Below are 57,671 nucleotides of genomic sequence, written 5' to 3' on the forward strand. Positions count from 1 at the left end.
ATGATAGACAAAAAAACAACCAAAGCCGAAACGGTCGTGCTGGCGGGGCTTCACATAGCAAAAACGCCGAAAATTATTTTTGAAGAGGACTTGGCGGAAATGCTTATGCTCTGCGAAACGGCGGGGGCAAACGTAGTGGAAACTTTCGTTCAAAAAACGCAAAAACCTGTCGCAGCAACGTATTTCGGAAGCGGAAAATTAGAAGAAATCAAATGCTTTATGGACGAAAACGACTGCGATACTCTCGTGATAGACGCGGAACTTCGACCGAGCCAAATCCAAAACATAGAAAAAATTGTCGGCAAAAAAATAATCGACCGAAGCCAACTTATTTTGGACATTTTCTCGCTTCACGCAAAGACCGCCGAGGCAAAAATTCAAGTGGAACTCGCTCAACTCGAAACCCTGTATCCGCGCCTTACCAAAATGTGGGCGCACTTGTCGCGAATGCACGCAGGAGTAGGAACGCGCGGTCCGGGTGAAACTCAGCTTGAAAGCGACAGACGAATAGTGCAGAAAAAAATATCCGTGCTGAAAGAACGCTTGGCAAAAATAGAAAAAGTGCGCGAAACGCAAAGCAAATCCCGCAAAGAAACCTTTTTATGCTCGTTGGTCGGCTACACAAACGTCGGAAAAAGCACGCTTCTTAACGCTATTTGCGGCAGCGATGTTTTGGTCGAAAACAAACTTTTCGCAACCTTGGATACCAGCACCCGAAAAACGCGGATAGACGGCGCGGGCGACATAATAATGAGCGACACCGTTGGATTTTTGCGCAAACTTCCGCACCATTTGGTCGCCTCTTTCCGAAGCACGCTCGAGACCTTGGTTGAAGCGGATTTGCTTTTGGTGGTAATGGACGCCTCTACGCAATGGTATCGTCAGCAGTTGGAAGTTGTGCGCGAAGTAATCGCCGATTTGGGCGCAAAAGACAAGCCCGTAATGCTGATTTTCAACAAAGAGGATTTGGTCGATAACCCCTTAGACAAAATAGAAATTGAAAACGAATATCCCAATGCGGTTTTTGCTTGCGCCCGAAATAAAGCAAGCGTGGACGAGTTAAAAATCCGTATCGGCGAAGCGATAGAAGCGGTGAGACGGACGGTTTTGAGCGAAGAAACTATAAAGAAAGCGCAGAAACCAAGAATTGAAGTTGGGTAATTAAATCTCAATTTCTCCGATGTTTTCTTCTGTTTCCTCAATATCGACATTTTCTGCAACAACAGGCGGTGCGCCAAACTCGTACTCTGTTTCCCATCTCTCTCTTGCGACAAAAACATCGGGGAATGCAATTCTCTTTTCGCCTGCCATAAACGGGAAAAGCGTTCCCGTGTCGTGTTCGCCGTTTTGGTTGCGGTCGCCAATAAGCCAAATTCGGTATTCTCCTGCGGGAATATTTACTAAGAAATTTTCAGTTGTGCGAAAGACGTTCGTTCCGCTTTTCAATTCCCAAAGCGGATTTTCGGGCAGTTCGCCCATAAAGTCCCACGATAAGCGCGGACTAATTGCAGATGGTGGTGGGGGTAGCGCGGTTTCTGTAGGGGCGAAAAATCTTTCGCCCTGCCCCCCGTGTTCGTTCGTATCATCTGCGTCCGATGCGTCATTTTGGGCAAAAGATGTTTTGCCCCTACAATCGTCCGACATCTTACATAGCAAACTGTCAAGTTTTGCCAATCTCAGAGTATCGTCAAGCGTTGTGCCGTTAAATCTGATGGTATCGCGATATATGGTATCTCCGTCGTTTACAAAAATTCTCAGAGATTGAGTCGAAAGTGTGTATAGGCGATTTTGTAAGCTGTCCGACAAAAAAATTGCCATCGAAAAATCACTGCTTTCGAGCTGTTTTACTTCTTTTATTTCGAGATTTTCACCGTCGCTTTCGTTAAAAACCTTAATTTCGGAGTAGTTTTTTTCTTTGGAATTTACAAGTACAACCGTCGGCGAAATTGCAGTCGCGCTCAAAATTCGGTTTTGCGCGGTATCGCTCGTTGCGGGAAATAATTCTTGAAATGTTTGTGTAGAAACAATCTTTTCCACTCCTATAAAAACGGGCTGTCTCGGAACTATTCTGTTCAGTCCTTGCCTGTCCATAAAGCCGATTACGCGGTAGTTGCTTTCCAAAATATTGTCGAAACGAAAATTTCCGAGCGAATCGGCTTGCGTTATGTAATCGGGGGTTGAAAGCAAAACGCTGTCGCCCTGCGCCACCCGCTCCTCAAAAAACAGTCCGACTTTCGGAAAAACGCCGTCCGTTGCTTCAAAAAATATTCTGCCTGCAATGAAAGACGTATCGATAAAATCGCCCGTTGAAAAAATAATGTTTTGGGTTGCAAGCAAATTATTTCCCGAAAAATCGCTGATGTCGCCTAAAAACGATAGGTGATAAGTTGTATTCGGCAAAAGCGGCGTTTTGGGTTTAATTTCAGCGTTTCTTCCACGCACTCTTACCGAAAATGGGGTGTTCGGCGAAATTATTACCCCGCTTTCAACGCTTCTCGGCATTACCCACTCCGAAAATTGCACGGCAATTCTTACGTTTTGAGGAACGTTTAAAGATTGGTTTTGCGGGAAAACTTCGGCTATAGTCGGCGGGGTTTTGTCGCCCTCGCCGCCTGTGGGAAACACGCGATTTGCGCAAGAAATCAAGAAAAAAGAGAGCGCGAAAACAAAAAGAATTTTCATTAACGCCTCTTTGTTTTGGGGTCGTTTTTGTCGCTTGCGTTTTGTTGGCGTTTCGCGTTTTGCTGTTGAGCTAATTTACGCGCTTCTTCCGCCGTCATTGTCTCTATTTTGTCGCTGTGAAAAGGGTGATAATAAAATATTTCGCTTTTACATTCGGTTTCATTCATAATTTCATACCATTTTTGACGATCTTTTGCCTCGCAGAAAGAAAAAACTTTGCCCGCTTTCCCCATTCTGCCGCATCTGCCCGCTCTGTGAACAAAAAGCGTTGCGCTTGACGGCACATTCAGCGAAATAACCGCGTCAAGACCGCTGAAATCCAGTCCTCTGGCGGCAATATCGGTTGCGACAAGAATTTTCACATTTCCTTTGTCGAATTTTTCCGTAATGTAATTTCGCTGAGTCAGCGTTTTATCGGAATGCAAACAAGCGCACTCAAAGCCCTTTTGCGTAATTTCTTTTGAAATCGCCTCCGCATTTGCTTTTGAGTCGGTGAAAACTATAACTTTTTGGTTTTTCAGTTCTCCAAGCATAAACAAAAGCGCTTTTCGCTTCTTGTCTTTTTCGGCAAAAACCGAATTTATGATAATGTTTTCGGGAATTTTTGCGTTTACCCTGTTTATTGTCTCTTTTACGTCTATTGTTATAGGTGCGCGCGAGGCTTTTCCCGCGATTCTTGCGCTGACTTTATTTATTGTCGCCGAGAAAAACATTATTTGGCAATTCGGGGATAATTTTTCCGCCACTTTCGATACGTCGCTCACAAATCCCATATCGGTCATTCTGTCGGTTTCGTCGATTACGCAGATTTCGGCGGCGCTTATTACAAGTTCGCCTCTCTGAACGAGTTCGGCGGCTCTGCCGGGAGTGGCGATTACTATGTCCGTTCCCGAACGCAATTCTTGCAACTGCGCGGAAATTCCCGATTTTCCTACGATTGTCGTTATTTTTAAGCCGAGCAAATCCGAAAGTTTCAGCGCAAAATCTCTCGTTTGAAACGCCAATTCGGTTGTCGGCGAAAGAATTAACGCGCGAATTTTCCCGCTTGCCGTTTTTCGCGGTCGTTTTACGATGAAATCTATAATAGGTATCAGAAACGCCGCGGTTTTTCCTGTTCCCGTCGGAGCGCAGGCAATAATGTCTCGCCCTTCAATCGCCAACGGAATTGCTTTTGTCTGCACAGCTGTCGGACTTGCATAGCCCGTGGAAAATACAGCCGAAAGAACTGATTTTTCTATGCCGAAATCTTCAAACTTACTCATTTTTGCGTATTTTGCGAACTTTTATTTAGGGTCTTCTGTGCCGAGCAACACATCAACGTTCAACAAAAGCGAAACTATTCCGTCGCCCATAATTGCCGAGCCGCTTATATTTTCCGCAAATTCTTTTGGAAGCGTCAAATCCTTTTTCACGATTTGATGTATTCCCACAACCGCTGACACTACAAATGCGCGATAAATTCCCTTGTTATACACGACGACGACAATGTCTTTTTCGTCCATATAGAATTCCGCACCGACAGGCTCAACCGCCTCCGCAAGTCGCTGAACGGGAATTACGCCCTCTTTAAATTGAAGCACGTAGCCCTTTTCGTAAACGCTTTGAATTCTCGCCTCGCTTGCGCTTATGCTTGCCTCAATGCTTTCAAGCGGTATAATAAATCTGTCCGCTTCGGTTTTTACTACAAAACCCTGCATAATTTGCGTTGTCATAACCGACGGAATTGTTATAGTAAAGATTGTTCCTCTTCCCTGTTCGGTCTCGGTAATAATCTGCCCGCTTGCTTTTTCAAGGTTTTTGCGCACAACGTCCATTCCCACGCCTCTACCCGAAATATCGGTTACTTCCGCGGCGGTAGAAACACCCGACGCAAACATAACGGCGACTATTTTTTCCTGATCAAACGCCTCATCTGCGCGCATAATTCCTACTTCAATCGCTTTGTTGCGCAAACGCTCAAGATTAAGTCCCGCGCCGTCGTCTTGGATTTTTACTGTAACAAGACCTGCTTTTTCTTCGGCTGTAAGAGTAATAGTCCCCTCTTCATCTTTACCTGAAGCAAGTCTGTCGTGTGGTCTCTCAATACCGTGGTCGGCGGCGTTTCTGGTCATGTGAACAAGCGGACTTTCGAGTGTTTCGAGAATAGTTTTGTCTATACGCAAATCGCCGCCGATAATATCAACTTTGATGTGTTTTCCTGTTTTTTGCGCCACTTCGTTAACGATTTTCGGCATTCTCTTGAATATTTGGTCGATCGGAACTTTCCGAATTTCCATAATACTTTTCTGCAAGTTGCGCGACAGCAGGCTGAAGGTTTCCGTTATCTTTTTAAGCTCTATTACAAGTTCTTCCTTGCGTATATCTTTATTTTGCTTCGCCATTGTTCCGACGTTTACGTACATATCTTCGACTATAACCAATTCGCCGACAAATGCCAAGAAATTATCCACGGCTTCTTCGGAGATACGCATAGTTTTTGTCGCCGCTACGACAGGCGCCGCACCACCACCACCCTGCTGAGCAGGATGTTCTTCGGCTTTGGCAGCTTCTTCCGTTTCAGGCTCGTCTTCTTCTTGCAAAAGCATTTCGAGGCTTGCCATCTGCTCCAAAATTGTCGCTTTAATAAGGCTGTCCAAACCGATTGTAAGCTCACAAATTGCAACATTGTCAAGCATTTCTTCTATATTTTTCTGAGATTCGTTCGTATCTTTTATGTATTGGCGCAATGTCTCTATCAAAACCCTTATTCGTCCGAAAATACTGTCTCCGACAGGATAAGTTTTTGAGTCCTGCATAATGCCTTTAAGTTCTTTATATTCCGCAGGCATATTGACATCTTGGTCGCCGTCGTCTTTTTTGTTTGCCGCCGCCAATTTTTCGAGACGTTCCTTATATTTTTGGATAATATCCGTAATGACCGTCGGGTCGGACTGAACAAAAGTCAAATCCTCTATAATTTCTTCCAAAGTTTTTGAACTGTCGCCGCCGCCTTCGCTATTTTCCAAGAAATCAACTATAGCGTCTTTTGCTTTATCCACAGATGCGGGAATTTTGGCGCTTGTGCCGTTTGAACGAATTATTTCAAACGCTTTCGATACACCGTTTGAGCCATCTATAAGAAGAGCGATAATATCTTCGGTAATCGGCAAGGTTTTTTGACGCATTCCTTCCATCACCTGTTCTATGGCGTGGCTCAACTCCTTAATTTCGAGCAAATTGAAGTAAGCCGCATTTCCTTTTATGGAATGGAATACCCTAAAAAGCGATTGCACTGTAGTTTCGTCATACCCGTTGCTTCGCAAACTCATCAGATTTTGAACAACATTACACAAATCGTCCATTGCTTCGTCTATGAAACCAATCATCATCTCTAAATCAGCGTTATTGTCTTGCCCCATTCAATCCTCCAAATAGAATATTCGCTAACAAAATAATTTATTCCAGAACCAGATTTCAATAAAATCTTGATTTTTCTGTTAATTTTGATATTTTCTGTAGATATTTTTCCTCAAAATCCCGACCAATTCGGCTGTTCCGCTGTTCCGCAGGCGGTTATATTTATAACTCGCCCGTCGCTTATGCGAATTGCCGCAATGTCTCTGCTGTTGCCGCGATTTTGCGAAAAAATTATGTGCGAGCCGTCGGGAGACCAACTCGGAGACTCGTGCGATCCGTCAACTCCCAATGTCAAAAGCACCTCTTCCTGTCTGCCGTCCACCGCGCTCACAGCTATGATGTTTCTGCCGCCGCGACGAGCCGTGTATGCAATATAAAGACCATCGGGAGACCAAGTCGGAGAGTCGTGGTGCGAGCCGCCGAATGTCAACCGCCGCATATTTGAGCCCGTCCTGTCCATAATATAAATCTGCGGATTTCCCGACCTGTCCGATACAAACGCTATGTTGTGTCCGTTAGGCGCCCAACGCGGCGATGTGCTTATCGAGGGCGGATTTACCGTAAGTTGTTGCGGATTTAAGCCGTCTCTTCCAACCGTATAAACTTCCATATTACCGCCTTTGGAAGAAGCGTAAGCAATTCGTCCCGTGATTTCCGACCAATTCGGCGAACTTTCGACCCTGCGGGAAGCAACGACCGCTCTTCGAGTGCCGTCGCGCAAATTAAGCGAGAAAATGTCGGGCTTGCCTCTTTCAAAAGATATATATAAAATATTCTGCCTGCCCATAAAAGACGGCAAAATGTTTATTCCGCTGTTTGTGAGCCGTCTGCGATTATGCCCGTCAAAGTCGCTGATAACGATATTTTTTACGCCCTCAGCAGTATTTTCCACAAACAGGATTTGCGTTTCGTAAGGACCTTTTGAGCCTAAAAGCGTTTGATGAACAAGCGAACTGAATTTGTGCGCAATCGCCCGAGTATCATTTTTGTGAAACGCGTATCTCTGCCCCACAATTGCGCCGTGGCTTGTCGCTTCGCGCAGGTATATTTCGATGATCATAGTGTCGCCTTCTATGCTGTATTGCCCCGATATATAGACGGGAACTCCGTTTTCCGCAAGAGTGGCGCTGTCGGCTGTATTTAATCTCCTGACAGAAAAATCGCCCGTAAAATTCAAGTTTTCCGCAATCACCCGCCACGGATGAGCAGTTCGAGCGACCTCGCTTCCCTCCATCGGCTGAAACATAACTATACCTATCGGAATAACGCCGCTCGCGTCCGCCGTAATTTCGAGAGCAACCGTACTTTGCGGGTGCATTTGAGCAAGCACCCCAAAACACAAAGGTAGCGCTAAAAATATTATTGTAAGAATTACTTTCTTCATAATTTCTCCTCCATTTTGGCAGGAAAATACTATTTGCCAACAAAAAAAAGGGCAAACTCGCAAGTTTGCCCTTAAAACAACTAAAAAAGTCTATCTATTCATTCTAAACACATTCCCTGCTTACTTGTCTTCCGTTTTCAAAAACTTGCACTTCTACAAGCCGTCCAATATTATACCACTCAAATCGCCCGTGCTTTTCGTCTTTTTGGTAGTATTCAACCTTTTTAAGTTGCCCATTGCCGTCATATTCTTCAAATCTGCCGTCTTTTTTGCCGTCTTTATAATTTTCTACTTTTTCAAGCCCGCTTTCATTGTAATACTTCCATTCTCCGTGTTTTTGCCCATCTTTGTTATTCCCATCCGATAAGAGTTGCCCGTTTTCGTGATACATCTCAAACTTCCCGTGGTGTTTTCCGTCTTTACAGTATAATACCCAGCAAAGTTGATTTTTTTTGTAGTAATACTCTTGTTTTTCAACTTGTCTTTCAAGTTGGTTGTTTTTGTAATAATACTCGTAATAACAAATACAACTATCTTTGTAAGGGTCTTCGTAATAACCATACATTGTTTCTTTTTTCAACACTCCGTTTTCGTAATAAAATCTTCCCCAATATCCCTCTCTACGACCGTTTCTATAATTTCCTGTAATTTTACAAACAATCCTCCAGTCCAACGAGTGTTTTTTTTCGGGAAATCCCACTTCCCATTCCCCTTCTTGTTTGCCATTTATGTAATTTCCGCGCGCTGTAAATCTATCTCCTTTGTCGTTTGGGGTATAGCGTTCTTCCCATACACCGTCCTTAATATCGTTTAAATAAGTTCCTTTGCTGTAAACATTATACCAAACCATATCATCTTTTACTGCATCGCTCCAATAATCATTCCGAAAACCGACACCTTTCGTCTCTTCCCATACGCCGTGTTTTACGCCGTGTTCATAATGCCCGTGTCCGTGCAGTATTCCATTTACAGTGCAATGCAAATACTCCCCGTGCATTTTATCGTTTTTGTAGTTTATTTTTTTTAGTGTATCACGCCCATTTTTAGTTTTCCCAAATATTTCCTCTTTAATGAGTTCGCCGTTTTTGTAATATTCCTCTTTTTCAGTATTTCCGTTTTTATCACGGATTATATACTTCCCGTTTTTCTGACCTGTCATCAACTCGCTAAAAAATCCCATAAGCCCCTCCGTTCAATTAACTTTTACATATTTATACACTGGACAATCTTCGTGATTATTTGATTTACACAAATTTTCTCCGACATCAGACGGCAGTTTTTTGCCGCTCGCTTTACAATAATAACCATACACATACTCGTGAAATGGACAATTCATAAACAACCTCCTAGAAGTTTATTGTTAAAAAAAATTCTAGCAGAAACAATCAACGGCTGTTCTGCCAAAACATAATTTTGCAACAAACTACGAATAGACCTTTTCATTGATAATAAACAACCAACTAACGGGTGGCAGACAGAACAGCCAATAAGGCAGTTCGCCAACCATAAAGTAGGTTGAATAAGAAATTTATGAAAAGCGGAGACAAAATCTCCACTATTCATAGTTTGTTGCGGTGAAAATATAATTTATTTCTGCGGTAGTATGGGGATTTTTTTTGTGTATTGTGTTTTTTTACTATATGGCAATTAGTATTTTATCAGCAAATAAGGAGGATAATATTGACAAACAATAATAACACCCCAATAAAATCGACAGAAAACAGCGAAATAAGCGTCGATATTTATAATAACATACGAAACACACTCGTAAAAGCGCGAACAAAAGCATATACCGCAATAAATTTTGCAATGGTTGAGGCGTATTGGAATATAGGACAGCAAATAGAAGAAGCCGTCGGCGAACGCGCTGAGTATGGTAAAGAGCTGTTGAAATACTTATCAGTGCAATTAATTTCAGAGTTTGGAAAAGGATTTGATGAGAGAAGTTTGCGACGAATGCGCCAGTTTTTTCAAACTTTTTCAATTCGGGACACACTGTGGCCCGAATTGAATTGGTCGCATTATCGACTACTGATAAAGATTGAAGATAAATCGCGCAGAGAATTTTACGCGCAAGAATGTGCAAAAGAATTTTGGAGCGTTCGCCAATTAGAACGGCAGATTAACTCGTTTTTTTACGAGCGACTGCTCGCAACGCAAAAAAGCGGCAAGGAAAGCGTTAGGCGCGAAATCCAAACGCTTGAGCCAAAAACTACCCCTGATTATATCCTAAAAGACCCTTACATTTTGGAATTTCTCGACCTTAAAGAAAACCGCGATTATCACGAAAGCGAATTGGAGCAAAAACTTATCGACAAACTTCAGGATTTTATGCTTGAACTCGGAAAAGGTTTTTCTTTCGTGGCTCGACAAAAACGAATAACTACTGAAGGCGGCGAGCATTATTACATCGACCTTGTTTTTTATAATTATATATTAAAATGCTTTGTTGTCGTTGACCTTAAAACAAACAAACTGACTTATCAGGATGTCGGGCAAATCGATTTTTATGTGCGTTTATTTGACGATAAGGTCAAACAGGCAAATGACAACCCGACAATCGGAATTATTCTCTGCGCAAGCAAGGACGAAAGCATTGTTAAATATTCCGTGCTCGCCGACAATGAAAATCTTTTTGCCTCGCAATATATGCTGTATTTGCCGACGGAAGAGGAATTGAAACTCGAATTAAAGCGAGAACGAGAACTGATAGAATTACAGCAAACAACGGAATTTTAGGAGAAACTATGCAAAAAACGCCAAAATCGCTTCGCCTCAACATTGGGCTTTTCGGCAAAACAAACGTCGGGAAATCGTCTTTCTTGAATATGATAACTGGGCAGGCAACGTCTATAGTAAGCGAAATTCACGGAACTACCACCGACATCGTCGAAAAACCGATGGAACTTTTGCCTATCGGTCCCGTTTTATTTTTGGACACCGCAGGGCTCGACGACAAATCCGATTTAGGCGAAAAACGCATTTCCCGCACCCAAAACGCAATCAAGCGCGCCGACATCGCAATAATAATAACCACCGCCGAATACGACAAAACCGACATCGAAATAGCCAAAAACATAGCCGCCGAAAACATTCCGCTGATAATTGTTTTCAATAAATCGGATATTGCAGAGCCGAGCGACAAAGCAAAAAGCGAATTTGAGAAATTGGGCAAAATCATCGTTGTTTCAAGCACCGACAAAAGCAAAAAAGAGCAAAACATTGTCGCGTTCAAAGAAAAACTACTCGAAATCGTTCCCGACGAATTTATTATCCCTCCTCCTCTTTTAAGCGATGTTGTAAACGCGGAAAAACACGTTGTGCTTATTGTTCCCATAGACATTCAAGCCCCAAAAGGTCGCCTGATACTCCCGCAAGTTCAAGCAATTCGCGATATTTTGGACGTAAATGCCGTAGTTTCAATAACGCAAGAAAACACCTACAAACAACTTTTACAAAACCTAAAAACTCCCCCCGATTTGGTAGTTTGCGATAGTCAAGTGGTGGATTTTACGGCAAAAAACACTCCCGAAGGCATAAATTTAACCACTTTTTCCATAGTTTTCGCAAGAAACAAAGGCGATTTATCGACATTTATTGAGGGCGCAAAGGCAATAGCAAAATTAACGTCCGAAGATAAAATTTTAATATCCGAAGCCTGCACGCATCACCCGCTCGACCAAGATATAGGCAGAGTGAAAATCCCGAAAATCTTGGAGAAAAAATTGGGATTTGCGCCGAAAATCGATTTTTGCGCAGGAAAGGACTTTCCACTAGACCTGCAAAACTACTCGCTCGTAATTCATTGCGGCGGCTGTATGCTCACCCGTCGAGAAATGCTTGTGCGAATGGAGCAATGCAAACAAAAAGGCGTTGCAATAACAAATTTCGGAGTGGCGATTTCGTTTTTGCAGGGAGTTGGAGAGAGAGCGGTGAAGGTGTTTGAGAGTTAAAGCGCTTTATTCTACGCCTAATGTTTCGCGATGTGTTCCTATTGCTACCGCCAATAAAATAAGTTCTTCTTTCTGCACTCTGTAAACTAAAAGCCAATCAGGCTCTATATGGCATTCACGAAAACCTGCTTTATTACCTGTCAATTTGTGGTCAAGGTATTTTCTCGGCAACGGTTTTCCTGCCGCTAAAGTATTTAAGACAAAATTAAGTTCGTTTATGTTTTTACCACGCTTGATTGCACGAGCCATACCCTGTTTCATTTTTTTTGTGTATCTGATCCTTAACATTAACGATGATCCTTTAACATATCCGACGTAGCCTCTTCCGCCGTATCAAACGGTCCGTAAAGATTTGTGCCGTTTAGCGCGTCTCTCATCGCTTCTTCTAAAGTTTGCTCGTCTTCATCACAATCGTATATTCCAACGCATTCTGTTCCCGACAAACCGTCATTTTTATAATTGGGAACCGCCATAAACGGAAAAAGAGTATTAGTTTTGACTGCGGAATAAATATACATTTTTACTGCTGTATCTATGTCAAGCCCATAACTGCCGAACAAGTTATCCGCCGCAAATTTTACGTCGTTGTCAATATCTACCGTCATTGTCATAAAAAACCTCCTTGTAAAAGTCCTTATTTTAACCAAAAGATACTATTTGCCACAAGTTGCCGACAAAAAAACGGCGACTTTCTCAAATCGCCGTTTTTTAATCAATCCATAAAGCGCAAGTTTTATCTTCTCACGTTAATTCTTTTCCGATATTAGTAATAAATCTTATCCAAAACAGCCGCGGCTTCCTCTTCGTCTAAAAGGGTTGCTATTATTACGTATGCAAAATCAACAGATGTTCCCGCGGCTTTGCTTGTTATTATGTTTTCGTCTTGAACAACCGCATCATCCAAATATTCTGCGCCTGAAATTTCTTTTTCGACCGACGGGAAGCAGGTGAATTTGCGTTTTTTCAGAATTCCCGCTTTTGCCAAAATTTTTGGGGCGGCGCAAATTGCGCAACAAAGTTTTTCGGCGGCAAAATAATCTTTCACGGCTTGAACTACGTCGCCGCTTTCAAGCAGGTTCGTCGTTCCGGGCATTCCTCCGGGTAAAATTATCGCGTCGAAATTCTTGTGTTTGTTGAGGTCGAATACCTCGTCGCAGACAATTTCTACGTTGCGCGACGATTTAATTTGCTTTTTACCAAGCCCCGCAACCAAAACCTCTATCCCCGCGCGACGAAGCAGGTCGATAGGCGCGATTGCCTCAATTTCTTCAAACCCGTCCGCTAAAATTATAACTGCGCTTGCCATATTATTCCTTTCATTTTTTTCGTTTTTTTTCCACAAAATACTATCCGCCGTTATGCGTCCACAGAAAAAAAGTCGGCTAAATACGGTAAAAAGTCATTTTTCTTTTAATTATATATACTATATGCGTTTGCAAAATATTATTTTTCTATGATTTTTTACATTATTTTGGAGGTATCTATGCCGAAAACGGCTAAAAAAACTGATATCATTGATGCTAAACCAAAGACAGGCGTCGGTATTTGGATAAGTTTAAAACTCTTATTCACATCCTTTGTCATTATGTTAGGACTTTCGGTGGCGGTAAGCGCAGTTTTCATATTTTTGTTTCGACCCGTTTCGCAAAAAACAGTCGAAATGTATCTTGCGGAAAAAAGTGCGCAAATATCATATCAAATAAAACTTGTTTTTGAAAAAGCGCTCGACGACACGCGTCTTAATGCAAGAAATTTATCGATTATCCACAGAGACATAAGTCGCGGGCGCGTAATCGAAATGATGGTGGACTGGCTAAGAAACAAGCAGGAGTACAAGGCGGTTTTTGTGAATTTTGCACCGGGAATGTTCGACAATCAGGACGCTCATTTTGCACGCGACACAAGATTCGTAAACGGAATATTCGCAACCCATATTTCGCAGGCAAGCGACGGCATAAGAGTAGCGGCGGACACAAGAGATTTTATGACATCGGACAAATTCAGAATACCTTTTGAGACGCAGAGGTCGTATATTTCCGCCCCCACACAAGTGCAAATTGCACAAGGCAGAGGCGACTACTATCTGCTTATGCGCATTTCATCGCCCATTATTTTCAACGGTTTTTCGATAGGGGCAGTCGGCGTTGACTACGCAATGGACGACATATTGTCGCTTATATCAGGGCTTTCGGTTTTGGATAATCCGAGGGGCTTCGTCTCTTTGGCTTTGAGCGACGGCTTCATTATTGCATCGCGCGACCCGTCTCTTATATACAGAAATATATCGGAATTTGTGCCTATGTTCGACAGACCTCGTTTTGAAGAAAACCTTTCCCGCTCCGAAGCAAATTTCGCTATGGCAACCAATTTTCCAAGCGAAGACAAATTATTCGGCAGACATATGCTCTCCGCATTTCATAAATTTTCGATAAATGACACCGAAAAATCTTTTATAGTAATGGCTTCTATTCCCGAAGACGACGTATTTGCCGCAATAAACGAAGCAACAAAATATGCGGCGGCGGCGGCAGGATTTTTAATGTTTCTGGGACTTTTTATCCTTTTTGTGCTTATCAGATTAACGGTAATCGCGCCTATTATTTCTCAGATGAAAACCATAGAAAAACTGAGCATAACCGACGCACTTACAGGGCTTGCCAATCGCAGACACTTTGAAAACACGTTTAGTCGCGAATGGAAACTTGCCATCCGAAATAAGAAACCGATTGCGTTTCTTATGCTTGACGCGGACAAATTTAAGACCTATAACGACACTTACGGACACCCCCAAGGCGACAAACTTCTGATTGCCCTCTCGACAGTCCTGAAAAGAGCGCTTCACAGACCGTCCGACCTCCCGGGGCGACTTGGCGGCGAAGAATTCGGTGTATTGCTCCCCAATACCGATTTGGCGGGAGCGGTGCATTTGGGCGAGTTAATTCGCGCAGAGGTCGAAAAACTTCGCGTAAAAGTTCCCGAAACAGGCAAAATTACGACTACTACGGTAAGTATAGGCGCGGCTTCAATGCTCCCCGTAATGGGCGACTCTTTCGAAAAAATCATGAAAATCGCCGACGAACACCTATACACCGCAAAAGAAACGGGAAGAAACAGGGTTTACAGCGATTTGAGCAAAGAGAACGCCTGATAAACGGGAGGATTATTATGAAATTCAAGTTTTTGACGACGTTTCTTGTTTTTTTCAGCATAAGCTTTGCTCAGTGGATGCCGAGTCCTGTCCCACCACACATTAACGGCTTTTTCGTTCAGCCGATGCTTGGATACGGGATACCTGATTATCGAGGAAACTTTAGAACGCAAGAACATTACGACGACTGGATAAAATCTATGGCAGATGTCGGCGCAACTATGCTTTTTATTCAGTGGGTCGGACATTACGAAGAAAATATGGGCTGGTTTGCCGATGCTTACGGCGGTTCTTCCCACGGCGATTTTTTCTATTATAATCATAATTTAACTCCCATAAACGGCATTCCCGTTAATTCGTGGATGCCCGCAATAGAGGCGTGGACAGGTTCAAACATAACTCCAATTCAACGAATGCTTGACGCAGGACAAAAAAACGGCGTTGATATTTGGCTCGGCTTATATTTAAGCGAAAAAGGGCAATTTAATTGGTGGAATGCGGTCAGCGACAACAACATAACAGCCGCAGACAGTGCGACTTTCCGCTATCACGTAGAGCGAAACGTTGCCTTGGTACAGGATTTAATTGCACAATACGGAGACCACCCTGCACTCGGCGGATTTTATTATCCCATAGAAATTGCAAATTTGGGCTTTGAAAAAGAAGAAAACTGGGACTTGCTCGCTTGGATTTTAGACAGCGTTGCAACCGAAGTTCACAGATTATCGGACAAAAGATTAGCGATTTCGCCGTTTTTTAATGTCAGACTGACAAACGCGCAAGAATGGGGCAGAATGTGGGATTATGTCTTGGCGCGCTCCGCAATCGACATAATTATACTTCAGGACGGAGTAGGAGTTGAGCCACAGACGGCAAATCAGATTTCACCTTTTTTTGAAGCGGTAGCAAAAGCAAGCAGAAATAACGACAAAGAGTTTTGGGGCAATGTGGAATTGTTTACAAATACAAGCGGCGACAGAGGAGTTATGCAAGCAAAGCCCGCAACCATAAACGAAGTTTTATCGCGATTAAACGAGATAGAGGAAACATTACGCCATACACAAACCGCCACTACCACATTTGTATGCTTCAGTTTTCTTTCGATGGACCCGTTTGTGGAGAGAACGCCGTTTGACGACCAATATCCGCTAAGCGCGCGCAGGCAACTTTATAACGATTACAAAGAATTTTACGAAAAATATGTTAAATGGGACCATAATTCAATAAATCCAAATAGAGCGCGACAAAGTTCTAGAAGAAATTACAGAATTTCAGTTTCGGGAGCAAATATCTCGGTAAGCGGGTTGCAAAGACCAACGCCTTACCAAATAATAACGCCGAACGGAAAAGTTGTTTCGCACGGAATTGCGGAAAACGGCGCAGTAATAAATTCTCAGCTCACATCTGCGGGAGTTTACATTTTTATGTTAATGTCGAGAGACGGTACACCTATAAGACAAAAGATTTTGAACAGACGATAAAGAGATGATTTTAAGAAGGAGTAATTTATGGAAACCGTAATAATCCAACCAAAAAGGCAAAGATTTGAAATAGTATTTATGCTTTTGTCGGTCGTTGTAATTTTGGCGACGGCAAAAATTTTATTTGCTGTAAATAACTCTATGAGAAACGAAAGAGCGCAACTCAGACCTCATCAGATGGACGCTTTTTTGGAACTTTCGGGACACGACCAAGGGATTTTTTCCGACCTTTTCAGCGCCGCGCTCGAAATTGAAGCGCTTCATCGCGAAAGCGGCGAAGTCTGGCCCTCGATAACGGAACTGCAAGACCCTGATTTGGCGCTTGCTCCGTTTACCGAAGACGCTCTTTGGCGAGCCCGCGGACAGCACAGATGGTCGATTTTCAGGCAAGACCACGGCAATGTTCACCGCGCAATTTATGTAGGCAGGTCGAGCAATGAAAATACAGCGGGCAACTTTTTGATTTTGACGGAGCATTTTCACACTATGGACGGCGCCGAATTTATAGGAATGAACCGCGCTCGCCCATATACAATCTGGTTTAACGCGGAATGGTCGCTTCCCAACGCAAGCAATATATCCGAAGGAACGCTGATTGCGGCGGGTTGGCGAGAAGCCGTTCCATTTACAGGAAACGACGAACTAAGAAGACTTGGAAGGCGGCAGTAAATGACAGTCGATACAAAAAAAGGCGTAAATATCACCGTAGAAAACTTATACGTAGCATTCGGAAAAAACGAGGTTCTGAAAAACATAAATTTTAGAGCGAACGCAGGCGAAATCCATTGCATTATAGGACCAAACGGCGGCGGAAAAACCACTTTTATCCGTTCGCTTCTGGGGCACACGCATCACAGCGGCAAAATCACATTCGAGTGGCTCGACAAAAAAGGCGTTATCGGATATGTCCCGCAAATTATAAACATAGACAAAACGCTTCCGATAAACGTGCTGGACTTTATTGCGCTTTGCATTCAAAAACGCCCCGCATTTCTTGGAATAGACAAAAAATTCAAAAAACAAGTCGATGAAATTTTGGAAAATCTCGATATGAAAAGCAAGGCAAAATACCTTTTTTCGGAGCTTTCGGGCGGCGAAAGACAGCGGGTTTTGTTTGCGCAAGCGTTAATTCCGACCCCGCAGTTGCTAATTCTTGACGAGCCAATGAACAGCATCGACAAAAGCGGTGCAGAAGCGTTTTCGCGGATTATCGGCGACCTCAAAAATAGCGGCGCAACAATAATTTGGATACACCACGACCTTTCTCAAGTGCAAAAAACAGCCGACAAGGTGACCTGCATAAACAGAAGCGTAGTCTTTTCGGGCGACCCCAAAAGCGTTATGGACGAAAAAAATCTGCTGAAAATCTTTTCATCGCGGCAAGGAGAGTAATTTATGGATTTTTTATTTGATTTTATTCGACATTCGGCACAAAATTTGGTGCAAATCGGTCTTTTGCCCGATTCTTTTAAGTTTGCGTTCGTCATAAATTCCGTTATTTGCGCGCTTATAATAGGTCCCGTTTTAGGTGCAATCGGAACGGCGGTCGTCGCCAAAAGAATGGCGTTTTTCTCAAACGCAATCGGACACTCGGCGCTTACGGGAATTGCCATCGGAATACTGCTCGGCGAGCCCGTGAATAATCCGTACATCTCGCTTTTTTCGTTCTCGATTTTATTCGCGATTTTCCTGAATTTCTCCAAAAACAAGAGCGGAATGTCGCACGATACTCTAATCGGCGTGTTTCTGGCGGCAAGCTTGGCAATCGGTGCGTCGCTAATGATGTTCGCAACAAGAGACATAAATATCCATATTTTGGACGCTTATCTGTTCGGCTCAATTTTGACCGCTTCAAACTACGACATAAACCTGCTTTTGGTAATTGCGATTATGGCGATAGCCGCAGGAGTTGTCGGCTTTAACCGAACGATAATGTCTGGACTAAACCCCGTTTTAGCGCAAGTCAGAGGCGTTCCCGTTGTAATTTACGACTATGTTTTTGTTGTTCTGATAGCGCTTATTACAGTAGCAAGCGTTAAAATAGTCGGCGCAATTCTGGTAGAAGCGCTTTTGATAATCCCAGCCGCGGCGGCGCGAAACATAAGCCGTTCGCTGAAATCCTTTGTTGCGTGGAGCGTTGTGTTTGCAACGATAAGCGCGCTTACGGGAATAATAGTGCCGATGGAGTTCAAAATCCCAATCCCAAGCGGCGGCGCGATAATTATTTGTGCGACGATAATATTTATTTTAACGCTGTTGGTGAAGATTGTTAGGAGGAATTGATTTTTTCAGATAATAACTGTTAATTTTAACAAAATTAAGGCGCCTAAATTTACGTTTTGATAAAAGTATTTTTCTACAAAATTTTCAAATTCCTTTTTTTTCCGCATTTGATATGTAGCTTTTTATTATTTTGTACTAAATTTGTGCCTAAAAAAGTAAAGTCTTGTAAGGGTTATTTTAATGAGTGAAGAATTGTTGCAAAGAGATTTGATAAAAAATCCCGAGAAAATCGGGAAATGGGATTTCTATAATATTGGCGCAACGACAGTTAAAGCCCTCAAAGAACACGGCATTGTTCGGAATGTAAATTATGGTAGCGAGGAAAACAAAAAAGTAGACGCATTGATTGTGCAGAACAAAAATGTAATTGCTGTTATTGAATATAAAAAACCGTCAGAGTTTAAGACAACTGAACAAAAGAACAAGGCGATTAAACAAGAATTAGAAGTTGCTCGTAAATTGAGGGCAAAAATATTCATTGCTACCGATACACAAGAAACGGTTTGGATAAACGTTGCCACAGGAAATAGAATAAAAGAAGAAAGCAAAAAAGAATTAAAGGTAAATTTTGACAAAAAAGACGAAAAATTACCAAATTTGCTTGAAAAAATAGTATTTTCAATCAATGAAACAAATGACCAAATAAAACCTAAAGAGTTAGTTAATCCTACTGATTTAGCAAAACAAATTTGGCAAGACATTTGGTCTGTTAGTGGCGCAACACCTGAAAATTGCCTATATACCTTTGTAGAGTTATTCATTTTTAAATATTTGAGCGATTTAGGAATATTAGGCGAGGGTATAAACTTTGGTCATTTAATAGATAGGTATTCTTATAACCTCGAAAATCCTGAAGAAAAAGCACTTGAATATTATGCAAATACCGTGAGACCTGAAATAAAGAAATTATTTCCGCCTAGCGATAAAGACAAAACTACCATAATAAATGGAACGATATTTGTCAGCAAAGACCAAAAGTCGGTGGCGGGATATAGTGCTGTTTTCAAAAAAGTGCTGTTGAGATTTCGAGATTATGGAAAACTTGAAAATATAGATTATGATTTTAAAAGTAAATTATTTGAAAGTTTTTTGAAGCAAAGTATTAGCAAAAAAAATTGGGGACAATTCTTTACTCCTCTTAAAGTTATTCGCGCTATTGGAGAAATGGCAAAAGATGATATTAAAGAAGGGATTACTATTTGCGACCCTGCTTGTGGAGTAGGAAAATTTCTGTTAGAGCCGCTGATAAGTAGATTGAATTACTTCTACAACGTAAATTCAAAAGGAATAACGCCCAAAATAACAATTCAAGGCTTCGATAAAGGTTTTGATAAAGACGAACAAAAAACAATTATTTTGGCAAAAGCCAATATGTTGATTTATTTTTCCGATTTGATCAAGGAAAATGCAGGTTTGACAAAAGAGTTTTCAAAACTTTTCAATGAAAGTTTTACACTTAAGACAAATTCTATCTTAGGCACTCTTTCTGAGCCAGCAGAAGAAAAATATGACTTGATTTTTACTAATCCCCCTTACGTAACAAGTGGCAGTAGCAATCTAAAAGAGGAAATCAAAAAAGACGGCGAACTTTTAAATTATTACAAAATCAATGCAATGGGTGTTGAGGGTTTGTTTATGGAGTGGATTGTCAGGGCATTAAAACCTAATGGAAAAGCATTCGTTGTTGTTCCTGACGGAATTTTTAACCGTCATAATGACAAAAACTTACGCCGATTTATAATTGACGAATGTTTTATTGACGGTATTATTTCTTTACCGTTAAACACGTTTTTTACAACAAATAAAAAGACATACATTTTGTGCCTTACAAAGAAAACGGATAAAAAAGAAATTCAAAACGCGCCCGTATTTACTTATTTGGTAAGCGAAATAGGCGAAAGCAGAGATGTTTATCGTTTTAACATAGAGCAAGACGATTTAAGCGAAGCAATTACATTGTATTCGTTTTTCAAAGGAAACAAAGCGAGTTTTGATAAAATAAACACAGACAAAAGATGTAAGATTTTTCCTTTCTCCAAATTTGATGAAACAATAGAGCAAAGCTGGATAGTCGATAAATGGTGGTCGGAAGAAGAGAAAATAGAGTTAGGTATTAGTGAGAAAAAAGAAAAAGTTGGATTGTTTGAATTTTCTGCAATGGTTGAAGATATTGCATTGTCAATAAAAGGTTTCCAAGAAGAGATACGCGAACTATCCGAAAAAAAAAAATCTAATATAAAAAAGAAACCATACAAAATTATAGATTTGTTTGACATTGATAGAGGCAGATCAAGATATACAAAAAAATATGGAAATGCAAACAAAGGAGATTATCCCGTTTATTCTGCATCGAATAATGCGCCTCTTACGTTAATTAACACATTTGACTTTAACGGAAAATATTTAACTTGGGCAACAAACGGTTTTGCTGGTTATATAATGTTAATTGATGGAAAGTTTTCAATAAATGCTGATAGAGGACTATTGCGACCAAAACAAGAAAACATAAACATTCAATATATTAAATCTGCTCTCGAGCCTAAATTAAGGGAACTTGCGAAAGGGCGAAAAGGCGAAAAAGGAGAGGACGAATTTACTAAAGTTTATCCGTCAATGGTTGAAAATGTTGAAATTGATATGTTCGTTGATGAAGACGGAAATTTTGACGTTGAAAAACAAAATGAAGTTGCCGAAAAACACGAATATATTGCTGAGTTAAGAGAGAGAATAGAGAACTACAAAAAGCAGATAGGAGAATTGAATGTTGAGATTGGAATGGAATTTGTTTGTTCTGAAATTAACCTTGCAATGCTTATGAATTTGCAAGACGGCTTTGCGTTCCCATCATCAATATATACAACAAATAAAAATGCGATAAAATTAATAAGAATACAAGATGTAAATGAAAAATCAGAGCCTAAAGAAGTCAGGATTCCACAAGATTATGCTTTAATTAATAAAGAAAGATATTTAGTAAGAAAAGGAGATTTTTTATTATCTTTATCTGGTGCTGCAGGTTTTAATTTAAAAAAATGGTATGGAGAAGAAGGATATTTGAATCAAAGAATTACCAAAATAGAGTTAAAAGATGAATACAAATATAAACTTATTGAAGATTATGAAGAAATTTTGTTTTCAATTATTTATAAAGAACTAAACTCAAAAGGTTTTGGAGCAAACAATAATTTATCAAAAAAAGATTTATTGAATATCAACTTTAAAATTCCCATAAACCCAAAAGGAGAATTTGATTTGTCTGCTCAAAAAGACATTGCCGAAAAATATCGTAAAATAGAACAAATCAAAAAAAGTATTTCGGAAGAGTTGGATAAGATTGCAAATATTGAAATAGATTTTGAGTGAGACGAGAGGAAAGCAATGTGAACAAAATAATTGAAGAAAAAATTAAACGCGCTGTAGAAACAAATAAGTTGAGCCTTAAAATTTTAGGTGAAAGATTTTGGTATAGATATTTTATTCGTGTAACAGAACTGATTTGGGCAAGAAATTTTTATGATGGTTATCAAATAGAAGTGTATAGTGACAAATATGGTGAACATTTATCGACGATTACTATTTAATAGACAAAATTATATGCAACGAGAAAAATGAGGTTTTTTTTAATATGCTCAACGAATTACAACCTTGGCTAAATTCCGTTTCACCCGTCATCGAAAAAAACATAGCCGCAAACGGAAATACGGAAAAATGGCTATCAGCATTGCAAACACTCGCGCAAAACCAAGAATGCAAATGTTTTGTTGAAGATGGGAAGGTAGTGATTTCTGTCGGTGATGTAAGGGCAGGTTTGAAACCTGCCCCTACGGATGCAACGATAATCGCCGCCCTGCGCCAATTTATGCCTTGGCGAAAAGGACCTTGGAAAATCCTCGACATCGACATCGACACCGAATGGCGAAGCGACTTCAAATGGGAGCGCCTCGAAAAGCATTTTTATTTCTCCGACAAAAAAATCCTTGACATCGGCTGTGGAAACGGGTATTATGCGTATCGTGCGGCTCTTGGCGGCGCAAAATTTGTTTTGGGAGTTGACCCGTCGCTTTATTCTTATTTTCAGGCGCAGATTGCAGCAATTCTTTGTCCGCAAATCCCTGTGAAAATTCTACCGCTCGCGCAAAAGGATTTGCCGCAGAAATTGCCGATTTTTGACATCATTTTTTCTATGGGCGTGCTTTATCATCACAAAAATCCCCAAGAGCATTTATTGCATATTTACGATTTGCTTGCAGATAACGGCGAAATTATTCTTGAAACGTTAATTATCGACGACGAAAAATTCCCCGACGGGCTTTTTCCAAAGGGAAGATACGCAAAAATGCGCAATGTTTACGAAATTCCGTCAATAAAAAGAGTGGAAGAGTTGCTGAATTCGCTGAATTTCAGAGAAATAAAACTGCTCGACAAATGTATAACAACAACCGAAGAGCAACGAAAAACCGATTTTATGGATTTTGAGTCGCTTGAAGATTTTCTTGACCCGAACGATAATTCCAAAACAATCGAGGGCTACCCTGCCCCGATGAGGGCGGTTTTTCGGGCGGTGAGATAATTTTTGTCGGGGCGTATTGCATACGCCCCGACGATTATTTTCTATAAATCGTCGTCCCCGTTGCTTTATCGCTCATTTCTTCCAAAAGCGTTTTTTCACCGTTCCAACCGCAGATGTGGACTTTTTTTACGCCTTTTATAATAGATTCTCGCGCGCCGTTTATCTTGGGTATCATTCCGCCTGTTATTTCGCCGCTTGCTATATGACCGTCGATTTCGCCGATTTCTATTTTTTTCGCGACTTTTCCGCCGATTTTTACGCCCGAAACGTCGCTTACGAACATTAAATAATCTACGTTTAAGAATGCGGCGATTTCGCTTGCGGCGCCGTCTGCGTTAATATTGTATATATTGCCCGCGTTATCGCGCGAGACGGGAGAAATTACCGCTACAAAACCGTTATCGCTCAGTAAATCCAAAAGTTTCGTGTTTACACTTTCTATTTCGCCGACGAAGCCTAAATCGTTGCCGCTTGAAGAAAGCAATTTTTTTGCGGTAGCCGTGTTTGCGTCAACGCCCGAAATTCCTACGGCGGCTACGCCCTGTTTCAACAATTCGTTTACTATCCTTTTGTTTACGTCGCCCGACAATACTCTTTGGACGGCAAACATTGTTTCCTCGTCCGTTTTGCGCTGTCCGTCCACAAACACGAATTCCTTGTTTAGTCGTCCTAATTCTTCGTTTATGTCTTTGCCGCCGCCGTGAACGACGCTTACGCCAAAACCATTTTTTTGCAAGTCGTAAATACTTTTTGCCATTTCGCTTAAAAATCCCGAACTGTTTACCGTCGAGCCGCCAATCTTAATCATAACCTTTTGCATTATCGCCCTCTTCATTTTCGTTTTTGAAAAGAATACTCTGTTTCCAAAAACAAAATACTAAATGCCCGAATATGCGTGCAAAGTTTTCAAAAAGATGTTGATAAAAACCTAACCACTATATGTAGTGGTCATCTGTTTAGTAGCTTTTATACTAAACTAACAACAATTCGCAAAAAAAAGAAAGTTATTAACAAGTTTTCAACATTTTTGTTGATAAATCAGCTGTTTCCGCAAAGTGCCGCATACTGTATTGCCGCAAAAACAAGCACAATATATTGTGCCCCTTACAGTAAATCTTTAAGTAATACGCTCAAAACCTGCTTGGCAAGCGGACTTGAAAACAAAATTAAAAAAATGCATATTTTTTCCGCTTTTCATTGTAGGATTATCGTATTTTGTTTGTCCGATATATAACAATATGTTGTGTTGAAAACATTCAAAGAATTAATAAATAAAGGGAGGATACCGTATATATGGTTAAGACGGTAAAAAAAAGAGACGGCGGATTGGTTGTTTACGACAGAGAGAAGATTGCAGGTGCAATCTGGGGCGCAATTAAGGCAACAGGGGGAGTTGACCCGGAACTTGCGGAAAAATTAGCGATAAGAGTAGAGGAAGAAATCGCTAAAAAATTCAATGTTAACGACATCCCGTCGGTAGAGGGCATTCAGGATCTTGTAGAAAACGTTCTTATGAACAGCGGATATAACACTGCCGCGAGAGCGTACATATCATACAGAAACCTGCACATGAAACAAAGAAACGCTAAAAAGTTAACTATAGGAATTAAAGAAACTTTCGATGGTTATCTTAAAGGAAAGAACTGGCGCGCCAAAGAAAACGCCAATATCAACTATTCTATAGGCGGACTTATTTTGCACGCTTCAAGCGAAGTCACCAAAAACTACTGGCTTGACGAAATTTATTCGGAAGAAATCGCAAGAGCGTACAGAAGCGGTGAAATGCATATCCACGATTTACAAATGTTTTCGGGATATTGCGCGGGCTGGTCGCTTCGCGATCTTATCTCGGAAGGGCTTGGCGGCGTAGAAAATAAAATAGCCTCATCTCCTGCAAAACACCTTTTCACGCTTGTTCAGCAAATGGTGAATTTCTTGGGCTGTTTGCAAAACGAATGGGCGGGCGCGCAGGCGTTTTCGTCTGTCGATACTTTCTTGGCGCCGTTTGTCTGGGTCGATAACTTGTCCTACAAAGAAGTAAAACAGGCTATTCAGTCATTCGTATTCGGAGTTAACATTCCGTCTCGTTGGGGCTCGCAAGCGCCTTTCACAAACGTTACTTTCGACTGGGTTGTTCCAAGCGACCTCAAAGACCAAGCGGCTATTGTCGGCGGCAAACCGATAGAAACAATTGTTGACGGCGAAACCATAACAAAAACGTACGGCGACTTCCAAAAAGAAATGGATATGATAAACAAAGCGTTCTTGGAAATTTTCCTTGAAGGCGACGCAAACGGACGCGGATTTATGTATCCCATCCCGACCTATAACCTTACAAAAGAATTCGGCTGGGAAAGCGATAACGCAAAGCTTCTTTGGGAAATGACAGGGAAATACGGCACGCCATACTTCCAGAACTTCATAAACTCAAATCTTAATCCGTCCGATGTACGCTCTATGTGCTGTCGTTTGCGCTTGGATTTGCGTGAGCTTCGTCAGCGCGGCGGCGGACTTTTCGGCTCTGCGGATAAAACGGGTTCAATCGGTGTTGTCACTATAAATATGCCGAGAATCGGATACCTTACAAGAGGAGACAAAAAAGCGTTTTTCGCCTCTTTAGACAGAATTATGGATATTGCGCGCGACTCTTTGGAGAAAAAACGCGAAACCGTAATCCGTCTTCTCGACGAAGGGCTTTTCCCCTACACCAGAAGATATTTGGGGACTACAAAACTCAAAAATCACTTTGCAACAATCGGAGTTATAGGAATGAATGAAGCTTGCCTTAACTTTATGGGCAAGGATATGCTTGACACCGAGGCGCGCGAATTCTGCAAAGAAGCGCTTGAATATATGCGCGAACGTTTGACGGAATATCAAGTAAAAACTGGGCATTTCTACAACTTGGAAGCAACGCCGGGCGAAGGAACATCGCACAGACTTGCGGGAATTGACAAAGAACTGTATCCCGAAATGACAATACCGGGCGGAAAGAACCCGTATTACACCAATTCCACACAGTTGCCCGTAGAAGCGACCGACGATATTTTTGAAGCGCTTGATATGCAGGACGGATTGCAGACCCTTTATACAGGCGGAACGGTTATGCACGGCTTTACAGGTGAGGCGATTGAAGACCCCGCAACGGTCAGCGCGCTCGTAAGAAAGATAGCGAACGGCTACAAACTTCCGTATTTTACCATATCGCCGACTTATTCGATTTGCGAAAATCACGGATATTTTTCGGGTGAACACGCAACTTGCAAATACTGCGGAAAAGAAACGGAAATCTATTCTCGGATAGTGGGTTATTATCGCCCCATCAAGAATTGGAACGAAGGTAAGAAAGAGGAATTCGGTAAAAGAAAAACTTATGACCGAAACAGCGGTTTTCCGAGTTTTGTAAAGTCAGAGCCCGAAACTTGCAAAAAAGAAGAATTAGTGCAAGCGGCGATGGTTTTTGCGTGAGTAATATCTTCGACGGAATCTGCGGATTAAACAAATTTTCAGGAAATGATTTTCCGGGGACGGTTTCGACCGTCCTTTTTTATTCTTTGTGCAATTTGCGTTGTCCTTATTGCCAAAATCCCGATATTGTTTTTGGAAAAACGCCGCAAATCGACCCTGAATTATTGGCTGATTTTTTGAAACGGCGCAAAAATGTTCTCGACGGAGTGGTAATAACGGGCGGAGAGCCGACAATTCACAAAAAATTGCCCGAACTTGTCGAATACATAAAAAAGTTCGGCTACAAAGTAAAATTAGACACAAACGGGCTTAACCCTGTCGCTCTGAGAAATTGCGACATTGATTATTTGGCGTTGGACATAAAAACCACGCCGAAAAAATACCGACAATTTCTCGGCGCGAGCGGAAACGAAACACAAATCAGAGAAAATCTGTTGAAAACCGCTTCACTTATCAGAAAAACAAAAGGCGAACTGCGAATAACCGTCGCTCCGAAAATCATAGAAAAAGACGACTTTGAAGAAATTGCCGAAATTTGTGAGGGTATGGACATTTTTTTGCAGAAATTTCGCACAAAATTTGAAGTGCTCGATATAGATTTTTTCAAAAATCAAAACCACGACGACAGTTTTCTGAAAGAATTTAAGGCGTATTTAGAAAAAACGGCAAAAAGCGTCAAAATAAGAGATTACGGAGAAAATTCAAGAACAAGCGAGAAGATATTATAATGTGCAATTTTTGTAATGCCGAATACCGCTTGGGTCAATAGCTATAGCGTCTATTCTAACGGGTTTTCCGTGCAAATTGTTTTTGCGGATATACATCTGCGCCAATTTTATTAACTGCCTGATTTTTAATTGATTTATGCGAAATTCGGGCGCTCCGAAAGCGCTTGAACTGCTGCGATTATATTTCACTTCGACAAAAACGGTTGTGCCGTCTTTATCTAAGGCGATAATATCTATTTCGCCGAATTTGCCGAAATGAACGTTTCGCTCAGTTATTTTATAACCGTTTTGTAAAAGGAAATCGACGGCTTTGTTTTCGCCGTCGTTTCCGATTTTTCGTGAGTTCGTTGTCAGTTATTTACTCCTAATTAAGCAACTGTAAGATAGTGTTCGGAAGCGAATTTGCCTGTGCGAGCATTGACGTAGACGCTTGATTAAGAATTTGCAGACGTGTAAATTGTACCGTTTCTTTTGCAAAATCCACGTGGCGAATTTGGCTTTCTGCCGACTCTACATTTCTCAAAACGTTTTCCTGTGATGCAAGCGCGTGTTCGAGCCTGTTTGAGTAAGAACCTATGTTTGAGCGAAGTCTGCTGACGCTGTCCAACGCGGTGTCAAGAATTGAGATTGCCGCCTGTGCTTCTGCAGAGCTGAGAAAACTTATTACCTCAAAAAATTCCACCGCATCCGGATCGGGAGGAATAGCGGCAGGGTCAAAGTTAGGATTAGGAAACAGCTCGTCTCTTGCGTTGGGGTCTCTCAGACCGAGCGCCTCGCTGTTTGCCGCAGTAAAGCGTACGTTCAAAACGTCGCTGGTGTCGTGTTCTGTTGTGTGATTTGCACCTATGTGAATTATGCCGCCGTCGGGGTGTTCCCACGGATTAAAGTCGTAAGTTCCCTGAACTCCCGGGGTTCCGTTAAGCATAGACCTACCGTTAAATCTGGTCGAAGCGGCAATTCTGTCTATTTCATTAACAAGTTGATTTACTTCCAATTGAATAAATTCCCTTTGGTCGTCGTGCATTGTCGCAGTCGATGCCTGAACCGCCAATTCACGTAATCTGTGGAGCATATTCTGTATTTCTACAATTCCGCCTTCCGCTATATTCAAAAGCGATAAACCGTCGTTAATATTGCGGTTTCCTTGCGCAAGTCCGTTTGCCTGCATTCTCAACTGCTCCGAAACCGAAAGCCCTGCGGCGTTGTCCGAAGACCTGTTGATTGAATTACCCGTAGATAATCTTTCAAGCGATATTGTCAACGAACGTTGCGTTCTTTTAATCGCTCCCGCTGAAAGCATCGCTTGTGTATTCGTGTTTATTTTTGGCATTTTGCCCTCCTTGGTTTTCGTTTTTATCCCTAAGTTATCTTATCTCAGAAAGTCCATCAAACTCATCTGCATAAGTCTTGCCGTAGATTGCAAAGCGGCGTTAAACACCGTCTGCTTTACAGAGAACTGCATTATCGTGGTCGCATAGTCCGCGTCTTCGACGTTTGAACGCAGTCTGTCCACTTCTACCTGCTGAATTTCGTTTCTCTCCAAAGTTGTGCTTAATCTGTTCATTATTGCGCCGCTTGTCGATTGCGCCGAAAGAATATTGTGCATAGTTTGGTCTAACCAAGCAATCGCGCCGTTTATCTCACTGCTGTTGCCGTGTATAATGCCCTGTCCCAACCGAATAAGCGATGTAAAAATGTCAATATCGTTATTCACTCGCAAATCGTGCGTAGAAATATTTATGGGAACGGTGACCCCTTCTTCAATTTGGCGGAAAATTTTTCTGTCGGTGGAAATATTATTCCCATAAAAATCTTTGCTCTCGTCCAAACGCGTCATACGAACTTGAAGCCCGCCGCCGTTATCGCCCGGATTTCCGGGATAACCGGGAACGTTGCCGTGTGTGAAATTACCCGCCAACAAAGGATTGCTGAAAGACGGTGTAAGTCCCGACAGACCAGTCGCAACAAGATTTCCGTCCTCGTCGATTTCATCTCCGTTTGCGTCAATAAGCGTGTCGACAGGAGGAGTGAAGCCCATATCTCGGTGAATAAGAAGCCCGTTTACATTTCGCAGAGGAAGCATTTCTATGGTGCCGTTCATATAATCAATTCTGAAGTCGATGCCTTCTCTCATATTTTGTCCGCCTGCTACGATTTCTACAGAGCCGGGAATTATTTTTCCGGCGGCGACAAAAGGAGGCGTGCTACTGCCGTTAGGATCCAAAATCTGAACAGGAGGAAACGCTCCTATTCCATTCGGACCGCCCGTCGGATCCCAAATCGGGGAACTTGTATCAAAAGTAAACATTCTGTTTCCTCGGACATTCGCTTCGTTTCTGTCGGAAACTACTGATATTACAGGAGGTAAATTGGTATGAGTGCCGCTGAAAATATAATTGCCTTTGTAGCGCTGATTCATAATATTAACCATTTGATTTGTCAGCTCTCTTATCTCGTCGGCAATGTATGCGCGTTGAGCAGGCGACAAAGCGTCGGTATCAGCCTGAAGACCCAACTCACGAGCGCGATGAATGCGAGAAATCATACTTGTCATATTGGTGTCGGTCAATTCCATCCACGCAAGACCGTCGTGAATACTTGCCTCGCTTTGCTCCAGCTTGTCCAATTGAGTTCTGAGCCTGAGCGCGTTCGACACTTGCGCGGGTCCGTCGCTGGGACGGTTAAGCAACTTTCCTGTCGCTTGCTGTTGCTGCAATCTCGACAACTCGGCAAATTTGGTGTGGATAACATTTTGTGTTTGTCGACTAACCGACAACATTGTTATTCTTTGCATTTTTTTCCTCCTTGAAAAAACTGTTCCATTCCCTTGTTTATATTCAAAACTCGTGCCAACCGTTCTTTTTTACAAATTCAGCAAAATGTCCAGCATAGACTGCACAGATGAGAAAATTCTTGCCGCCGCCTGATACGAATATTGCAATCTCATTATGTTTGCCGCTTCTTCGTCGAGCGAAACTCCTGCGATACTGTCCTGATGTTCGTCGTATCCGTCAATCAAAAATTGGCGTGTGTTTACGTTTGCGGTCGCTTCTCTTCTGTCTAAACCCAACTGCGCAACCGACGCGGCGTAAAACTCACTGAATGTCGATGTGGGATTGCCGAATATGTTGGTATTTCCCATAAGCGGCGCACGGCGAAGTTCGTATATGGCAAGAGCGTTCATATTACCTCCCTCGCCCTCAAAACCTCCCGTAACAAATCTAAAACTTATTTCCAAGTCAACGCCTTCGTACTGGTTGACGCCGTTTTGGTCGGCAAGAAGCTGAATAGTCCCCAAAACATAATCTACGCGAAAATCCCGACCCTCTACAAGTTGAATTTGACCGCTGCCGGGCGGTGTCAACGGCATGCTTACAACAACCGTTCCTGCTACAAGATTTCTTGCGCGGTCTGTGTCGTGGTCGGTTGTACTATTCCAACCATCTGAGCCGTCGATAGTAGACAGTAAAAACGGTGTTCCTATCGGCGACATTCCGCCTGCCGGAATTTCATTTCGTCTTAAATCGCTCATAATTCCGCCGCCGCCTGCCGCCGCAATATTTCCCGGGTCGGTTGTAATGCCCGTGGAAACACTTATGGTTCGCGCGGTAATCCCCTGAGGATCAAAAAAGTTAAAGCCAGATTGTCCGCGAAGGTTAAAACCCTCTCTGTGTTGCTCATTTACCGCGGCAACCAAACCTGCCGCCAACTGGTCGAGCTGTCGCTCCATATTCGGTATAAAAACGTCGCGTGCGGCAAACAATCCTGCGAGTTCTCCGCCCGAAGGCGTTATTACCCCGCGACCGTTAACCATTCGCAAACCAAATTGTGCAAAGCCCTGAGAATCGGTTATAACGTTGGGCGGTGAAAAAATTTCCACTGTATTTACACTGACCGCAGAAACCAAAATATGTCCGTTCATACTTATTGATACCTGCCCCGTAGAGTCCGTGATATAGTCGTAATCCGTAAGTTCCGCAAGGCGTCTCATAAGAAAATCGCGCCTGTCCCGCGAATCGTTTGCGTTTCCGCCGTTTGCCTCTGCTATGGAAATCTCGGTATTGAGATTAAAAATATCTCTTGCAATAATGTTTATTTCTCCGACAACGCTGACAATATCGGCATTTCTCGATGTTTTTAAGTTGTGCAACTCCGAGGCGACGTTTCTGAATACGTCCACAAGCACATCCGCGTTTGCAATCAAATTTCTTCTTGCCGAAATATCCGCAGGGTTTTGCGCCAAAGTATCCCAAGAGTTGAAAAATCTGTTCATAAATTCCTGAATACCCGTATCGCTCGGCTCGCGTACGATATTTTCCATACTTTCGAGCGCGCTGTCGATAGCTCTGTGCTTTCCGAGTTCAAATGATTGACGGCGGATTTGCGTGTCTATAAATTCGTTTCTTATACGAGTTATACCCGATACGGTTACGCCAAATCCTTGTTGCCCGAACGGCGCGCTTCTGCGATACATCGCGTGTTGTTCCACTCTTTGTCTCGAAAAGCCCGGTCTGTCGGCATTGGCAATGTTATGCCCTGCGACGTTTATACCAAGTTGGCTTGCGTGAAGCGCCGAATTGGCGAGGTTCATAGTTGCAAATAAACTCATTATAACACCTCCGTGTGTTTTTGGGTTTAGTTTAATTTTTTGTTTATATGCAAAATATGTGCCAAGTATTTTGTTTTGTAAAAAAAAGCAAGGGCAGGTTTCAAACCTGCCCCTACAAATTACAATATTAGGAAATTTTTTCCGCCATCAACGAACTTCAGCAAACGCGTCGGGCTCTTTTTTCAGCAGGTCGTCGAAATATGCCGCTGTGTATTTCAGTCCTTCTTCGAGTTCTATTTTTGGCGTCCAGTCCAATTCTCTTTTTGCCAGAGAGATGTCGGGTTTGCGCTGTTTGGGGTCGTCGCTCGGCAGGTCGCAATATATTAGTTTTGATTTTGAATTTGTCGTTTCTATCACCTTTTTTGCGAGTTCGAGGATGGTAAATTCGTTGGGATTTCCGATATTTACGGGAGCGGCATAATTACTTTCCATAAGTCGATACATACCTTCAAGCAAGTCGTCGCAATAGCAGAAAGAACGCGTTTGGTCGCCTTTTCCGTATATTGTTATATCTTGATTACGAAGCGCCTGAACTATAAAATTGCTCACAACCCGTCCATCGTTGGGGTGCATCCGAGGTCCGTATGTGTTAAAAATTCTGATAATGCGAATATCGACTTTGTTTTGACGGTGATAATCGTAAAAGAGCGTTTCGGCAATGCGTTTTCCTTCGTCGTAGCAACTGCGAATACCTATCGGGTTCACGTTGCCCCAATAAGTTTCCTGTTGCGGATGAAATTCGGGCAGAGGGTCGCCGTAAATTTCGGAGGTGCTTGCCTGTAAAACGCGCGCTTTCACTCTTTTTGCAAGTCCGAGCATATTTATTGCGCCCATCACGCTTGTTTTCGTGGTTTTTACGGGGTTGTACTGATAGTGAATAGGACTTGCCGGACACGCCAAGTTGTATATCATATCAACTTCGAGCATAATCGGATTTGTAACATCGTGGCGAATAAATTCAAAGTTGTCATAATTTTTCAGATGAATTATGTTTCGCTTGTTTCCCGTGAAAAAGTTGTCCAAGGCAATAACGCTATGCCCCATTTTAAGTAATTTTTCGCTCAAATGCGAACCCAAAAATCCCGCTCCACCTGTAATCAATATTCTTTTTGACATTTTATACCTTTCGTTTTATGCTGTTGCTACCGCTAAGCCGTTGCCAATTTTGCCATATTTAAGGTCTTCAAGTTTTATCCACACAAGACACGCTACTCCAAATGCAGCTGCTCCGCCGCCTATAATAAGAAACCCTTCCATTATTCGCCACCTTTCAAAATAAAACCTAACAAAAAGAAAAACAACACAAGAGCTAAACCTACTCCCGCTAAATACAAATCTTGCCCTGCTCCCAAAACATTAAACATAACACCGCCAACAAAAGCACCGCCACTAAGGACATTAAACCAAGCAGCTAAATGTTCGCGCCGTCCTTTACTCCAAAACTTCATAGCAAATCTCCTTTTCAAATAAAAAATACGTTATGCCAAAACAAAAAAGGGGAGGCAAAAATTCGCCTCCCGCTTTTTTATTGAAACACACTCAAACAATTATCTGACAATTATTTGTCTAACCATTATGCTATTACCTTAACTTATAAAAATGGAAAATTTTGCAAAAGATAACTGACTATCGCAGTGCGTCAATGTCTTCTTTTTCAACATAATATCCGAGTTGGAGTTCAATGCTTCCTGCAGAATGAGCCATAGTCAAGTTCTTATTTATTTGAGGATGATATGCCTTAATATCTCGAAAACCCAAGAAATCTTTAAAGGAATTAACTACAAAGTTCATAATAATCTCCCCGTATTTTTAATCTAACACGAAACTCATTTGCCTCTGCTTTTATGCTGTTGCTAATCCGCCGTTTAAAATTATGTCTCTGCGCTCTATTGCTACAAAAAAAGCACCAATAACAACAACACAAAGAAACACGACCAAAACCGTAGTACCGAAACTCATTTTTTACCTCCTTTTGAAGATAGTTTGTCAAATACAAATCCACTAATCAAAGAAACCGACGCGACTATTATCGCTACTATAAAATCACCATCGGTTATTTGCGCATTTCCTGCGCTGACAAACAAGCGACCAACAATAACTGTTGCAAATACAAATCGCGACAAATCAAAAAGCAAGCCTGCCAATCTTTCACTAAAACCCATCAAAACCCTCCACTTCCAAACATAAAATACTAAATGCCAAAACAAAAAAGGGGAGGCAAAAATTCGCCTCCCGCTTTTTTATTAAAACACACTCAAACAATTATCTGACAATTACTTGTCTAACCAATTGCTGATTGTTGTTTACGCCTTGAATTCTTACAACGTGGACGCCTCTTGCAAGGTTGTTAAGGTTAAGCGTATTCATACCTGCAGAAAGAGTTTCTCCTCTGAAAGATTGAATTTGGCGACCGTTTACAGTGTAGATACCGATGTTGTATGTACCTGCTTGAGCGATGTTCAAACGAAGGCTGTTTGTTGTAAGTCCTGCGATTGAAAGCGCACGAGCGCCTGCTCTGCCTACTCTGTTGGTAATACCTGCAGGCGGTGGCAAGTCATCTGCGTCCCACTGAAACGGAGTTCCTCTGTGGATTACGATGTTTGCAAAGTGAAACCCTAATTCAAAATCAGTAAGTCTCTCAGCAAAAGTCGGGGTCTGACCATGAAGAGGTGTAACGTTTGCCGGTGCGAGCGGAGCGATTTCAATTCCGACAATATCCGCAGGGTTAATCGACGAATAGTTTCTTGTGCCCTCAAAATACTGCTCAAAGTCAAACGAAGTAAGCGGAATCATACCTGAAGCGCGCAAGTTGTCTGCGTCATTCGTACCGGTTCTAGGCGTTTCAAAGTTGGTATTCTCAATTCCGTTCCAACCAATCTGTGGAAATCTGTGCGCCAGAATAACTTCACGAACAGGTAATGCATTACCGTCTGCGTCTTGTCTTATCAAACGAACTGCGGTCGCTGTGCGTGAACGATAACTAAGTGAAATGTGCGTCATATCATTGTATGTACCGCGCGCAAACGAATGTACAAATTTCGGTTGCTGACCTGCTCTGTTCGGACCTGCGGTCAGGAATTGCTGACCTGTTCCCAATTCTGTGCCTTCGTTATTTGCGTCTCTCCACAAAGTGAAACTGCTGTTTGCAATAGGTGTTTGTCTTGTTGCCGCTGCTTGACCCGCCGTATTCATTGCATTTACCGCCGCAATCAACTCTTGCCCTGTTACAAACTGCACTGCTTGTCTGCCTCTCGGACCTGCGTTAAGTGGGTCAACTTGATTGCCGGGATTGTTCAGCCCCAATGCCCAGTTTACCCATTGTTCCGTTGCTGATATACGGTCTCTCCAAGTGTTTCTTGTAAGTACCAAGCCGTAGTCGTTTCGGTTAAAGTCGTTAAGCAATGTTCCGTTGTCGTAAATCGGCGTATAGTAGTCGGTGTGAGTTCCCCAGTTGAAAGGCGCTCTGTTTCCGCCCGGTCCCATACGCAGGTTTATTGTGTTTTGCAAAGTTGCAACAAATTGTGCGGGGGTCATAGCGTGGTGAACAAACAAGTTAAAGTCAAACGCCGTAATTTTTCCGTCCCAAGTCGAAGCGTCTCTGTCAGGCAATTCGCTTTTACCGCCGGCTCTGAGTGCTCTGTTAATCATATTCCAGTTATCGGTAACTCCCTGTCTGTGAGTTTCGGGAACAATAACTACGTTAAGCGGAATTTCCCAAAGACCTGTGGGCATTGTGTCAAGGAAAACGCGTGCGCCTCTGTCTGCTTGTGTCCAAGAATTACGGTTTCCGTTGTCGAGAGTGTGGGGCCACAAGAAGTTCTGACCTGTTACGTGCATTTCGTGTCCGTCTTCTAATGTAGAAGAGTAGAGATAGCCTTGTGCTTTAAGCGCAAAGAACATATTTGAGTTGCTTTCCAAACGAGGCGCTCTCCAACCGCGAATAGCCGCCGCGCCCAAATTTGCGCCGCCTTCTCTTGAATCACCGCCATTACCTCTTTTAATCCAGTCATCGGAAAGGTTAATAGCGCCTCTCCAAGCGTTAAAGCTCAACTGACGACCTGCAAATGCTCTCCAACCACGATTAAGGGAAACGCCCGTCATACCCCATTCTGTGGTTCTGTTGATAACTTGTCCCCAATCCGTGGTGTCAAGTTCCTCTTGGTTTGTAAATCCTTCACCACCCCAACGTCCGAAACCGAGGGCAGCATCCTTGTGGTTTCCGCCAGGGATCCAAGAATTTGCTTCCATATGGTCAAGCGAGTGGTTAGCAATTTCGTGATGTCTTTGCATCGCAGCTCTTGTAACAGCGTAAATGGTGTTGTTTTGAGTAACCGTACCTCCGCCATCTCGCGACCCGTGTTCACGTCCCCAAGCAACAGCGGCAGTTTCGTATCCGCGCTGTTGTGCGTCGGACGCATTAGGGTTTACGACAGGGTCGCCAAGTTCTTCACCAGTGAACCAGCCCAAAGCGGAGCGAGTACTTTGCCACGGCTGTACGCCTGTTGCCGCCCACGAACGTTCGCTCCACACATTAACATAAAAACCCGCAAGCATAAAATAAGTCATTCTGACTTCTTCTGGAAACGCTCTGAGCGACCAACTCATACCCATCATAATTTGATTGCCCGTAGGATTGCTTTCAACAATGTTAAAAGCATTAGGTCTGCAAGCACTCCATACAGTGGGAGTCGGCACACAAGTAGGACCAAACACACCCGGTGCACCGGGTTCGGGGCTACGCCAACCTACAAAATGCTGTTGCGCAAATGTTGCGCCGGGCTCCGTCTCATATCCTGTTCCTGTCATCCCTGAGTACGCGTTGTCGTCCCAAGTAATTGCAATAAATTGCGGCACCTGATTAGCAGGTCTTCCAGCAGGGTTCCACGGTGAGGGGAACGTGAATTGAGCCTGTCCCATCACTGTTGCGGCTAATGCTAAAGTAGCTCCTACCGCCAAAATTGATTTACGTCTCATAAAAATACCTCTTAAAAAAAGTTTAATCTTTCGTTTTTTTAAAAGCGGATTGAAATAACCACCGTTTTTTTGCACCGCTTTTATGTACCACATTATATAGTATAATACAAGAATGTTTGTCTCGCTTGTTTTTTTGTGCGCTTTTCAAATTTTTTTCACGACTGCCTGTTTTTTCTTGGTTTTCGACGTCTGTCGGGTAAGGGAATTTTATGAATTTCAGATACATTTTTTGGGGGAGTGTTTTGAAGTGCAGAACTGCGGCAAAAAAACGGTCGTTTTTTTTAACCACTTTGTAAAATGAAAAATTTAACTTTTTTTTAGAGGTATTTTATGAGAAGTAAAACTATTTTAGCGGTGGGGGCTACTTTAGCGTTAGCCGCAACGGCGATGGGGCAGGTAAACTATGCGTTCCCATCACCTTGGAACCCTGCGGGGAGAAGCGCGAGCGAAATGACACAGCTCATTATGTTCAGCTGGGACGACAACGCGTATTCGGGGGCTCGCGGAACAGAATACGAATGGCGCGCATCTCCGACATCTCCGATTACAGCCAATTTTGTTGGTGGAGAAATGCCGTCTTGGATAGCGGGAACAGCCAACGCCGGAAGATTGGAAGGTTTTACAGGCGGGACGTTCCAAAATACTATGGGGCTTGCGTGGGCTTACAGAGCTCTTGCGAGAGGTGAGGCTATAACTGCGGGCGGAGCGCAGGGGTCAGGTATTCCTATGGTATTTAATATGATTACGGGACTTTTTGTTGACAGAGAATCGGGAACTTGGAATAATGCTCAGTCTGTGTTAGGGGCGTTTAGACCATCTGCTCAAGAAAGCAGCGCTCACCAACGGATCGCTGTTACTTGGGGAAGAGAGTTTAACTCTAACTCAGGCGGAGCATTCAACACTAACCAAATTTCTGCGGCTGTTAGAAGACTTGTAGCTGCGGGTAGTGAAATCGGCAACCACACTATTGACCACATGGAATCTAATTCTCCGCTTGTAGGACCAAGCGCTCAATTCCAAGGTATGTCGGAAAACAACAGGACTATTTCCGCCGGCGGACGGACTTGGCAGCTTGGATTTGCCAACTGGGATAACGAAGGTTTCAGCACGGCAAACGACAACGTAATGAATTGGGGTGTCAGCATACGCGAATCTACGGAGTTTGGACAGGCTGTCGGGCATACGGCTCAAAGCCGCGGCTGGCTTATTTTTGCAGGTCGTCAAATATCTCAGGATGCGTGGTATCAATATATTCGTTTCTCGGAATTATTTTTATTGTACGGTGGTGTGGGCTGGAGTTCCCCGCAAGTGCCGAGAGCGCAGCTTCAGGGTTTCCGCGCTCCCCGCTTGGAAGTAAACTCCAATTTGTTTTACGCGCTTAAAAGAGCAGGATATACTTACGATATGGGCTTAGAAGAAGGTTATGAGTGGCACAGAACAGGTCATAACTTTCTTTGGCCCTATACTTTCGACAACGGGGTTCAAAACTCTTGGACTCAATTCAGCAGCGGAAACAGAGTGTTCGTTGATTCAACGCCCGACGGGCTTTGGCAGCTTCACGTATCTCCTGTTATAGTTCCTGCAAATATCCGTTCGGATGTTTGGAGCAATCACGCGGCAATTATGGCAGGCTCAGGCACGCCCACAACAGCTTCGGACAGAGACCACTGGCTTCAGCACGGTAAAGTAACAGGTTTTGACTTTAACACTTGGATACTTTACGGTATGACCGGAGCAAACTGGCAGGCAACTATGCGCCACACACTCGATTTGCGTATGTCGGGAAACAGAGCGCCTATGCAATTCGGTTTACACACGGATTACTATACTCCGATTTACGACTTTGCTACTTTGTTAAACGACTTCAACAGACCGGGCTGGGGACAACCTGTTGTACAAGGCTGGAATACTTGGACAGTTCGTCAGAGAGAAACGGAAGATTTTGTTAACCACGCATTGGGTCGGCAAGCGCATTTTGTAACAGGCATACAACTTATCGACAGTATGAGAACTTGGGTTGCATTAGGAGAAGCAAGAGCACAGCATATACTTCCCGCGTCCGCATTACCAAACGAGTGGACTTGGGTTTCAAATCAGCCAAACGATGCTAACAACACAACAAGCAGAGCACTTAACAATCTGAGCGGCGATATTCGTATTCAATCGACATTTGCTCCCGACCAACCTCGTTTCGTTATTAACTTTCCCGCGGGAACGTTGAACAGCGCAACGCACATACAACTCGATTACAAACAAACAAGCGCTTCAATGATTCGTTTGATTACAGAGGACGGCAGAGCTCGCGAAGTAATGCTTGCACACCGCTTCCCAATTCAAAGCAATCACGAAAATCCCGGCATCGACAACGGTAATTTCGGCAGAGCGGAGTTGCGTAATTCGGGAATGATACCGATTTCAGCCTTTGACTATCCGCCGGAAGTTGATCATCCGATGGATTACGCATCGGTGAACGTATCGCAAGTTATTGCTATTGAAATTCAACCGCTCGCACCTTACGCAAGACCCATAGCATTCGGACAGCCGGGTTGGTCTAACGTAGTAAGAACCGACCCGTGGGAAGCAAGATTTGAGTTCAGAAACTTCAGAATTCATACCGGACAACCTTTTGATTTCGGCGGAGTTGACCCGATTGACCCTGTCAGCATAGGCAGAGCAAACAGAAACGTTGCACGCGCGCTTTCCATCGCAGGAATTACCGGCAACGCACTTAACCTGAACATTGCTCAAGCAGGTACATACAATGTGGGTATTTACACGGTAAGCGGTCGCCAAATTCAGTCTTTCAGAGGACAAAATCTTTCTGCAGGTATGAATACGCTTAACCTTAACAACCTTGCAAGAGGCGTACACGTTGTAAGAATTCAGGGTGTAAATAACAATCAGCAGTTGGTTAGACAAGTAATTGTCAGATAACGGCAGATTGATATAAGGATTTTTTTTAACAGAGGGGCGAATTTTTTTCGCCCCTTTTTTGCGGCGAATATTATTTTTTCTATAGAAAAACACAAGAAAGGATGGATATATGTGTAAAAAAAGAATTATTGCCTGCTTGGACGTTAAAGACGGGAAGCTTGTTAAAGGTGTGAAATTTGTCGATACAAAGGAAATCGGCGACCCTGTAGAAAGAGCGAAAGAATATATGAAACAAGGGCTCGACGAGTTGGTGTTTTATGATATTACCGCGACAAGCGACAACAAAGACATTATGATTGACCTTATAAAACGCGTGGCTGAACAGACAACAATCCCGTTCTCGGTCGGCGGCGGAATAAAAAGCGTAGAAGACTGCAAAAAGGTAATTGCGGCGGGCGCGCAAAAAGTTAACATTAACAGCGCGGCGGTAAAAAATCCTCAGCTTGTAAGCGATTGCGTAAAAGAATTCGGTTCCGAGCGCGTTGTGCTTGCAATGGACGTAAAACAAGTCGAAAAAAGCGATAAAATCCCGACGGGCTACGAAGTCGTAATAGACGGCGGCAGAACTTTTACGGGAATTGACGCCATTGAGTGGGCAAAGCGCGGCGAAAAATTGGGCGCAGGCGAGCTTGTGGTAAATTCGATTGACGCCGACGGAACAAAAGACGGCTACGACATAAGCTTAACAAAACAGATAGTCGAAGCGGTATCAATCCCCGTGGTTGCTTCGGGCGGCGCGGGAAAACCCGAACACTTGGCTGAAGTTCTTACAGTAGCAAACGCGGCGACGGCTCTTGTGGCGACTATGGTACACTTTGGCGAATATACGGTTTCGGGGCTTAAAAAATATTTGGCTGAGCAGGGAATAAAACTCCAAAATCCGAGCGAAAATTAAGATTTTGGAAATAATAAAAACATCGTCGGAAATGCAAAATTTTGCAAAAAAATGCAAGAGCGAGCAAAAAACGCTCGTTCTTGTTCCGACGATGGGCGCCCTGCACGAAGGACATCTTAAACTTATCGACAGAGCGAAATCTCGCGGCAATGACGGCAAAACTGTCGTTATTGTCAGCATTTTTGTAAATCCCACGCAATTCGCTCCTAATGAAGATTTTAACAAATACCCGCGCAAATTTGAAAACGACTGCAAAAAGTGCGAAGAGCGCGGCGCGGACTTAGTTTTTGCGCCGAACGCGGAAAATATGTATCCCGACGGCTTCGATACAAAAATAAACTGCGGAAAAATAACAACCGTTCTCGAGGGAGAAATTCGCCCGACGCATTTTGACGGCGTTTGCACGGTTGTCCTTAAATTGTTCAACATAACGCTTGCCGACATTGCGATTTTCGGACAAAAAGACGCTCAGCAGGTTATGGTGCTAAAACAAATGGCGCGCGATTTAAATTTGACGACGGAAATCGACGTCCATCCGATAGTCCGCGAAAAAGACGGCTTGGCTATGAGTTCGCGAAACGCGTATCTGACGCCCGACGAAAGAGCGGAGGTAGCCGAAATCTACTCGGGACTAAAAAAAGCGAGAGATTTAATTGCAAAAGAAAGACATTCTTACAAAATAAAAGAGTTTTTACTTGATTATTACTCGCGCAAATCGTATTTTGTTGCGGAATATATTGAAATCACTAATTTTTCGGCGGAAAAAATCGCCAAAATAACGGACGAGCCCGCTTTGATTTCGGTTGCAATGCGAACAACTCAAAGCAAAACTCGACTTATTGATAACATTATAACAGAGACGGTAAAATAAAGGGCGGTTATTTTCATATTTTTTTGAGGTTGGATTTAACAATGGGCGTTAATAAAAACACAGTCGCGGAAAAGCAAGAGCACATTACGCACAAGCGACTTACATCTATAAAGCGAAAGTTTTTTATCTTCTCGCTTCTTTTACTCACTTTCATTATTGTAGTAGGAACGATTTTCTTCTCGATTGCGATGAAGCAAATAATAAAGCAATCCATAGACGAAGAGCTGGAGCAAACCGTAGCCTTGGGGCGAATTAAACTTGAAGCGCGGATAAACAGCGAAATCGCAATAATCCGAAATATGGCGAAATCTCCCATTATAGCGGATTATTTTTCCGAGCCGACAGACCAAACTTTTGAGCGGCTGGCAAGAAGAGAGCTGGAGGCTTATCGCTACACGCTGAGGTCGGAATCGTTGTTTTGGATAAACACCACCGACAAAAAATATTACCGAAACGACACTCTTGTTTACGAGGTGAACATAGAAACATCGACCAATCCGTTAACTTATTGGTATAAAAAAACTCTTCACGAAACCACCGAATACAATCTCAACATAAATTTTGACGAACAGTCGCAAATTCCCAAACTTTGGGTAAACGCGCCTGTTTTCGACAGAACGGGCGCCCCCGTCGGAGTTATAGGCACGGGCATTGACTTGTCGGATTTTGTTTACGTAATATTCAGCGAGCAAAAAAGCCGCGCGCAAACGTTCTTTTTTAACGTTCAGGGAGAAATCACAGGTGCAAAAGACGTGAATTTAGTCGCGGAAAAGAGGCACATAAACGAAGTGTTCGAGATATGCGGCGACAAAATTTTATCGACCGCCTTAGACCTGAATTACAACGAAATAAGATTTTTCGAGTGCAGTCGAAGCGAGTTTGCGGTTGCCGCCATTTCGGAATTCGGCTGGTTTATCGTCTCGACCATCCCTCTTGTAGGCGGAAATTACGGATATTTAATGACATTTCTTTTCGTTATTATGTCGATAGTTATGGTTTTTATGTTTTTGATGTTCAACATTATCGTGGCAAAATTGCTTACGCCTCTGCAAAATATGGTTAAAGCGCTAAATCAAATATCGTCGGACTGGTCGTCGCCCTATATTCTGGCAAAAAGAAACGACGAGGTCGGAATTATAGCCCGCAGTATCTGCGATTTCTTAGACCAAAACCGCACCTTAACCAACGACGTTTACAACGACGCGCTAACGGGAATTTACAATCGCCGCTTCTTGGAAACAAATATGGAACGCGTAATAAAATCGCTTTCCCGCGGCGACAACGAGCTGAGTTTATTGTTTATCGACATCGATTTCTTCAAAAAATACAACGACACCTACGGACACCAAAAAGGCGACGAATGCCTGAAATCCGTTGCAAAAGCGCTAACCGAAACTTTGTCGCGGACAGACGACTTTGTAGCGAGATACGGCGGCGAAGAATTCGTGGTAGTTCTTCCTCACACCGACGAAGACGGCGCAAAAACAGTCGCCCAAACAATGATAGAACAAGTAAGAAACCTGAACATAACGCACGAAAAAAACGAGCCCGTCGGTTTTGTATCAATTTCTATCGGAATAACGACAGGAAAAGTATCGCACACGCACAACGGCGACAATTACATAAAACTTGCCGACGAAGCGCTATACAAATCCAAAGAAAACGGACGAAATCAATACACATTTGAAGCGTTGAAAGCCTAAGAAAACAGCATTCCCGACAAAAATGAGAAAAATCCCCGCCGCAAGCCGTCGCCCAAATAGTATTTTTGGAGCAAATTTAGGCGAAAAAACGGAAATTTAAGGAACAAAACCAATGGATAACACATTCGGGCTCATTTACAGAACAACGACTTTCGGCGAAAGCCACAGTCGCGGCGTAGGCGCAATAATCGACGGTTGTCCCGCAAATATCGAAATAAGCGAAGAGGTAATTCAGAAGCAATTAGACCGCAGAAAGCCGGGAACAAGCAAATTAACGACCCAACGAAACGAAAGCGATACGGCGGTAATTCTTTCGGGCGTAGAAAACGGAAAAACTTTAGGAACGCCGATTGCGGTATTTGTAGAAAATAAAGATTTTCGTTCGAATGACTACAGTGGATTTACCGATGTTCCCCGCCCGTCGCACGCCGATTTCACCTACAAAGAAAAATTCGGAATAGTCGCGTCTTCAGGCGGTGGACGAGCAAGCGCGAGAGAAACTATCGGACGAGTAATTTCGGGCGCGATTGCTATGGAAGTTCTCAAAATTTTCGACATAGAAATTGCCGCAGGAATCTCTCAAATCGGTAATATATGCGACATTGAAGGTAATTTGGAGGCAATAGAAAAAGAAGTCGAAAAAGCAAAGGCAGAAAAAAATTCTGTCGGCGGAGCTATTACTTGCGTATGCAAAAACGTTCCGACGGGGCTGGGAAACCCCGTGTTCGACAAAATCGACGCTTTACTTGCTCAAGCAATGATGTCGATTCCCGCCGCAAAGGGTTTTGAAATCGGTAGCGGATTTTCAGCGGCAAAAATGAAAGGCAACGAACACAACGACCTTTTCGTTATGAAAAACGGTAAATTAGGCACGATAACTAATAACAGCGGCGGAATTCAAGGCGGAATAACAAATGGTGAAAACATTATCTTTAAAGTTGCTTTTAAGCCGACGCCAACTATAGGAACAAAACAACTGACAGTCGATTATTACGGAAATCCTAATCCACTCGAAGGCAAAGGCAGGCACGACCCTTGCGTTGCAATCCGCGCCGTCCCCGTGGTAGAAGCAATGGCGGCAATGGTAATTTTGGACTGTTTGTTGAGGCAGAATTCAACAAAAACGAGATAAAAGAAAGGATTTTATGCCAACCTATACATATAAATGCGAAAAATGCGAAAAAACATTCGACAAATTTGAGAGTATGTCGGCGGAACCGCTTAAAGTTTGCATTGACGAAAACTGCAAGGGAGACGTTAAGCGCCTCATCGGAATGGGTGCGGGAGCAATTCTTAAAGGAACGGGCTATTATCAAACCGATTTCAAAAACAAACCCGCCGCAAAAAAAGCGGAATGTCAAGGCTGTCCGTCGGCGGGCGCTTGCGCTTCGACAAGCTCTGCGAACGAGAAGGCGAGTTAATTAAATGTTTATAGACAGCGCAAAAATAGAAGTTATTTCGGGCGACGGCGGAAACGGATGTTTTTCTTACGACCGCGACAAATTTAAGCCGAAAGGAAAACCGGGCGGCGGAAACGGCGGGCGCGGCGGAAACGTTTATGTCGTCGCAAGCAAAAAAGTTCATACATTACAGGATATTTCGTATAAATCCTACTACAAAGCAGAGCGCGGCGGACACGGCGGCTCGCATAATTTATACGGCAGAAGCGGCGAAGACGCAAAAATTTACGTTCCGCTGGGAACAATAATAAGAGATTTTGAAACCGACGAGCTCATTTACGATTTCACGGAAGACGGCGAAGAGGTAATGGTCGCAAAAGGCGGGCGCGGCGGGCGCGGAAACCGAGCAATGGTGAGCAAACTTACCCCCAACCCCGAATACGCCGAATACGGAAAAGAGGGCGAAAAAAGAACGCTGAAACTAACGCTGAAAGTTATGGCGGACGTCGGACTTGTGGGACTTCCCAACGCGGGAAAATCCACGCTTTTGTCGGTTGTATCGCGGGCAACTCCCGAAATCGCCGATTATCCGTTCACAACCCTTAAACCGCACTTGGGAATAGTAAAAACAGGCGATTTCACTTCGTTTGTTATGGCGGATATTCCGGGAATTATTGAGGGTGCAAGTGCCGGAAAAGGGCTCGGCATACAATTTTTACAGCACATCGAACGAACTCGCGTTTTAGCGGTTTTGGTGGATTGCAACGACGAAAATCCGAGCGAAACAGCAAAAAAACTTAAAAAAGAACTAAAAAAACACAGTAAAGAACTCGCCGAAAAACCGTGTATATGCGTTTTAACCAAAACCGATACGCGAGAAGCAAGCGAATACAAAATTCCGCGCGGGTGGCTTTCCATTTCGGCGGCGACAAACGACGGCGTTTCAAAACTTATTATTAAGTTAAACGAAATGATTACTCAGGCGCGCGAAGAAGACGGAACTATAGATAAAAAAGTTATTTCGGTCGGATAAAATGAGCAAAAAAGACGCGCATTTTCTGTTTTTCAGCGAAAATATTAACGAAAACTCCATTCTTTTGGACAGCGACGAGGTTGCGCATATTTCCAACGTTCTCAGGTTCAGCGAGGGCGACGAAATCCGTATAACCGACGGCAAAGGCAATATTTTCGAGAGCAAAATCGTAAAAATGAAGAGAGACAGCGCGCTTTGTGAAATAATTTCCACACACCGCCACAAACCGCCCTTGTGCGCAATTACGGTAGCGATTGGTATGCCCGAAAAAGAAAAGCTGGAAGACGTTTGCGAAATGCTTGCGCCGCTCGGAGTGGCGAAAATTGTTCCGCTTATAACAAACAAATGTCAAAAAAACTACGCGGACGAGCGTTGGGAAAAAGTTGCGCAAAGATGCCGCAGAAAAATTATTTCTTCGATAAAGCAATCGCTAAATCCGCATATTACCGTTTTGGAGAAGCCGGTTGAATTGGGGAAATTTTGCGAAATTGGCGATGGTAGCGAAAATTCGGGGGATTTTGAGACAAGGCGTGCCTTGTCTCTACTGGGGGATTTTGGGGGGCAGAGAATTGACGAAATTATAAAAAAGGGCGATATTCCGCAGTCGATTTGCATTTTTGTAGGACCTCCGTCGGGATTTTCACAAGACGAAATAGATTCTATCGTAAAGACAAGGCATGCCTTGTCTCTGTGCCTTGGTGAATATCGCCTCCGAACCGAACTTGCGGCTGTCTGCGCCGCCGCGGCTGTCGGACAAGCCCTGTGATATATTTCACAGCCAAAACCATAAATTTATAAATTCATACTTTTTTTTCCGTTATTGCCTAAAAACTATAAGTATATTGTATAGGGTTTATTTGCTTATTTAATAAATTTTAGAAAGAGGTTGTTCTATGGTTTTAAAGTTTTGGATGTATCGGGCTTTTATCGTTTCTACGATAATAACATTAATTTTTGCGGTAATTGTCATAACTACTAGTACTGTTGGTGCAAAATATTCGTATTTACAGGCAAATGTTTATGTCCCCCTTGTAGATATTACGTATAACGTTAACGAAGCCGCGTTAAAAGCGGGTTATCATTTTCGCGCTTTCACCTATACGTTTGACAAAAACGATTTTGACAGAGGTATCAACAAACTTGCTGACTTAGACCGCTCGCTTTCGGAGCTCAGAACGCACGTGCAAGCATATCCCGACGATATCGGCGACCAATTAAGAAAGGTCGATGACTTAATCGTTATAGCGACGCAGTATCGCCGCTTGGCAACGGAACTTAATTCCAACGTTTTAAGAGCGTTGCCTAAAGGAGTAAACCTTAAAAGACTGTCGGAACAAGTGCATACCGACCACCACGAATACTGGAGCGGCGACACGCTGGCGGCGGTTATAAACAGAGAACTTGCGGCTTTAGACTATGGAAGATTAAGACGACGTATCGACCGTTTAATCTCAACGAACAGCGCGTATAACGCCTTAGGAAGAACAAACGCGGCGACTTTTGCGATTTCACGAGCGGCAACTACCCAACAAAGAGAAGACATCGTTGCTCTTGCCAAAGAAAATATGGACATAATAAACTCTTCTATGGTAGAGATAAACAGAACAACCCAAATTCCGTATTTTTTGAATTTATCCCGCAAAATACTTGACACCATTGCGCAATATAATACGGAAATGTCTGATATGATGGGAATTTTCAGAAACGTTGGCGGCATCGGCATACAAAAAACCGAACTTTTTGAAAGACTTTCCTCCGAGACCGAAGATTTATCGGAAAAAGCGATAGGCAGATTGAGAACGATTTCGAAAGAAGCGTATTCAAGACAAGGCAACACTACGCTTATGGCAATTATAACAATACTTACGGCATTGGTGTTCGGTTATTTCTACACGCAACTTTTCACAAAGAAAATTACGGTAAATCTTCGTAAAGTTACCGATGATTTGGATGAAGCGGCGAATAATCTGGCAGATGTTTCCAATAACGCTTCCGCATCGGTATCTCACATGTCGGACGCAACAGCCAGAAACGCAACAAACTTGGAAGAAATATCATCTTCGCTCACCGAAATAACATCGATGACCTCGCAAACCGCAACTAATGCAAAAAGCGCCGAAGGATTGGTAAAAGACAGTGTAGAAAAGGCAAAAGTCGGACAAGACGCTATGAACCGTCTGAACGAAGCGGTAATTGAAATTCAAAATTCGAGCAACGATACGGCAAAAATCCTTAAAGATATTGACGAAATCGCTTTCCAGACCAACCTTTTGGCTCTTAACGCGGCAGTTGAGGCGGCAAGAGCGGGCGAAGCAGGCAAAGGCTTTGCCGTTGTTGCGGAAGAAGTCCGTAGTTTGGCTCAAAGAAGCGCCGAAAGTGCAAAGAAAACGGCAGATTTAATTCAAGGCTCGCAACAAAGCAGTGCGCAAGGCGTAAGTTTGGCACAAGAAACAGCGGCGGCAATCGAAAAAATAACGATAACGGCAAGCAAAATTTCCGTAGTCGTGGGCGAAATCACAAATGCCGCAAAAGAACAGGCGCAAGGCGTTTCTTCTATAGCCAAAGCCGTAAACGATATGAACGTCGATACACAATCGTCGGCGACGGACGCGCGTAATATATCCGATAACACACAAGTGTTGGCGCAAGAAGCAATGGCGCTGAGAAATATGGTAATAAGCTTACTGAATGTAACGGAAGGCAAAGCTCCCGGCACAAAAGTAGGCGGCGTTAGCGTAAGAAGCAAACCTTCTGTTTCTGTTCCGCAACAAACTCAACTTATCGCGTTTGACGACGATTGATATTTAAAAGAAATTTAACAGGAAAATGGGTGAACTGCAAGGTTTGCCCGTTTTTGTTAAGGAGCTGAAAAAATGATTAGCGAAGCAAAACTGCTTAACTACATAAGTACTCTGAGCGAAAATGTGCAAGTCGATAACGTTAAAATACTGAGCACGCAACGCAAAGGCAACGGCGAATTGCTTTTTGCAACGCTCGAAATAAAATCGGACGACGTTTTGCCTTTTGTTTTTGTAAAAGGCGACGGAGTGAGCATAGTTCCGATAATAACGGCGCAAAACGCAAAATACTTTTTGTGCGTAGAACAAAGACGAATTGCCGACGGAAAAATTCACTGCGAATTTCCCGCAGGTATGATGGACACGGACTGCGACCCGCTTGCCGTAGTAATAAAGGAACTTGAAGAAGAAACAGGCATAAAAATCAAGCGGGAAGACGTTGAAACGCTAAATGACGGCAAACCGTTATTCACATCCCCCGGCGCCTGCGATGAGAAAATATACTTTTTTAAAACCGAGATTTCTTTGACGGCAAACGAATTTTCGGCGTTGCAAAATAAAATCATCGACAACGGCGATGAAAAAATAATCGTTAAACTATACACCGAAGAAGAATTGCAAGCAAAAACGGTAAGTTGCATCACTTTTGCCGCACTGAATATGTTGTAAAAAAGCGATCTGGCGCGCATTTTAACAGAAAACGCAAGTGTTTTTACTTTCAGGCGGCGGCAAAAAGTATTTTTCCCGAAAAAAAGGAAGGTTTTTTAGTGAAAATATCGATTATTATTCCGCTTTTTAATGAAGAAGAAAGTTTGAAAGAGTTGTTTTCTGCTATTCAAAACGCTATGCCCAAGGCATTTTCTTACGAAGTAATCTTTGTTGATGACGGAAGCAACGATAATTCGGCGCAAATAATAAAAGATATAATTTCAGAAGTCGGCGACAAAACAGCAAAGCTTATAAGTTTCGGAAGAAATTACGGAAAATCGGCGGCGTTAAGCGTTGGATTTTCTGCGGCGCAGGGCGATTATATAATAACGATGGACGCAGATTTGCAGGACGACCCCGCGGCAATCGGCGACCTTGTAGCCAAAATAGAAGAGGGACCATACGACGTAGTTTCGGGTTGGAAAAAAGTGCGGCACGACCCTGTATTGACCAAAAATATCCCATCGAAAATATTCAACTTTGTAGTATCGCAGATGTCGGGACTTAAACTTCACGATTTCAACTGCGGCTTTAAAATTTACAGAAAAGAAGCGGCAAAGTCGCTCGAAGTTTACGGCGAAAGACACAGATTTTTACCGATTTTAGCGCATTGGAACAGCTACAAGGTAAGCGAATGCCCTGTTCCGCATCACCCGCGAATTTACGGAAAATCCAAATTCGGAATAAACCGTTTTTTTAACGGAGCATTTGACTTTGCAACGCTTTTGTTTTTGCGCAAATATATGAGAAACCCTCTGCATTTCTTCGGAATGATAGGACTTTTGCTTATCGCTTTGGGCGGAGGAATTCTGGGATATTTCGGCTTTGTTTGGGCGACGACTTTTGAACTGCACATTCGCCCGCTTTTTTTGCTGGGGGTTATGTCGGCTATTTTGGGCGTTCAGTTTTTCTCCATAGGGCTTATCGGCGAAATGATAACCAATCAAAACAAAGAGCGCAAGTACACAATAAAAAAAACAATAGGAATTGACGTGTTATGAAGTATAAAAGTAAATACAGAAGCAAAAAAGTAAAAAAAATTAACATACCGCTCAGCAAAATTTTGAAAAAAGGCGCACCGATTTTGATAATTGCCTTTGTTGTCGGCTATTATATCAGCACTTGCGGAAAAAAAACGGAGCAAACGCCGCAAGAAAGCGAAAAAACAGCGGAAACAGCAAAAGAAAGACCTGCCGCCGCTCAAAGAAACGCCCGATTTACAGCAAATGACCTCAAAAAGCTTATGGAGCAGTTCCCGCCGAATTTAACGCAAGACCGCGATACCGTCCGTTGGCAAAGAACTGAGGTTATCCGATATTTCAGCATAGACACAACCCTGCAAAGAAGAGCGCAAAACCAATTAAACAGAGCAAGAGGCAGGTATGCGGCGGTCGTTGCAATTAACCCCGAAACAGGGCAGATTATTTCAATGGTATCTCACAGAGACCCCGAACTTCCCGAAATTGCACCGAATATGGCGCTTTCAAGCAGATTTTTGGCGGCGTCCATAATAAAAACCGTCACGGCTCAAGCGGCATTCGAGAATATGGATATTACCACCGCTTCCACATTTCGTTTTCCCGGAAGAGGCACAACGCTTTATCGCGCACAGTTTACCCCTCTTGAATTCGGCGAAAGAGCGAACGAGACAACTTTTGCGCAAGCATACGCACGGTCAACAAATCCTGTTTTCGGATGGATGGCGCTTCATCATATCGGGCGTTCCACTTTGCACAACACGGCGGAAAGATTTGGATGGAACTCCCCTATTCCCTTTGAAATGCCCGTCGATATAAGTTATTTTCCCGAAACTACTCCCGACAACATAAACAATGCCGACTCTTTGGCGTTTTTGGGTAGCGGCTTTCACAGAGGAACAACCCTAAGCCCAATTTTGGGCGCGCTTATGATGGCTTCCATTCTAAACCAAGGCGTTATGATGGCGCCGACCCTTGTGGACAGTGTAGTAGATATGCAAGGACGCAGACTTTACAAAGCAAACACGCGCAAATGGCGACAAACAACCGCAAACGACATCGCCGACAGTTTGTTGGTTCTCAAACGGGCAACTACAAGCAGTGGTTCGGCGCGCAGAACTTTCAGGGAAGAACGCAGAACGTTTTTGTCGGGAACGGCAGGGCAAAATGTTGTTTCAGGCGGAAAAACAGGCACTTTAACTAACGACTTGGGACGAAACGAGTGGTTTGTCGGTTTTGCAAAAGACACAACCAGAAATATTACCATAGCAACAAGCGTTGTTTTGGTTCAGCCCACCACGTGGCACTTACGTCCATCACAAATTTCCGCAAATATTATGTACGAACACGTCCGAAGAAGACAGCGAGTTCTTGCCCAAGAAGTAAGAACGCAAGCAGAAGCGCAAAGAGAAGAAGCAGTACAAAGAGCGGTTGATGACGACGGCTACGAAGAATAAAGAAAACAGGAGACAAAATAAAAATGAGCGATAAAACTTACACAGCGTTTTTGGCGATTATCGGTCGCCCGAACAGCGGAAAATCTACCCTTATGAACGCAGTTTTGGGGCAAAGTCTTGCGATAGTATCAAATATGCCGCAAACCACGCAAAAAACAATGCGCGGAATTTACACAGACGGCGATACGCAGATAGTCATAATGGACACCCCCGGAATTCACAAAGGCAAACACCTGCTCAACAAAATGCTTTACGAACAAAGCATAAGCGTTCTCAAAGACGACGGAATAGACATTATTTGCTATATGGTAGATATGATGCGGGATTTCGGCGATGAAGAAGACGAAATTGCGCACAAAATAGAAAAATCGCCGACAAAGGCAAAAATCGTGGTAATCTTCAACAAAGTCGATAAAGTTCCTATAGAAAAAGGTATGGCAAAAGTCGATGAATTTAATGAGCGATACCAGTTTTTGGCAGACGCTCCAAAACTGCATTTGTCGGCATTGGCGGAAAATTCGTCGGAAAAATTTATAGAATTTGTGCGACCGTTTATCCCCGAAGGTCCGCATTTTTATTCGCCAGAAGACATAACCGACAGCGATATGCGCTTTATTGCCGCCGAATGTATCAGAAAACAGATAATAAACTACACAAAAGAAGAAGTCCCCCACTCGGTTTTTGTGTCGATAATTTCGTATAAGGAAGGCGACGAACTTCACGAAATAGCCGCCGACATTCACGTTGAAACCGTAGGACAAAAGGCGATAATTATAGGCGATAAAGGACAGATGATTTCAAAAATTCGCCAAAACGCGCAAAAAAGAATGCGGGGAATTTCGGGTGTAAAAACCAATTTTACGCTTTTTGTAAAAATTACACCGAATTGGCGCGAAAAAGAAAACTTTTTGACAGGCGCAGGATTTTAAGGCGACAATCGGACGACGAATGCCTAAAATCGCTCTATTTTTTGTTTGGACAACCATTGCCTTTGCGCAATTTAACGAAAACGAACTCAGAACAGCCGCCTCAATTCACCAAAACATTGACGAGAGAAGGTCAGCTCATTTTACAACAACTCGACAAAGAGGTACACAACCGAGGTATTTTGTCTGCAACTGCGAAAACTTTAACATAACATTCGACAAGGGGCTTGCCGTTTTACAAAATTACACTGATTACGAAAACCGTTTTCAATACATTTTACGCTCGCAAAACACCGAAGAAAATTTTTGGTTTTTCGTGCTTGGAATAAATTTTGTGAGGACGTGGCTTTGGGGAGAAGTGAAAGAAGAAATCGGCGAAGATGAAGCAAAAATCTCTTTTATTCAAAGTGAAAGCGACATAAATTTTTCGGATTCGGTAAAAGCTATGATGGTCATAAACTTTGAAGAATTGATTTTGCAGTGGAATTTGATAAGATTAAGCGATACTTCTTCGCGCTTTTGCCTGACTGCCGCCGCTGTGCCAAACAGCCCCGTGCCCCAGTGGCTCATAAGAGCGGCTCTGCGAAGAATAATCCCCCGAACTTTGCGGGCAATAGCGCAATAAATGTAGGGGCGTATTGCATACACCAGATTTCTGTCGGATATTTGGGCGTATGCAATACGCCCCTACTCCAAATTCAGTATTTCTACAACTTTTTTGTATAATTCATCGGGAGTATCTGCTAAATGGTGCGGGTTTATCAATTCTAAAACCTCGCGCGAATCCCAACCCCACGAGACCGAAACAACTTCAACACCCGCCTTTTTGCAAGCGACTACGTCTCTGCTTTCGTCGCCGATATAGACAATGTTTTCACGAGCTATTTCGTGTTCGGCTAAAAACTTTTTGATTGTTTTGTGCTTCACAAAAAGCGAACGCCCTTTGTCGCAATAAACCTCCGAAAAAAGTTCAAAATTGTTTTTAGACAGATATTTTCGTATATTTTCTTCTTTGTTGCTCGAAATTATTGCAAGTTTGCAACCTTTTTCTATAAATTTTTCGCAGACCGCTTTCAGTCCCGAATATACGGCAAAATTACCCATGTGTTTTAAGAAGCCTTTACGCGCCGCGCTTATTACAAACGGTAATTTGTAAAAAGGAATTTTGAGGTAAGCGATTTTTTCCGCCGCCGTCATATCGCGCAGAGCAAGCAATTCTTCATTGGCGATTACTTTAAGTTTATACTTTTTAGCAACATTTTCGTTCCAAAGTTTTACCAAAGCGTCGGTTGTTTCGGAAATAGTTCCGTCAAAGTCAAAAATTACCCACTTCTCGTTTTCCACTAATCAATATTCTCCCGTTTTAATCTTTCTTTAAAAATGTATTTTGCCGCAACGACTTCCCATTTTTTAGCAAATTTCTCACTATTTTCGTATATTTTCGCCTCAGAAAGCGAGCCAATCTGCATTATTTTGTCGCAAACGGCAGCAATTTTTTCTTTTGGGGCAAGTTTTTCAAATTTACCGAAATCGCTTCTTTCGTTTTTACGCAGGTTTTGGTATGCAAGTTTTACCGCTTCTTCGGGTTTTACTCCAAATTTTAATGCGGTTTCTTCAACGCCGAAGTCAAAGATTTCGTTGTATATCGCCGAAGCTAATTTTTTCGCTCTGTCGCGTTTTTCGACAAGCAGTTTGGCAGGCGATAAATTTGCTTCCGACATAATATATTATTTTCCTCCGAGCTCAAACAAGTAAAATACGTTTTTCACACTAACAAAAGCAAGGGCAAATAAAACAGGGACGAAAAATTCCGTCCCTGTTTTTATTAAACTCAAAATCTATTACCTCAACATTGAACGCAATGTAGTGTTAAAGTTTTGATTGTGAATACGAATCATATACATTCCCGTCGCCATTCTGCCAAGCGGAAGGCTGTTTACACCCGCTGTAAGATTAACGTCTCTGAACGATTGCACCACACGACCGTTCGCCGTAATAATATCAACATTGTAAACGCCCGCTCTTGCAATACTCAAATTGAGATTGTTTGCCGTCATTCCCATAATTGCGGTGCGAGGCATACTATTGCGAACAGGTGTCGATGCAAGTCCCGAAGGATTACCGCCGCCGCGACCATCATTAACCTCTGCTTCACCGAGCGACAAAGTCGTTGCACCGTGGTGGAAAGTAAAATCACGAACAGCAATGTAGTTGCGCTGAGCTCTGACGCGTTGTATCAACTGTGCGTAATTACTATGGTTGCTTCTCCAAGAAAATTGACCTGCAAGAGGTTTTTGGACGCGGATTTCAATCGCAGTAACAGTCCGCAAAAATTCTTCTGTCGGCGGGTTCAAGCCCATCCAAGCGGTTCGGGTCGCCAAATTATCAGTCAAACCGACATACTGCTGTCTTTGGAAAGCGTGCAACGGGATTTGTCCGCTGGCAATCCATCTGTTCCGATTGATGTTGTTGTTATCATTCCAATTATTGAAGCCGTTCAAATTGCTCAATGTGACCTCAAACGGGTATTGGTTATCAATATCCTGTCCGGTCAACAGGCGAATGGTTATCGGCGCGGTAATGGAATAATTGAGCGAAATGTGCGTTGTTCCCACAGGTATTGTCGCAGGCGCCGTAAATCCTGTTACGATAGCGTCAAGGTTGTTTGCGGCTTGGTTGACACTGATTTCAAGACCGTTATCGAGCGTTCCCGCTTGAACAAGCGAGGCACTTCCTGCTGCTCCGTGATTAAAGAACTGCCAACTGTTTGCGGGAACTGTAGTCGCCTGCGAACCTACTCTTACCTGCGCCGCAAGTCCTGCAACATACTCGATTGTCTGACGACCCGACAAGAAATACGCACCCTGCGCAAGACCGTGATTAACAAAGTCTTCATAAACCGCAATTCTGTCTCTCCAAGTATTCCAACCGTTAGTAACGTTTAAGCCGTAAGACGACGCATTTAAACCGTTAAGCAGAGTTGCGTAGTCATAGATAGGCGTAAAGTAGTCGGTGTGCGAACCGATTTGAAACGGCGCACGTCCGCCGCTCATACGCATAGCCAAACTATGATTTAAAGTTGCCGTTGCAATTTGTCTGGTCGCTCCCCACAAGATAAACAAGTTAAAATCGAAGCCAGTAATACGTCCCTGTTGCAAGAATTGATTTCTGTCGGCTTCAGTCGGAGTTGTTCCGTCCACAGCGCCTGTGGTTATCGCGACGTAGTTGTTCCAGATTGCTTGACGATGGTTTTCGGGAACTATGAAAACCGAAACAGGATACTGCCACAACCCCGTAGGCAAAGAGTCCCAATTGCTTCGGTTGGAGCCGACCGCGCGTTGCCAAGCAACGTTGGGCGAGCCATTACAAATTGTATAGGGCCAAAGGAAATTCGAGCCGTCAACATTGTATTCATAGCCTTCTTCGAGACCTGTGTCAAACAAATAACCCAACTGTCTGAGAGCGTGTTGCAAATTTGAGTTTACTTCGAGGCGAGGCGCTCTGAAACCGACAACGTCTTGAGAACGTAGATCGTTCGGGAAAGCAAGCAATAATTCCTCTTCACCGAGTTCAATAAGTCCTTTCCAACCGTTAACGGAAAGCGCACGTCCTGCTTGATTTTCCCAACCCATATACTGCCAAGAATTACCTTCTCTTTGTCCGAAATGTGCAACTTGGTCGATAATCATCTCTTGTCCGTCGGGCATTGTTATACCTGTCATTCTTCCACCTGCAGCCATACCTTCGCCGCCCCAACGTTCGAAGCCGTCAACAAACGCTTGCCCCATATTAGGTCTTCTGTATGGATTTCCCGCACTGAGAGGCAACGGCGAATTAGTCTCCATGTGGTCAATGGTGTGGTTGCCGATTTCGTGTCCTAAATTAATCGCTCTTCTGAATATAGCATCGATTTCTCCGCCTGCAAAATGCAACGCCATATTTCTGTTCAACATAGCTTCTCTTGTGTTAAATATTGCGTGCTCTCTTCCCCAAGCGACCGCAACTCTGCTGTGGCGCGCATCTTGCCCTGTTCCCACCGGATAAAACGCATCGTTAGGAACGAAATACCCGAACCTCGACTCTCTTGATTGCCAATTTACGGGAGATGTCGGAGTAAATAAACCCGATATAACGTTAAATGTCATAGTAATCGGAGAACCGTCAGGGTTATTTCTTGTTCTTACAGGACCAGGTATAGGACCGACTAAACGCCAACCAGTCCACGATTGTTCTTGTGTCCAAGGATGAGTTGCAGGCGAAGACCCCGCGCCCATCCAACCCATTGCTTCCCAAATCTGCCCTTCAAATATAACGCGCATAGGAGTATTCCAGTTATCTCTCAGCGGAGTCCATTGTGGAATAGGATTTCTGTCAACAGTAACTCCCGATAAAGCATAAGCCGCCCACGACATTCCCATATCGCCTTCATAAATACTTAATTCATTCGGACCGCCAGGAGCCCAATCTCCCTCAACACGAACACCACCAACCCAGTTAATCGTCTGAAAATTAGTAGTACTCGGTCCTTCGTAGTTCGTTCCCGTGATTCCAGAATACGCATTGTCATCCCAAATGAACGACACTATTTGTCTTACGTTCGACGCATTACCCGTCGGCGGCAACGGCGACGGAAACACCGTCGGTCTTGCAAACGCCGTTGATGCGATAAAGAAAAGCGCGAGCGCTGCCAAGCGCGAGCGCTGCCAAGCGCGCCGAATGTTTTGTTTTTTAAGCATAGACATAAAAACCCCCTAATCCTTAATTTAATACTTACTTCCTAAGTATAAATTTAATACAAAAAATGATTTTCTGCCCGTTTTTTTTATTTGCGATTAAAGATTACCGATAAACGAACAAAAAAAAGAGAAACCGCCAAAAGGCGGTTTCTCTTTTTTTTGACGTTCAAATTTATCAGTATCCGCCGAAATTATCGTCGGTAAACGGAATCATTGTTTCCGCTTTTGTGGCAGTCTTTTTCGCCGCCGCAGGCGCGTTGTATCCGATTTTTCCTACGGGTTTTGCAACGGCAACGCGTTTGTTTACGCCAAGTCTTTGATTTTGCATTCTTCTGTTTTTAGCGTCTTCGCCTTCTACAATGCCTATAAGGTCGCCAACCAAATCGTTCATTGACAGCGCTTGACCGTTCAATTCTTCTGAAGCCGCCGCCAATTCTTCGGACGCGCTTGCATTGGATTGCGTAACCTGATCCAAACTGCTTACCGCTTTATTAACTTGCTGAACGCCTTTTGCTTGTTCCTCCGCCGCTGTTTTAATTTCGGCTATTATGCTGGCA

50 protein-coding genes (1 of these 50 running past the window's edge) are annotated in these 57,671 nt (G+C 43.1%); 27 read left to right on the top strand and 23 right to left on the bottom strand.

Annotated elements, in window-relative coordinates; all coding sequences use genetic code 11:
• Window positions 1–1,161, top strand: coding sequence for a GTPase HflX (hflX, locus tag FWE23_04115; GenBank protein ID MCL2844620.1), 1,161 nt, complete (start codon window positions 1–3; stop codon window positions 1,159–1,161).
• On the opposite strand, the gene FWE23_04120 is transcribed toward hflX, so the two are convergent.
• From FWE23_04120 to FWE23_04145, 6 genes are all read right to left on the bottom strand, one after another.
• Window positions 1,162–2,682: an Ig-like domain-containing protein gene (locus tag FWE23_04120; protein MCL2844621.1), complete on the bottom strand. Its 1,521-nt coding sequence runs from the start codon at window positions 2,680–2,682 to the stop codon at window positions 1,162–1,164. It abuts the gene before it with no gap.
• Entirely contained in the window at window positions 2,682–3,944 is a 1,263-nt protein-coding gene (locus tag FWE23_04125) for a DEAD/DEAH box helicase (GenBank protein MCL2844622.1), read from the bottom strand. Before FWE23_04125 ends, FWE23_04120 begins: the two co-directional genes overlap by 1 nt.
• A 21-nt stretch (window positions 3,945–3,965) precedes the next feature.
• Entirely contained in the window at window positions 3,966–6,080 is a 2,115-nt protein-coding gene (locus tag FWE23_04130; GenBank protein MCL2844623.1) for a chemotaxis protein CheA, read from the bottom strand.
• A 110-nt stretch (window positions 6,081–6,190) separates the two neighbouring features.
• A complete protein-coding gene (locus FWE23_04135) occupies window positions 6,191–7,462 on the bottom strand; it encodes a hypothetical protein (GenBank protein MCL2844624.1) in 1,272 nt (423 codons plus the stop codon).
• Window positions 7,463–7,565: 103 nt separating this feature from the next.
• Entirely contained in the window at window positions 7,566–8,642 is a 1,077-nt protein-coding gene (locus tag FWE23_04140; protein MCL2844625.1) for a hypothetical protein, read from the bottom strand.
• A gap of 12 nt (window positions 8,643–8,654) precedes the next feature.
• Window positions 8,655–8,798 (bottom strand): hypothetical protein, encoded by a 144-nt coding sequence (locus FWE23_04145; protein MCL2844626.1) that lies wholly within the window; start codon window positions 8,796–8,798, stop codon window positions 8,655–8,657.
• Window positions 8,799–9,190: 392 nt separating this feature from the next.
• Here FWE23_04145 and FWE23_04150 point away from each other — a divergent pair, with 392 nt between their 5' ends.
• Together FWE23_04150 and hydF are read left to right on the top strand one after the other, a co-directional pair.
• Complete coding sequence (locus tag FWE23_04150) at window positions 9,191–10,201, top strand: PDDEXK nuclease domain-containing protein (GenBank protein MCL2844627.1); 1,011 nt, start codon at window positions 9,191–9,193, stop codon at window positions 10,199–10,201.
• An 8-nt stretch (window positions 10,202–10,209) separates the two neighbouring features.
• Complete coding sequence (gene hydF, locus FWE23_04155; protein ID MCL2844628.1) at window positions 10,210–11,415, top strand: [FeFe] hydrogenase H-cluster maturation GTPase HydF; 1,206 nt, start codon at window positions 10,210–10,212, stop codon at window positions 11,413–11,415.
• Window positions 11,416–11,421: 6 nt separating this feature from the next.
• Here hydF and FWE23_04160 read toward each other — a convergent pair whose 3' ends face one another.
• The 3 genes from FWE23_04160 to FWE23_04170 all read right to left on the bottom strand — a co-directional run bounded on the left by FWE23_04160 (window position 11,422) and on the right by FWE23_04170 (window position 12,721).
• Window positions 11,422–11,703 carry a type II toxin-antitoxin system YafQ family toxin gene (locus tag FWE23_04160; GenBank protein ID MCL2844629.1) on the bottom strand — a complete coding sequence of 94 codons (282 nt, stop codon included), beginning with the start codon at window positions 11,701–11,703 and terminating at the stop codon, window positions 11,422–11,424.
• Window positions 11,703–12,026, bottom strand: coding sequence for a hypothetical protein (locus tag FWE23_04165; GenBank protein ID MCL2844630.1), 324 nt, complete (start codon window positions 12,024–12,026; stop codon window positions 11,703–11,705). The genes FWE23_04160 and FWE23_04165 overlap by 1 nt, the downstream gene beginning before the upstream one ends.
• Before the next feature lie 152 nt (window positions 12,027–12,178).
• Window positions 12,179–12,721: a DJ-1/PfpI family protein gene (locus tag FWE23_04170; GenBank protein ID MCL2844631.1), complete on the bottom strand. Its 543-nt coding sequence runs from the start codon at window positions 12,719–12,721 to the stop codon at window positions 12,179–12,181.
• Window positions 12,722–12,898: 177 nt separating this feature from the next.
• On the opposite strand from FWE23_04170, the gene FWE23_04175 reads away from it, so the two are divergent.
• The 8 genes from FWE23_04175 (at window position 12,899) to cmoB (ending at window position 22,897) form a co-directional block, all read left to right on the top strand.
• A complete protein-coding gene (locus tag FWE23_04175) occupies window positions 12,899–14,563 on the top strand; it encodes a diguanylate cyclase (GenBank protein MCL2844632.1) in 1,665 nt (554 codons plus the stop codon).
• Window positions 14,564–14,580: 17 nt separating this feature from the next.
• A complete protein-coding gene (locus FWE23_04180; GenBank protein MCL2844633.1) occupies window positions 14,581–16,044 on the top strand; it encodes a DUF4434 domain-containing protein in 1,464 nt (487 codons plus the stop codon).
• 27 nt (window positions 16,045–16,071) lie between these two features.
• On the top strand, window positions 16,072–16,713 hold the full coding sequence (locus tag FWE23_04185; GenBank protein ID MCL2844634.1) for a hypothetical protein: 642 nt from the start codon (window positions 16,072–16,074) through the stop codon (window positions 16,711–16,713).
• Entirely contained in the window at window positions 16,714–17,436 is a 723-nt protein-coding gene (locus FWE23_04190; protein ID MCL2844635.1) for a metal ABC transporter ATP-binding protein, read from the top strand.
• 3 nt (window positions 17,437–17,439) lie between these two features.
• Entirely contained in the window at window positions 17,440–18,327 is an 888-nt protein-coding gene (locus FWE23_04195) for a metal ABC transporter permease (protein MCL2844636.1), read from the top strand.
• 180 nt (window positions 18,328–18,507) lie between these two features.
• Window positions 18,508–21,690, top strand: coding sequence for an N-6 DNA methylase (locus FWE23_04200; GenBank protein ID MCL2844637.1), 3,183 nt, complete (start codon window positions 18,508–18,510; stop codon window positions 21,688–21,690).
• A gap of 17 nt (window positions 21,691–21,707) precedes the next feature.
• Window positions 21,708–21,908 carry a hypothetical protein gene (locus tag FWE23_04205; protein MCL2844638.1) on the top strand — a complete coding sequence of 67 codons (201 nt, stop codon included), beginning with the start codon at window positions 21,708–21,710 and terminating at the stop codon, window positions 21,906–21,908.
• A gap of 44 nt (window positions 21,909–21,952) precedes the next feature.
• Window positions 21,953–22,897: a tRNA 5-methoxyuridine(34)/uridine 5-oxyacetic acid(34) synthase CmoB gene (gene cmoB, locus FWE23_04210; protein MCL2844639.1), complete on the top strand. Its 945-nt coding sequence runs from the start codon at window positions 21,953–21,955 to the stop codon at window positions 22,895–22,897.
• Between the two features lie 34 nt (window positions 22,898–22,931).
• Here the strand turns inward: cmoB and argB are convergent, their stop codons facing one another.
• Complete coding sequence (gene argB / locus FWE23_04215; protein ID MCL2844640.1) at window positions 22,932–23,717, bottom strand: acetylglutamate kinase; 786 nt, start codon at window positions 23,715–23,717, stop codon at window positions 22,932–22,934.
• A gap of 473 nt (window positions 23,718–24,190) precedes the next feature.
• On the opposite strand from argB, the gene FWE23_04220 reads away from it, so the two are divergent.
• Window positions 24,191–26,365, top strand: a complete 2,175-nt coding sequence (locus FWE23_04220) for a ribonucleoside triphosphate reductase (protein MCL2844641.1) — start codon at window positions 24,191–24,193, stop codon at window positions 26,363–26,365.
• Window positions 26,362–27,093: an anaerobic ribonucleoside-triphosphate reductase activating protein gene (locus FWE23_04225; GenBank protein MCL2844642.1), complete on the top strand. Its 732-nt coding sequence runs from the start codon at window positions 26,362–26,364 to the stop codon at window positions 27,091–27,093. Before FWE23_04220 ends, FWE23_04225 begins: the two co-directional genes overlap by 4 nt.
• On the opposite strand, the gene FWE23_04230 is transcribed toward FWE23_04225, so the two are convergent.
• From FWE23_04230 to FWE23_04270, 9 genes are all read right to left on the bottom strand, one after another.
• The gene (locus FWE23_04230) at window positions 27,088–27,369 is read right to left on the bottom strand and encodes a YraN family protein (GenBank protein ID MCL2844643.1); all 282 of its coding nucleotides are present in this window, start codon (window positions 27,367–27,369) and stop codon (window positions 27,088–27,090) included. The genes FWE23_04225 and FWE23_04230 overlap by 6 nt on opposite strands.
• Before the next feature lie 88 nt (window positions 27,370–27,457).
• Window positions 27,458–28,423, bottom strand: coding sequence for a flagellin FliC (locus FWE23_04235; GenBank protein ID MCL2844644.1), 966 nt, complete (start codon window positions 28,421–28,423; stop codon window positions 27,458–27,460).
• Window positions 28,424–28,462: 39 nt separating this feature from the next.
• Entirely contained in the window at window positions 28,463–29,887 is a 1,425-nt protein-coding gene (locus FWE23_04240) for a hypothetical protein (GenBank protein ID MCL2844645.1), read from the bottom strand.
• Window positions 29,888–29,956: 69 nt separating this feature from the next.
• Window positions 29,957–31,702, bottom strand: a complete 1,746-nt coding sequence (flgK, locus tag FWE23_04245) for a flagellar hook-associated protein FlgK (GenBank protein ID MCL2844646.1) — start codon at window positions 31,700–31,702, stop codon at window positions 29,957–29,959.
• 147 nt (window positions 31,703–31,849) lie between these two features.
• Window positions 31,850–32,818 carry an SDR family oxidoreductase gene (locus FWE23_04250; protein MCL2844647.1) on the bottom strand — a complete coding sequence of 323 codons (969 nt, stop codon included), beginning with the start codon at window positions 32,816–32,818 and terminating at the stop codon, window positions 31,850–31,852.
• Window positions 32,819–32,958: 140 nt separating this feature from the next.
• Entirely contained in the window at window positions 32,959–33,150 is a 192-nt protein-coding gene (locus tag FWE23_04255; protein MCL2844648.1) for a hypothetical protein, read from the bottom strand.
• A gap of 178 nt (window positions 33,151–33,328) precedes the next feature.
• Window positions 33,329–33,493: a hypothetical protein gene (locus FWE23_04260; protein ID MCL2844649.1), complete on the bottom strand. Its 165-nt coding sequence runs from the start codon at window positions 33,491–33,493 to the stop codon at window positions 33,329–33,331.
• A 164-nt stretch (window positions 33,494–33,657) separates the two neighbouring features.
• Window positions 33,658–33,864 (bottom strand): hypothetical protein, encoded by a 207-nt coding sequence (locus FWE23_04265; protein ID MCL2844650.1) that lies wholly within the window; start codon window positions 33,862–33,864, stop codon window positions 33,658–33,660.
• A 100-nt stretch (window positions 33,865–33,964) separates the two neighbouring features.
• Window positions 33,965–36,676: a hypothetical protein gene (locus tag FWE23_04270; GenBank protein MCL2844651.1), complete on the bottom strand. Its 2,712-nt coding sequence runs from the start codon at window positions 36,674–36,676 to the stop codon at window positions 33,965–33,967.
• 330 nt (window positions 36,677–37,006) lie between these two features.
• On the opposite strand from FWE23_04270, the gene FWE23_04275 reads away from it, so the two are divergent.
• The 14 genes from FWE23_04275 (at window position 37,007) to FWE23_04340 (ending at window position 53,003) form a co-directional block, all read left to right on the top strand.
• On the top strand, window positions 37,007–39,610 hold the full coding sequence (locus FWE23_04275) for a hypothetical protein (GenBank protein ID MCL2844652.1): 2,604 nt from the start codon (window positions 37,007–37,009) through the stop codon (window positions 39,608–39,610).
• Window positions 39,611–39,719: 109 nt separating this feature from the next.
• Window positions 39,720–40,505 carry an imidazole glycerol phosphate synthase subunit HisF gene (hisF, locus tag FWE23_04280; GenBank protein MCL2844653.1) on the top strand — a complete coding sequence of 262 codons (786 nt, stop codon included), beginning with the start codon at window positions 39,720–39,722 and terminating at the stop codon, window positions 40,503–40,505.
• Between the two features lie 4 nt (window positions 40,506–40,509).
• Window positions 40,510–41,376 (top strand): pantoate--beta-alanine ligase, encoded by an 867-nt coding sequence (gene panC / locus FWE23_04285; protein ID MCL2844654.1) that lies wholly within the window; start codon window positions 40,510–40,512, stop codon window positions 41,374–41,376.
• 41 nt (window positions 41,377–41,417) lie between these two features.
• On the top strand, window positions 41,418–43,079 hold the full coding sequence (locus FWE23_04290; protein ID MCL2844655.1) for a sensor domain-containing diguanylate cyclase: 1,662 nt from the start codon (window positions 41,418–41,420) through the stop codon (window positions 43,077–43,079).
• A gap of 112 nt (window positions 43,080–43,191) precedes the next feature.
• Complete coding sequence (gene aroC / locus FWE23_04295) at window positions 43,192–44,211, top strand: chorismate synthase (GenBank protein ID MCL2844656.1); 1,020 nt, start codon at window positions 43,192–43,194, stop codon at window positions 44,209–44,211.
• Window positions 44,212–44,224: 13 nt separating this feature from the next.
• Complete coding sequence (locus FWE23_04300; GenBank protein MCL2844657.1) at window positions 44,225–44,500, top strand: zinc ribbon domain-containing protein; 276 nt, start codon at window positions 44,225–44,227, stop codon at window positions 44,498–44,500.
• Window positions 44,501–44,504: 4 nt separating this feature from the next.
• On the top strand, window positions 44,505–45,512 hold the full coding sequence (obgE, locus tag FWE23_04305) for a GTPase ObgE (GenBank protein MCL2844658.1): 1,008 nt from the start codon (window positions 44,505–44,507) through the stop codon (window positions 45,510–45,512).
• A gap of 1 nt (window position 45,513) precedes the next feature.
• Complete coding sequence (locus FWE23_04310) at window positions 45,514–46,278, top strand: 16S rRNA (uracil(1498)-N(3))-methyltransferase (GenBank protein ID MCL2844659.1); 765 nt, start codon at window positions 45,514–45,516, stop codon at window positions 46,276–46,278.
• 127 nt (window positions 46,279–46,405) lie between these two features.
• Window positions 46,406–48,313 carry a methyl-accepting chemotaxis protein gene (locus FWE23_04315; protein ID MCL2844660.1) on the top strand — a complete coding sequence of 636 codons (1,908 nt, stop codon included), beginning with the start codon at window positions 46,406–46,408 and terminating at the stop codon, window positions 48,311–48,313.
• Between the two features lie 72 nt (window positions 48,314–48,385).
• A complete protein-coding gene (locus FWE23_04320) occupies window positions 48,386–48,979 on the top strand; it encodes an NUDIX domain-containing protein (protein MCL2844661.1) in 594 nt (197 codons plus the stop codon).
• 98 nt (window positions 48,980–49,077) lie between these two features.
• Window positions 49,078–50,019, top strand: coding sequence for a glycosyltransferase family 2 protein (locus tag FWE23_04325; GenBank protein ID MCL2844662.1), 942 nt, complete (start codon window positions 49,078–49,080; stop codon window positions 50,017–50,019).
• The gene (locus FWE23_04330) at window positions 50,016–51,452 is read left to right on the top strand and encodes a penicillin-binding transpeptidase domain-containing protein (protein ID MCL2844663.1); all 1,437 of its coding nucleotides are present in this window, start codon (window positions 50,016–50,018) and stop codon (window positions 51,450–51,452) included. The genes FWE23_04325 and FWE23_04330 overlap by 4 nt, the downstream gene beginning before the upstream one ends.
• Before the next feature lie 23 nt (window positions 51,453–51,475).
• Window positions 51,476–52,381, top strand: coding sequence for a GTPase Era (gene era, locus FWE23_04335; protein ID MCL2844664.1), 906 nt, complete (start codon window positions 51,476–51,478; stop codon window positions 52,379–52,381).
• A 19-nt stretch (window positions 52,382–52,400) separates the two neighbouring features.
• A complete protein-coding gene (locus FWE23_04340; GenBank protein ID MCL2844665.1) occupies window positions 52,401–53,003 on the top strand; it encodes a hypothetical protein in 603 nt (200 codons plus the stop codon).
• A gap of 62 nt (window positions 53,004–53,065) precedes the next feature.
• Here the strand turns inward: FWE23_04340 and FWE23_04345 are convergent, their stop codons facing one another.
• The 4 genes from FWE23_04345 to FWE23_04360 form a co-directional block, all read right to left on the bottom strand.
• Complete coding sequence (locus tag FWE23_04345) at window positions 53,066–53,722, bottom strand: HAD hydrolase-like protein (protein MCL2844666.1); 657 nt, start codon at window positions 53,720–53,722, stop codon at window positions 53,066–53,068.
• A complete protein-coding gene (locus tag FWE23_04350) occupies window positions 53,722–54,099 on the bottom strand; it encodes a hypothetical protein (protein ID MCL2844667.1) in 378 nt (125 codons plus the stop codon). The genes FWE23_04345 and FWE23_04350 overlap by 1 nt, the downstream gene beginning before the upstream one ends.
• Window positions 54,100–54,219: 120 nt before the next feature.
• A complete protein-coding gene (locus FWE23_04355) occupies window positions 54,220–57,120 on the bottom strand; it encodes a T9SS type A sorting domain-containing protein (GenBank protein MCL2844668.1) in 2,901 nt (966 codons plus the stop codon).
• Window positions 57,121–57,289: 169 nt separating this feature from the next.
• A protein-coding gene (locus tag FWE23_04360) for a methyl-accepting chemotaxis protein (GenBank protein ID MCL2844669.1) crosses the window boundary here: on the bottom strand, window positions 57,290–57,671 show its 3' end. Its footprint extends 1,571 nt past the window's final position; 382 of the gene's 1,953 nt are visible here — the last part of the coding sequence; its start codon lies beyond the right edge, outside the window; its stop codon occupies window positions 57,290–57,292.

This window comes from Chitinivibrionia bacterium, from assembly GCA_009779925.1.
Classification (GTDB): domain Bacteria; phylum Fibrobacterota; class Chitinivibrionia; order Chitinivibrionales; family Chitinivibrionaceae; genus WRFX01.

Coding starts and splice junctions, on each gene's coding strand:
- era (MCL2844664.1), top strand. CDS start 51,476: ATGAGCGATAAAACTTACACAGCGTTTTTGGCGATTATCGGTCGCCCG.
- obgE (MCL2844658.1), top strand. CDS start 44,505: ATGTTTATAGACAGCGCAAAAATAGAAGTTATTTCGGGCGACGGCGGA.
- FWE23_04135 (MCL2844624.1), bottom strand. CDS start 7,462: ATGAAGAAAGTAATTCTTACAATAATATTTTTAGCGCTACCTTTGTGT.
- FWE23_04160 (MCL2844629.1), bottom strand. CDS start 11,703: ATGTTAAGGATCAGATACACAAAAAAAATGAAACAGGGTATGGCTCGT.
- FWE23_04145 (MCL2844626.1), bottom strand. CDS start 8,798: ATGAATTGTCCATTTCACGAGTATGTGTATGGTTATTATTGTAAAGCG.
- FWE23_04255 (MCL2844648.1), bottom strand. CDS start 33,150: ATGAAGTTTTGGAGTAAAGGACGGCGCGAACATTTAGCTGCTTGGTTT.
- FWE23_04240 (MCL2844645.1), bottom strand. CDS start 29,887: ATGCAAAGAATAACAATGTTGTCGGTTAGTCGACAAACACAAAATGTT.
- FWE23_04140 (MCL2844625.1), bottom strand. CDS start 8,642: ATGGGATTTTTTAGCGAGTTGATGACAGGTCAGAAAAACGGGAAGTAT.
- FWE23_04180 (MCL2844633.1), top strand. CDS start 14,581: ATGAAATTCAAGTTTTTGACGACGTTTCTTGTTTTTTTCAGCATAAGC.
- FWE23_04120 (MCL2844621.1), bottom strand. CDS start 2,682: ATGAAAATTCTTTTTGTTTTCGCGCTCTCTTTTTTCTTGATTTCTTGC.
- cmoB (MCL2844639.1), top strand. CDS start 21,953: ATGCTCAACGAATTACAACCTTGGCTAAATTCCGTTTCACCCGTCATC.
- FWE23_04195 (MCL2844636.1), top strand. CDS start 17,440: ATGGATTTTTTATTTGATTTTATTCGACATTCGGCACAAAATTTGGTG.
- hisF (MCL2844653.1), top strand. CDS start 39,720: ATGTGTAAAAAAAGAATTATTGCCTGCTTGGACGTTAAAGACGGGAAG.
- FWE23_04175 (MCL2844632.1), top strand. CDS start 12,899: ATGCCGAAAACGGCTAAAAAAACTGATATCATTGATGCTAAACCAAAG.
- FWE23_04310 (MCL2844659.1), top strand. CDS start 45,514: ATGAGCAAAAAAGACGCGCATTTTCTGTTTTTCAGCGAAAATATTAAC.
- FWE23_04275 (MCL2844652.1), top strand. CDS start 37,007: ATGAGAAGTAAAACTATTTTAGCGGTGGGGGCTACTTTAGCGTTAGCC.
- FWE23_04185 (MCL2844634.1), top strand. CDS start 16,072: ATGGAAACCGTAATAATCCAACCAAAAAGGCAAAGATTTGAAATAGTA.
- hydF (MCL2844628.1), top strand. CDS start 10,210: ATGCAAAAAACGCCAAAATCGCTTCGCCTCAACATTGGGCTTTTCGGC.
- FWE23_04300 (MCL2844657.1), top strand. CDS start 44,225: ATGCCAACCTATACATATAAATGCGAAAAATGCGAAAAAACATTCGAC.
- FWE23_04125 (MCL2844622.1), bottom strand. CDS start 3,944: ATGAGTAAGTTTGAAGATTTCGGCATAGAAAAATCAGTTCTTTCGGCT.
- FWE23_04315 (MCL2844660.1), top strand. CDS start 46,406: ATGGTTTTAAAGTTTTGGATGTATCGGGCTTTTATCGTTTCTACGATA.
- FWE23_04235 (MCL2844644.1), bottom strand. CDS start 28,423: ATGCCAAAAATAAACACGAATACACAAGCGATGCTTTCAGCGGGAGCG.
- flgK (MCL2844646.1), bottom strand. CDS start 31,702: ATGAGTTTATTTGCAACTATGAACCTCGCCAATTCGGCGCTTCACGCA.
- FWE23_04260 (MCL2844649.1), bottom strand. CDS start 33,493: ATGAACTTTGTAGTTAATTCCTTTAAAGATTTCTTGGGTTTTCGAGAT.
- FWE23_04130 (MCL2844623.1), bottom strand. CDS start 6,080: ATGGGGCAAGACAATAACGCTGATTTAGAGATGATGATTGGTTTCATA.
- FWE23_04355 (MCL2844668.1), bottom strand. CDS start 57,120: ATGTCTATGCTTAAAAAACAAAACATTCGGCGCGCTTGGCAGCGCTCG.
- FWE23_04165 (MCL2844630.1), bottom strand. CDS start 12,026: ATGACAATGACGGTAGATATTGACAACGACGTAAAATTTGCGGCGGAT.
- FWE23_04350 (MCL2844667.1), bottom strand. CDS start 54,099: ATGTCGGAAGCAAATTTATCGCCTGCCAAACTGCTTGTCGAAAAACGC.
- aroC (MCL2844656.1), top strand. CDS start 43,192: ATGGATAACACATTCGGGCTCATTTACAGAACAACGACTTTCGGCGAA.
- FWE23_04320 (MCL2844661.1), top strand. CDS start 48,386: ATGATTAGCGAAGCAAAACTGCTTAACTACATAAGTACTCTGAGCGAA.
- argB (MCL2844640.1), bottom strand. CDS start 23,717: ATGCAAAAGGTTATGATTAAGATTGGCGGCTCGACGGTAAACAGTTCG.
- FWE23_04330 (MCL2844663.1), top strand. CDS start 50,016: ATGAAGTATAAAAGTAAATACAGAAGCAAAAAAGTAAAAAAAATTAAC.
- FWE23_04265 (MCL2844650.1), bottom strand. CDS start 33,864: ATGGGTTTTAGTGAAAGATTGGCAGGCTTGCTTTTTGATTTGTCGCGA.
- hflX (MCL2844620.1), top strand. CDS start 1: ATGATAGACAAAAAAACAACCAAAGCCGAAACGGTCGTGCTGGCGGGG.
- FWE23_04170 (MCL2844631.1), bottom strand. CDS start 12,721: ATGGCAAGCGCAGTTATAATTTTAGCGGACGGGTTTGAAGAAATTGAG.
- FWE23_04200 (MCL2844637.1), top strand. CDS start 18,508: ATGAGTGAAGAATTGTTGCAAAGAGATTTGATAAAAAATCCCGAGAAA.
- FWE23_04270 (MCL2844651.1), bottom strand. CDS start 36,676: ATGAGACGTAAATCAATTTTGGCGGTAGGAGCTACTTTAGCATTAGCC.
- FWE23_04250 (MCL2844647.1), bottom strand. CDS start 32,818: ATGTCAAAAAGAATATTGATTACAGGTGGAGCGGGATTTTTGGGTTCG.
- FWE23_04340 (MCL2844665.1), top strand. CDS start 52,401: ATGCCTAAAATCGCTCTATTTTTTGTTTGGACAACCATTGCCTTTGCG.
- FWE23_04190 (MCL2844635.1), top strand. CDS start 16,714: ATGACAGTCGATACAAAAAAAGGCGTAAATATCACCGTAGAAAACTTA.
- FWE23_04290 (MCL2844655.1), top strand. CDS start 41,418: ATGGGCGTTAATAAAAACACAGTCGCGGAAAAGCAAGAGCACATTACG.
- FWE23_04220 (MCL2844641.1), top strand. CDS start 24,191: ATGGTTAAGACGGTAAAAAAAAGAGACGGCGGATTGGTTGTTTACGAC.